Genomic DNA, 57671 nt, shown 5'->3' with positions numbered 1-57671 from the left:
TAACGATTCCAACTGTACGTGGAGATAATGTTGCTGCAACACCTTTTAAATCAAGGATTGCTACAAACTCGTTTAATACAATCTTCGTACCCATAATTCCGCCAGCTGGGATAATATCTTGAGCTGGAATCCCCATTAAGAATGCGAATGGAGCAAGTACGTAACCGAAGATTTGTTGTAACGTAACAGCATGTCCCATTGCCCCTGAAGCTGCACTAATTACGTAGTTTACAACTTCCATCACACCGATGAAGGCGATCATTAATGCTGCAACGATACCAGCTACTTTTAAACCATCAAGCGCGCCGTTAATCATCGCACCGATAAAGCTGTCTCCGAATAGCGTTCTATCAAATTTTTGAATCACTTCGTCTTCTTTTTTCGTATCAACTGGTGTTAATAACGAACAAACGATTAAGCTTGAGAATAAGTTTAGCGGAAGAGCTGCTAGTACGTATTTTGCATCTAACATCATTACGTATGATGCTGTAACAGAAGCAGAAACTGAGCTCATTGCAGAACAACAAATGATAAACATACGGTTTTTATTGAAATGTTGTAAATCATTTTTAATAACGATTAACGCTTCACTTGAACCGAAGAATACAGAGTTTACCGCATGGAACGATTCAACGCGTGGTAAACCAGTAATTTTTGAAATCGCACCGCCGACAACACGAACGATGAATGGTAAAACACCTAAATAACTAAAGATAGAAAGTAGTGCTGAGAAGAATACGATAATTAATAGTACGTTTAAGAAAAAGACAAAGTCTCTTTGAATTCCATTAAAGAGAAAATCAACACCTGTCGTACCAAGTTTAATTAGTTTGTTGAAAACTTTACCAATGAAAATAATGATTTGTTGACCAATCTTTGTGCCAAACATAAACCAACCGATTAAAATTTGAAAACCAATCATAATAGCAATTGCACGGAAGTTGATTTTACTTTTGTTGTTTGACAAAGCAAAACATAAACCTAAAACGACAAGAATACCGATAATGCTCATTACATATTGCATGTAGTTGCCCCTTTCAGAAGTTCGTATAAAGTTTGTACATAAAACGCTCGTTGTATTACTAAAAATAAAACAAAGAGGTTTTATGTCATACGTAAGATGTCTGACCTTTTAGAAAAATGGAAATAAAAAAAGACCCATATGGATTCACTTTCATCTATGAGAGAAAGCTAATCAATATGAGTCCTTTTTGCACATGGTCTAATATTCATTAGTTTTCCCCATAGTCCAGCAATTTAAGGTTGCCGGGTAGAAACTCTCGATCCATATTATCGAGTATATATGAGGTAACATCGTCCGTATTAAATTAGTAGTAGCGTAACATTAACAGAGAACTATCGTCAATAGCTTTTTTTCTTCCAATAGAAATAGACCATATAAGTATGATAAAATGTAACGCAGTGTTATGAAAAAGAGAGGTCGGAAAATGAGTACAAAAATGACGCCACCAGTTGAAAAAAACGAGTTTATAGATGTAGTATTTGAAGATTTAACACATGATGGTGCCGGTGTTGCGAAAGTAAAAGGCTATCCTATTTTCGTTAAGAACGGATTACCAGGTGAAGAAGCGCAAATTAAAATTATTAAAGTGAAGAAAAACTTCGCATTCGGTCGTTTAATGAAGCTTCATACAGAGAGTCCATATCGTAAAGATGCCGAATGCCCAGTGTACAATCAGTGCGGCGGTTGTCAGCTTCAGCATTTAACATATGAAGGACAATTACAAGCGAAAGAAAAACAAGTACGCGACGTTATGCAGCGCATCGGAGGACTAAGCGATGTTCCTGTTCACCCTGTACTCGGCATGAAGAATCCGTGGGTATACCGTAATAAAGCACAAGTACCAATTGGAGAACGTGAAGGCGGACTTGTAGCTGGTTTCTATCGTCAAGGAACGCATGACATTATTAATATGGAATCATGTTTAATTCAAGCAGAAGAAAACGATACATTGATTCAAGAAGTAAAACGTATTTGTGAAAAACACGGTATTTCGGCGTACAACGAAGAGCGTAACAAGGGAACACTTCGTCACGTAATGGCTCGTTACGGACAAGTAACAGGGGAGATTATGCTTGTCTTCATTACTCGTACAGCAGAACTGCCAAACAAAAAAGCAATCATTGAAGAAATTGCTACGAAATTCCCAGAAGTAAAATCAATTGTTCAAAACGTAAACCCGAAACGTACAAATGTAATCTTCGGAGACAAAACGACAGTACTGTACGGATCAGAATATATTTATGACTTTATCGGCGATATTAAATTTGCGATTTCAGCACGTTCATTCTACCAAGTAAACCCAGAACAAACGAAAGTGTTATACGATAAAACGTTAGAATATGCAAAATTAGATGGCAATGAAACAGTAATTGATGCCTATTGTGGAATTGGATCAATCTCTTTATTCCTAGCACAAAAAGCGAAAAAAGTGTACGGTGTTGAAATCGTCCCAGAAGCGATCGAAGACGCAAAGCGTAACGCAGCACTAAACAACATGACAAACGCTGAATTTGGTGTAGGAGAAGCAGAAGTAGTTATTCCAAAATGGTACAAAGAAGGCGTAATCGCTGACACAATGGTCGTAGATCCACCGCGTAAAGGTTGTGATGAGGCACTACTTAACACAATCATCGACATGAAACCAAAACGCGTCGTATACGTATCATGTAACCCAGCAACATTAGCACGTGACTTAAAAGTACTAGAAGAAGGCGGATATAAGACGCAGGAAGTACAACCTGTTGATATGTTCCCGCATACGACTCATGTGGAGTGTGTAGCTTGGCTGAAGTTGGTATAATAGGAAAGCAGTTGATATAGGAAAATCTATACCATCTGCTTTTTGGTTTATTGAGAGTTTGAAATTGTATTCATAGTGAGAGGATTTGAATTTGAAATGATAGATAATTTTTGGCGTGATTTACCACGACCATTTTTCGTACTTGCACCAATGGAAGATGTGACAGACGTTGTTTTCCGTCACGTAGTAAGTGAAGCTGGTCGTCCAGATGTATTCTTCACAGAGTTCACAAACTCGGATAGCTATTGTCATCCAGAAGGTATGAAAAACGTACGTGGTCGTTTAATTTTTACAGAAGATGAACAGCCAATGGTGGCACATATTTGGGGAGATAATCCTGAATATTTCCGTCAAATGAGTATTGGTATGGCAGAGTTAGGATTTAAAGGCATTGATATTAATATGGGCTGCCCTGTACCGAACGTAGCATCAAGAGGGAAAGGTAGTGGTCTTATTCTACGTCCAGACGTTGCGGCAGAACTTATTCAAGCTGCAAAAGCAGGCGGACTACCTGTCAGCGTAAAAACAAGACTTGGCTTTAAAGAGTTAAGTGAGTGGGAAGATTGGTTAACGCATATTTTCAAACAAGATATTGCAAACCTTTCTATTCACTTACGTACAAGAGAAGAGATGAGCCAAGTAGATGCACACTGGGAGCTAATTCCGGAGATTAAAAAATTACGTGATCGTATTGCACCAAATGCGCTCCTAACGATAAACGGAGACATTCCTGACCGTAAAACTGGGATGGAACTTGCTGAAAAATACGGTATTGATGGTGTTATGATTGGACGAGGCATCTTTAAAAATCCATTTGCCTTTGAAAAAGAACCGAGAGAGCATAGTAGTAAAGAACATCTAGATCTTTTAAGACTACAGCTCGATCTTCAAGATCAATATGCAGAAGTATTACCACGCTCTATCACAGGACTACATCGCTTCTTCAAAATTTATGTAAAAGGCTTCCCTGGAGCTGCTGAATTGAGAAATCAGTTGATGAGTACGAAGTCGACGGATGAAGTGCGTACATTGCTTAATCAGTTTGAGGCGAGTGTTAGTGAGACACAGGGGAGTGAAACTGTGTAACTTTTGAAAGTTAGAAGGGATGGAGTGTAGCAATTTTATCCCGCATTAACGAGCAGTAAGACCCCCACCTCAAAATTCAGCGGAAGCAAAGAAGTTAGGTGGGGTCGGACTGCCCATAAAAGCCTGATTGGTTCAACTAATAATAAGTGGGGGATGAACAAAACCCCCACTTATTAAATAAAGTTTCACTTTATTACGCCTATAATTGGAGGCTATGTAAATGTTAAGTGATCAGACGAGATATTCTAGGCTCGCGAATATAACAAAAATAATAAATACAAAATTAGAACTACGTGAAGTATTACAGCGTGTAACAATGGCGATATCAGAGGAGATTGTTAGGTGTGACGCTGTTGGAATTTATTTACCTGAAGAAGATGGAACATTTAGAGGGTTTGCGGGAAAACCAGAGACCATAAATGGCGTAACGCTCGATACGCAGGTAATTGATCCTGAAATAGACTTACTGGCAAAAGAAGTTATTGAAACTAAAAAAACGATCTATATTCCTGATACCTCAAAGGATCATCGACCGGATCCGAGACCAGTCGATGCGTTCAAAATTAAGTCTTTATTAGCTCTGCCTATCTCATTTGGGCAAGAGTTATTTGGTCTTGTTTTTTTATTTGATTATGGAGTTCCAATGAACTTAACAGATTCAGAAATTCAAAGTGTTGAAGCTTATGTAAATATGGCGGCGGTCGCCATTCAAAACGCAAAAAATTTAACCCAAAAAGAAAATCTTATTGCCGAGAAGCAGCTGTTACTAAATGTTACCCGTGATTTATCAGTGTGTTCCTCGGTACAGGAGATTTTTGATAAATGTTTTTTTTACTTAGGACAGATTTTAGAGAGTAAAAACATGGCTGCCCACCTTTTAGACCGGCTAGATAAAACAACGATTAAAACAACGAAATTAAGCGCGGACTGTGATTGGGCAGAAACTGACTGGATGGAGAAAACCTATGAAGCCAAGCTTCGAAAGGTTATTCAAACAAAAAATATAGATAGTAAGGGCCTACTGATGCTGCCATTAGTTTCGATGGGAGAAGTATTAGGGGTAATCGTCGTTGGTAAAGGGGCAAAAGCTCATAATTACGATGCTTCCCGAATTCAACTGGCAAAATCTATCGTTGATGCTACAGCTCCTACGTTTTCAAACTTGTTATATATGGATCAACTTGAAAGTATGGTGGAAGAAAGAACGAGAGAACTAGCTGTTGCTAATGAAAAAGTTACAAGTGTGATTGAAAGTATTACGGATGGATTCTTGACTTTGAATAATAAATGGGAATTTACGTACGTAAATAAGCATCAACATTTCCCGCAAAGAAAAACAGCAAAAGATGTATTAGGTAAGAATATATGGGAGGTCTTCCCAAGTAGCATCGATACAGTTATATATAAGGAGCTTCATCGTGTAATGTCAGAGCGAAATACAGTTCATTTCGAATTTCTTTCTACCTCTGATGAATATTGGTATGAAGTCATTGCATATCCGTATGATGATGGCATTTGTTGTATTTGTAAAAATATAACGGAAAAAAAGCAATATGAGCAGGAATTGAAAAGGTTATCCAACATAGAGTTAATAGGGCAAATGGCAGCAGGTATTAGCCACGAGATTAGAAATCCAATGACAACAGTACGAGGATTTTTGCAGTTATTAAAAGAAGAGAACAACTATGAGAAACATAATAACTACTTTAATTTAATGGTTGAAGAACTTGATCGTGCCAATTCTATTATTACTGAATTTCTCTCAATCGGTAATACAAAGAAATCAGATTTGCAGATGTTAGATTTAAACTCAATTATCCGTGATATTATTCCTTTAATAAAGATTGATACGCATAATCAAAATAAATATATTCAAGTCGATACAAATGACGTTCCAGAATTACTCTTAAATCGTAATGAGATAAGGCAATTATTAATGAACCTATACCGTAATGGCTTAGGAGCGATGAGTACAGGGAAAACTCTAACCATTAGCACCTATAAGGAAGGGCAAAAATGTGTGGTGCTTGCAGTGCGGGATGAAGGGAATGGTATCAGGCCTGAAGTATTAGAGAAACTGGGGACTCCATTTTACACAACCAAAGATAATGGAACTGGATTGGGATTAGGCGTATGTTATGCCATTGCTGCCCGTCATAATGCAAAAATAGAAATTCAAACAGGATCCGAAGGCACTACCTTTTTTGTTAAATTTAATTATTGAAATAATAAAAAATAATTAAATTGAGATTAGTTACGGTAAACTGTATTACAAATAAAAAGTTAAAAATAATCAACATTTCAGGAGGGAAAATAATGGCAATGAGCAATAACGATATATTAAAAAGAGTAAGATATGCTTTAGATATAAAAGATATAGATATGGTAGAAATTTTTAAACTTGGCGGAATGGAAGTAACGAAAGAAGACGTAGTTGATATGCTTACAAAAATAAAGAGAGCGCCTCAGCACGAACCTGAAAACCCTGATGTGGAAGAAGATGAGTACGTAAAAACATGCGATATGATGATGTTAGAGGCATTTTTAAATGGATTTATTACTTTAAAACGAGGTAAGCAAGATCCGAAACCAGGGCAACCGGCACCTGTACAAAGCAAAGAGAGTGCGAATAACCTTCTTCTAAAGAAAATGAAAATAGCACTATCTTTAACGAGTGAGGATGTACTTGATATATTAGATAGCGTAGGCGTTACGGTGACTAAGGGAGAACTAGGCGCTCTATTAAGAAAAAAAGGCCATAAAAATTACAAAGAGTGCGGCGATAGATACGCAAGGAATTTCATTAAAGGATTAGCTGTAAAGTATAGAGGATAATGAGTCCGTTAAAGCGGTAAATGATATAATAGATAGAGTAGGGTGTTCGTATCCTACTCTTTTTTATTTGTAAAAATAATATGCTAGGTGATGAAATGGTACATACATATTTAGGCGAAACAATTAATTTTCATATAACTTATAAAAAGAAAAAATCGATGCGTTTTTTGGTGGATTCTTACGGGAATGTTGAGGTGCAAGCTCCCAAAGGGACACCTGTTGAATATTTAGTCCAGTTGCTAGAAGAGAAGTGGGATTGGATTCAGACAACACGTAAGGAAATGGCGGAGCGAGCGCGTGGACCACAGGAAAAGGATTATGATCAAGGAGAAGGCTTTTTGTATTTAGGAAATACGTATCCGATACAAATTTCTCAAGATGCAAATATTACGCAAGACAATGCAGTGTTTGAAGGAGATAAGCTACATATTTATGTGAAAGATCTTAAAGATGAGAAAATACAGCAAGCTTTAAAACGATTTTATTATAAGCAGTGTAAAACTTTAGTAGAGAAGAGTATTAAAGCGCATCAAAGTAATTTCAAAACAAAACCACGTTCTATTCGTATTACAGATAGTAGTCGTACTTGGGGTACTTGCGATGCAAATTTACAGCTAACATTCAATTGGAAGTTAGCGATGGCACCACAGCGGGTAATTGATTATGTAGTCGTTCATGAAATGTGTCATATGGTTCATTTAAATCATGATCGCTCTTTTTGGCGTCTTGTCGGGAAGATCATGCCTGATTATAAGGAAATGGAGAATTGGTTAGCGTTATCTAGTTGGAAGATGACGGTTTAGTGGTGAGATGTATTTTAAGTTTATTCTAAATAATTTAATACCTTATATCCGTATTCTATTAATAGAGAATAGATTTTTTGAATGAAAAATATTTTAGAAAATTAATGTTTTTTTCTCAACTCAACAAAAGTTTAGTAAAATTTATATATAATTCTGCTAAATGTAGAGGGAATATTGGAGGATATGGAAATGCAAGAACCATTTATTCAAATTGTAAGCTTGACTTTGTTATTTTTCATAATTTTTGGTATGATTTTTGGTATAATCTGTATTGCTTTAATTGGTAATTTAATTGAGGGCATCGCAAAGATATTTATAGACAAATTTATAGTTGATTGGACAGCAGAAAAGGATTGGAAAACCAGGAGTTGGACACTTGTTTTAGCTATGTTTTTTATGGGAAGTATCTTTCTTACAATGGGTGGTATAGATAATTTTATTACTGATAAACCTGTTTTTAAAGAAACAACAAACATTGTTACGGTAGGGTTAACCTTGACCGGGTTGTTCGATTCGTTTATTCGAGGTAAAAGAGGCAGAGACTTTAGTGTTGGAGAATTCTTTGCTTATGCAGGCACAACAATTTTTGTTTTAATTGTTTTAAGTTATTGCATAAGCGATAGCTATAATCTTGTCACGAAGAACTTAAAAGATGTATATCTTCTGTTAACTATATCTTTTGTGATATTAACAAAATTAGCGAATAAATATTATGATAAAAGGGATAAAGAGGGGAATTTAACTAAATAACAAGAAGTAAAATAATTAGGAAGTTTGGTTAAAAGAAGGACAGTGGCAGAAAGTCATGATGAAAAATTAATAAAACAAAAAATCTAGGGTTGATAGCATAGCTCTAGATTTTTTATATTAATACTTATTTACGTTAAATATTTTTCTCTTGGCTAAACAAAGTACTTAATTCAGTTGCTAATAATTGGGGGAAATGTTTGTATAGAAAGATCCTTTAAGTTGGGAATGTAATAAGTAAAGTTACTAGAAGAAGTTATATGAATAATTGAATAGTAACGGTTTAATAATTGTACGACTAGTATGAGATAAATAATGAACAAATTTATAGGATATATATAGGGTTAGGTAACAGAATATTTGTAGGAGGAAAATGAATATGAAGTATAGGGTGATTGAATTATTTGCTGGGATAGGTGGAATGACTAAAGCGTTTATAGAAGCAGGATTTCAAGTTATCTGGGCAAATGATATAAGGCATGATGCTTGTGAAATTTTTCGAAATAATAATGTTGCAGTAGAAATTGTTGAAGATGATATAAATGAAATAGAATTGAAAAACATTCCTAATTTTGATGTTTTAACTTCAAGTTTTCTCCTTCATACTAAATCATTTGCGGATAATAATTTAATGAAGAAAGTTGTAGAGATTATTGCAGAAAAGCAGCCTAAGGCAATTCTATTAGAAGGTATAAAGTGTGATTTAAGAGTAAATAAAGGTGAAACATTTAATCAGTTTATAAAGGTTCTTAATGAACTAGGGTATCAGGTGGTATATAAGGCATTAAAAGCTAAAGAGTATGGGGGGGAGCCTCATAATAAGGAAAGAGTATATATAGTTGGATTTAGAGATAAAAGAAATTTTGAAGTGTTTTCTTTTCCAGAACCTCAACCATTAAAGAAGGGGATACATGAAATTATAAATGTTTTTGATAGAAAAGAAGATTGTTATTATTATAGCGAAACGAAGCACCTTTATCCTGTTCTTAAGGAAAATATTAAGAATCAGCATTTGATTTATTCTGTGCAAATGGTCCCAGGAACAAAAGAAATTAAATTTCGGCATAGTGATATATGTCCAACGTTCAGTAATAGGTGGAGGAATTATTTTGTTAGAGATAACTATGGGATTAGGAATCTAACTATTGAAGAGTACCTTGATTTTCATGGTCTATTGGAACTGAAACTAGAGGGTATATCTAAAAAAAATATATATCAATTAGTTAGTAATGTGTCTATAGTATCAATTATAAAGTCAATTGCTAATCGAATTGGACAAGTGTTAGCTCAAAATGAATGCAGATATGATATGGATTTAATGGAGTATGAACAACGAAGTTCAAGATATCAGAAAAAGGTTGAAAAGGGAATTTTAGATATTAAACATTTTGATAATCAGATTAATAAAAATGTAGTGAATCTGAAAAACGATATGTTAATAAGTGATCAGAATAGTTTTGAAAATTTAATTCGAATTGTTGAAAATGAGGGGAATTCTCAAAAAAAAGGAAGAGCCTTAGAATGTCTAATAAAGAAGTTTTTTGAGCAAGTAGAAGGTTTTAGGGTTTTTGCAAACGAAAAAACTCAAACTGAAGAAATTGATATATATATTACTAATGAATCAAAGGGTGAAATTTGGCGTAAAGAGTCACAAATTTTCATATGTGAGTGTAAGAATTGGGATAAAAAGATAGGTAAAAATGAACTTATTATATTTAAAAGTAAAATAGAGAATAGGAGAAAAAGAGCTAAATTGGGTTTTTTTATTGCTTGGAAGGGATTTGCTAAAACATTTACTTTAGAGAGTTTAAGAGGATCACAGGGAGATATAGTAATTGTTCCAATAGAGGGATGGCAAATTAAAGAAGCCATTAAAAGTAATAGGGTGGAAGATTATTTAAAAGACTGGTATTTTAAAGCAGCTATGTTGTAATTTTATAAATACTTTTGAGTAGATAGGAAGAAAATTTGTTGTTTGCTAATTTCCTAATAAAAAAGTAGTGTTTGGGAGGATTTTACTCCCAAACACTACTGGAGCACTAGCTTTAAAAACTATTATTTTTTGGAATTTATCATATAAACTCCATTAGAAAGCTCCATCTCATACCCACGATACCCCTCTGAAAATAAAGCCTGCTGTCCAACAGTGTCACTCATCGGAACGCTCTTAATCTCCGTCCAATCTTTTTCCTTGTCTTCACGCAATTCCTTCACAAAAACATACCGCATACTACCACCATACTTCTCCTTCAGTGCAGCAATCTCCATCCCTTGTGAGAACTTATCTTTTAAACTTGGAATGTTAAAAGGTGCAACAGTGCAGCACACATAATCATATTTGCCGTTTTCTTTTTGTAATTCGTCCATGATGACTGTCGCTAATATTTTTTGCATCCCATTTCCGCGGCAGTTCGGATGAACGTTTGAGATTTCTTGATAGATGACGCGGTGTAGTTCACTTTCTGGTAAGCCGATATCAAGTCCTAAATGTTCATCGTCGATAGGAGGGACGAGTAGGGCGCGAAATGCGATGAGTTCGTTTTTGATAAAAGCACCGATCATCATGCCATTTCCTTCTAGAATGTATTGAAATTCTTCTAACGATAGTGGTTGTAAGCGACTTTTATCCTCAAGCGTCTCAACTACAACGTTTTGTAGTGATAAGATTTGTTCGATGTTCTCTAGTGTGAGTAATGTAACGTGAAATTGCTCATTATTTTGTTTTAATCTGCCTTCGTATAGAACTGTCATGCGTTAGTCCTCCTTTAGCGTACAACGTCTTGAAAGACGGTAAGTTCTTGCAGGATATCCTCATTTATTTCAATGCCGAGTCCTGGCTTTTCGTTTAAGCGAATAGATGGTACGTCGTAATGTAAGTTTCCGATGTCTTTCGTGAACTTTAATGGACCTGTTAGCTCGACGCTCGTAATGATTTTTTTCGAGAAAGCGACATGGAATCCTGCGGAAGAGGCAACGGATGATTCGACCATAGATCCAACTTGGCATTCAATGCCTGCCATTTCAGCTTGATGAGCGAGTTTTACAGCGGGATATATGCCACCGCATTTCATTAGTTTTATGTTTACTTTATCAGCAGCGTCTAATTTAATAATTTGGCGCATTTCACGAGAGCTCTTTAATCCTTCATCAATCATAAGTGGAAGGTCTGTTTTAGAACGAATGTGAGCCATTGCGTCAATATCGTCTGCGATGACAGGCTGTTCAATCCAATCGATGTTTACATGTCCTAATGAACGAAGTGCCATTAATGTGTTGGCGCTATTTTTCCAACCTTGGTTTACATCAACGCGAATCGCGATGTCATTTCCTACACGCTCTCGTACAGCTTCAATACGTTTTACATCTTCCTTTACATTTGTACCGACTTTCATTTTGAAAGATTGGTAACTTTTCTGAATCATAGAGGCAGCTTCTTCGGCCATTTCTTCTGGGTCTGCGATGCTTAAAACGTGAGTAACAGGGAACTCATCATGGTAGCGCCCACCAATTAGTTGATATACAGGCTGATTTAATTTTTTACCCATTATATCAAAGCAAGCAATATCAATTGCGGCTTTCGCTGTTGGAACACCGTAAATTGTATTGTCCATCATATCGTGTATTTTTTCGATATTCATTGGATTTTGGCCGATAAGGGCAGGAGCTAGTGTATGCTTTAAAGTATGAAAAGTACTTTCCCATGATTCGCCTGTAACGTGATCATCAGCGACGCCTTCACCGTACCCGATAATGCCCTCATCTGTTTCCATTTTGACGATAATAGAAGGCATATCAGAATAAGAACCATAACTAATAACAAACGGATCGCGAAGCGGTAAACGAATTGCATAAAGGTGAATAGCTGTAATTTTCATTGAATAAAGACCCCTTCCTGTTTACAATGGTTTTGTACATTTGATATAGTTGACGTTAAATAGTCGTTAATTAATGATAAGGAGTTAGAGAAATGATGATAAAAATTGCAGTTGTCGGTTCAAAAGAGTTTATGGAGACACTTTTACCTATTGCTCATAAAATAGAAGAAATAGAAATTGATCCATATATTTACCTTCATCCGGCAGAATCTTCTGAACTATTAAAGCGTTTAAAGCCTTGTGATTTCATCTTTTTCTCAGGTGCTTTACCTTATTATATGGCAAAAGAAATAAGAGAACAATTACGAATTCCGAGTACGTACTTACAGCAAGACGAGACAACCATCGCATCTTCCATTCTTTCTGTCATGTATCACCAAGGTATTCAACCACATCAAATCTCAATTGATTTAGTAGACCGCTCATTTATTGTAAATGTGCTCGAGGATATCGGTATAAAAGAAAGTCCACAAGTGTTTGATTATGAAAATATGCTGTGGAGTAAAGATGAAATAAATAGAGTTATTGATTTTCATGTAGCTAAATATCAATCTGGAGAAGCTCATTTAGCTTTAACTAGTATTCATGCTGTCTATGATGAACTTCAAAAAATAGGTATTCCTTCAGAACGTATGATAGATCCAAAGCAATCTATTATACATGGGTTAAAAGATGCAAAAATAAAAGCTGAGTTAGCAAGAAGCCATTCAGCTACTGTTGGTGCTTGTATTATTTCTTCTTTAGAATTACGAGATGTTTTGCTTGAGCAATTAAATGTCATTTCAAAAGAACTACGTGGTTCATTTAAAACAATTGATGAAATGACGTTCATTTTGTATACAACTCGTGGTGATATTGAATCCATTATAAAAACAAATATGATAAATAATTTATTTGCGAGTATAGAAGGAACGATAGCTATTGGATTTGGTTACGGAAAAACTGTGAAAGAAGCGGAGCAAAATGCTAAAATCGCCCAAGGTTTCGCGAAGAATAATCCAATAGACCACTGTTTTTATATACTAACAAGTGATAAAGAACTATTTGGTCCGTTCCCGAAAGAACAGAGAGTACAAAGTTTGAAGAACGACAACCCGGAACTAATGAAAATAGCGAAGGAAACGAAACTTAGCCCAGCAAATTTATCAAAGATTATTCAATTTAGTCAATCACATCCGTCATTGAAGTTTACAGCAGCAGATCTTTCTGAATACTTACAAGTGACTCGACGATCAACTGAAAGGTTATTAAAGAAACTAGTTGATTATGGGTATGTTCATATTTGCGGCGAGGAAATGCCTTATCAACAAGGGCGTCCTCGCGCAATATACGAACTGAATTTACCGTTATCTTTAAGCTTCTAATTGAGCTTTTTGTTTTTTTAGTAGTTCCGCTTTTTCAATGTCAGATAGTTTCGTAATTGTGAGACCAGTTATACCGTAAATAATCGAGATAATAGGTACGATGAAATTCAATATAGCATAAGGAGCATATTCGAAAGCACCTACGCCGAGTGTTGCGAGTATAAATACACCGCATGTATTCCAAGGTACAAAAACAGAAGTTAATGTTCCGCCATCTTCTAATGCTCTGGATAAATTTTTAGAATGTAGTCCTTTTTCTGTGTATGCATTCGCGTACATTCTTGAAGGAACAACAATCGAGATATATTGTTCAGAGCAAGTAAGGTTTGTTGCAAAGCAAGATGCGATAGTTGAAGCGATAAGTCCTTTTGCTGATGTCGCTAATTTTAAAATTTGATTTACAATGGAGCGAAGAATACCTGTATGTTCTAATACTCCTCCGAAAGTCATAGCGACAATTGTCATAGAGACGGTATTCATCATAGAGCTTAAACCACCACGATTAAATAGCTCGTCTACTAGCTTGTTGCCAGTGTCTATGACAAATCCACTTTGGAGTGCAGCAACAGCTGATGAGACAGAACCACCTTGAATAAAGACTTGTGATAAAAATCCTAAAATAATACCTACGAGAATAGCTGGTATAGCAGGAACTTTTTTAGCGACCAATACCATAACGACTACAGGTATGATTAGTAGGAAAGGCGAGATAACAAAGTTTTGCTGCAATACTTGTAACGTTTGCTCGATACTTTTTGCATCAATATTGTTAGCGCCGAAGCTTCTTCCTAAGAACGCATAAACGATAAGAGTAATAATTAAACCTGGAATTGTAGTAAATAACATATGACGAATATGTGTGAATAAATCTGTATTTGTTAATCCTGCGGCTAAGTTTGTTGTGTCTGAAAGCGGTGACATTTTATCGCCGAAATAAGAACCGGAAATGATAGCACCGGCAACCATTGGAGCTGGGATTCCCATACTAAGGCCAATGCCCATTCCTGCAACACCAATTGTTCCCATTGTAGACCAAGAGCTACCAATAGCTAATGCAACAATAGAACAAATAATTGTAATGGAAACTAAAAATAGTGATGGAGTTAATAGATTTAAACCGTAATAAATCATTGTTGCGACAATTCCACCACCAATCCAAGCACCGATCGTTAAACCTACTAGGATAATGATAACGATAGCGGGTAATGCGAGGCGAATTCCTTTATACATTGCTTCTTCAATGTCGTTCCATTTGTAACCGTAACGCCAAGCGACGATGGAAGCAACGGTTGTACCAATAATAAGTGGGACGTGAGGGCTTTGTTTTAATACAACAATTGTAACCATCATAACTGCAACTGTAATGATAATAGGGATCATGGCTACACCAAAAGGTATTTCTTTTTTCATAAAGGTCCTCCTTGTTATGTATGTTTGTTTGTATTTTTAGAATTGTCGTAAAATAGACGTTTATTAGGTTATGATAACTAAAAATATATGTAAGCGTCAATATAAAAGACAGAAAATAAGTAATATTCTAGTTGTTTGTTTAGTTTGTAATATAGATGTAGAGTAAGCTTTTTCAGTGTTTAAAAATAAATAATTGACTTTTTTCTTAAAATTCAATATGTTCATAAAAACATCTGTTTTTCATAAGTATAATTAACCTAAATGGTTTTGGAATTTGGGAAGGAGAATGTAGCTTTGAAAACATTAGAACTACAAGAGCGTTTAACTGAAATTTTTCAGCATTTACATGAAAACCCTGAAGTGAGTTGGAAAGAGTATGAAACGACAGCGTATATTACTAACTTTTTAAAAGAAGAAGGAATTTCATATAAAATATTTGATGATTGCCCAGGCGTGATTGCTGAAATTGGAAGCGGAAATCCTGTTATTGCGATTCGCGCTGATATGGATGCACTTTGGCAAGAAGTGAATGGAGAATTTAAAGCGAATCATTCGTGTGGTCACGATGCTCATATGACGATTGTAATGGGACTTATTTTACAATTAAAGAATATGAGATGGAAAAGTGGTACAGTTAGATTTATTTTTCAGCCAGCAGAAGAGAAAGGGAATGGTGCTTTAAAAATGGTAGAGAAAGGTGCTGTGGATGATGCGGATTTCCTATTCGGTGTTCATTTGCGCCCGATTGAAGAACTATCTTTGAAACAGGCTGCCCCATCAATTCGTCACGGAGCAGCAGGATTTTTAGAGGGTACGATTCACGGAGAAGATGCACATGGAGCACGCCCACATCAAGGGATAAATGCAATTGATGTTATTTCCATGATTAATATCGGTTTGAAAAACATATGGCTACCACCGCAAAGTTCCTATTCAGTAAAGATGACGAGGTGCCAAGCTGGTGGTGATAATTTAAATATTATTCCGGGTAACGGGCATTTTAGCTTAGATGTCAGAGCGGAGAGTAATACATTATTAGAAGAATTGAAGAAAAAAATAGAGCATGTCATAGAATCAGCTGCATCGATGGGATCGAAAACTTCATATGAGTGGATTGATCTCGCGCCAGGAGCTGAAGTTTCAGAAGAAGCTGAGCGATTTATGCGTAAAGGTATTCTTGAAGTGTATGGGGAAGATAAATGTACGGGGCCACTTTATACGACAGGAAGCGATGATTTCCATTACTACACAGTGAAGAGACCACATTTAAAAGCTGTCATGCTTGGATTAGGAGCAGACCTACAACCTGGATTACACCATCCGTATATGAAGTTTGATCATAGTTGTATTATGGATGGGGTAGAAATATTAAAACAAACTGTATTGAAAGTGTTAGAAGACAGGGGCTAGGGAGCTCCTGTTTTTTGTAGGAACTTGTCGTTAAGTCGATATCCTTTGTCGAAACGTCGATATAATTTCACGTACCTATTAATTCGATGAAAAATGAGCATCCAGTATATGGTGTATAATAATAAGTACCATTTCTTAATAGGAGAAGTCGAATGAACGAACAATATTATGATGCAGTTTTACATATAAAAACAGTCGGTGAGCAAAAAGGATTTAACAAGTCTATGCATTATCATCGTTATGAACCGACGCCGTATAGTGGATTAGATGAGTTATTGAATCAATATGAAATAAGAAGTAGCGACCAGATTGTAGACTTTGGATGTGGAAAAGGACGATTGAACTTTTATATGCACCATAAGTGCGGTGCTTCAGCGATTGGAATTGAAATGAATGAAGAGTTTTATAAAGAAGCGTTGGATAATCTTGATCGTTATGCACGCAAGGTAAGAAACAGTAAAGATAAAATTGGGTTTGAATGCTGTTTAGCGCAGGAATATGAGATTGATCCACGTGATAACCGATTTTATTTCTTCAACCCATTTTCTGTACAAGTATTTATGAACGTAGTAAATAACATTTTACTTTCTGTAGAAGAAACGGGGAGAGAAGTGGATATTATTTTATATTATCCTTCTGAGGACTATATTTTCTTCTTAGAAAATCAGACTGCGTTTGAGCTGAAGAGGGAAGTAAGATTGCCTGGAGCTTATGAGAAGAATGGGAATGAGAGGTTTTTAGTGTATAGATTGGAGTGTTAATGTATGGGTGCTTGGGGGAGTAGCAATATTATCAGACGATATTGCTGAAGATATTAAGTTACTATATAAGGATTTGTTAGCAAATGAATATTCAAATGAGGAAGCAAGTAGGATTGTAATTGAGGAGTACAAGAATGAATTAGATGATGAAGAAACTATTGCCTTTTGGTTAGTATTTGCTTCCATACAATGGAGGTTAGGGAGACTTCAAGAGAATGTTAAGCAGGAGGCTTTGCAAATAATAGAGAGTGGTACAGATTTAGCTCGCTGGGAAGAAGAACCTAAATTACAGAAGAAACGTGAAGTAGTTTTAAATAAATTAAGAGAACAGTTAAATTCTCCGCAGCCAGAAGCGAAAAAAGTACCGAAGAGATTTATAGCTAATACTTCTTTAAAAGCAGGTGATGCTGTTAGTTATGAATTAGTATCGGGGAATTATATTATCCTTAAAGTCATTGAAATTGTTGAGGAATGGCATGGAGATCGATATCCTTTGTTCGAAATGTGTGATTGGGAAGGAAAAGAGATTCCTTCAAAAGAAGAAATAGACCAATTAGAATTGAAAATAAAGATTTATGAGGGTGGAAAACAGGAAGTTGTAAAAATTGCTATTTATCCGGCCGGAAAAAGAGACAGCACATTAAAAAGAATCAAAGTAGTGGCAGAGGATGTAAAAGTAGTATTGGATATAGGGTCGCCGTATACAATACTATGTTGGAAGGATTTTGACGACTACGTAGATACATTGTAATAAAAAGGACGCATTACCTAATTGGTAATGCGTCTTTTACTCACGTCTATATTAGTTACGGATTAAGTAATCAAATGCACCTAAAGCTGCGTTTGCACCTGAACCCATAGAGATGATGATTTGTTTGTACGGATTATTTGTACAGTCACCTGCAGCAAACACTCCTGGTACGTTTGTAGCGCCGTGCTTGTCTGTTACGATTTCACCGCGAACGCGTTCAACTGTTTCGCCTAACCAGTCTGTGTTTGGAACAAGACCGATTTGTACGAATACACCTTGTAATTCAACGTGATGAACTTCTTCAGTTTCACGATCGATGTAAGAAATACCGTTTACTTTATCAGTACCAGTAATTTCTTTCGTTTGAACGTTTTTCAGAACAGTTACGTTTGGTAAGCTGTTAAGACGTTCTTGTAATACAGCATCAGCTTTTAATTCTGGCATGAATTCAAGAACAGTTACGTGATTAACAATACCTGCTAAGTCGATAGCTGCTTCAATACCAGAGTTACCTCCGCCAATAACTGCTACGTCTTTTCCAGTGAATAATGGACCGTCACAGTGTGGGCAGTATGCTACACCTTTATTTTTGAACTCAGCTTCACCTGGTACGCCAACATTACGCCAGCGAGCACCTGTTGAAACGATTACGCTTTTACTTTTCAGAATAGCGCCGTTTTCAAGTTCCACTTCAATAAGTTCTTTTTTCTCTAAACGTTTCGCACGTTGTAGATTCATTACATCGATGTCATATTCTTTAACGTGCTCTTCAAGACTTGCTACTAGCTTAGGACCTTCAGTGCGTTTTACGCTGATGAAGTTCTCAATACCCATAGTATCCATTACTTGACCACCGAAGCGTTCAGCAACGATACCAGTGCGGATTCCTTTACGTGCTGCATAAATTGCTGCACTTGCACCAGCAGGGCCGCCACCAACAACAAGAACATCGTATGGATCTTTATCAGAAAGCTCTGATGCATCTGGACCGTTACCCATTTTAGCTAAAATTTCTTCAAGTGTCATACGACCGCTTCCGAAAGATTCGCCGTTTAGGAAAACTGTTGGTACTGCCATGATGTCTTTGCTTTCTACTTCCTCTTTGAATGCAGCGCCATCAATCATAGTATGTGTAATACCAGAATTAAGAACGCTCATTACGTTAAGAGCTTGTACAACATCAGGACAGTTATGACAACTTAGGCTGATATAAGATTCAAAATGATATTCGCCTTGAATGTTTTTAATTTGATCGATTAATTTTTGTTCAACTTTTGGAGCGCGTCCACTTACTTGTAGTAAAGCTAACACTAATGAAGTAAATTCGTGTCCTAATGGAATACCAGCGAATACGACACCAGTGTCTTCACCAGGGCGGTTTACGCTAAAGCTTGGTGTTCTCTCTAATTCAACTTTTTCTACTGTAATCTTAGATGACATAGTAGCTAATTCGTCTACTAGAGCTAACATATCTTTAGATACGTCATCGTCTCCTGCGCTTACTTTAAGTAAAATATCGTTCTCCATTAATTGAAGATATTGGGATAGTTGTGTTTTTATATCTGCATCTAGTATCATTTTGATCGAACTCCTTAGATTTTGCCTACAAGGTCAAGGCTTGGTTTAAGTGTTGCAGAACCCTCTTGCCATTTAGCTGGGCAAACTTCACCTGGGTTGTTACGTACGTATTGAGCTGCTTTAATTTTGTTAACAAGAATGCTTGCGTCACGGCCGATACCGTCAGCATTGATTTCCATAGATTGGATAACGCCGTCTGGATCGATGATGAATGTACCACGAGCAGCAAGACCTTCTTCTTCCATTAAAACGTTGAAGTTTGTAGTGATTGTGCGAGTTGGGTCACCAATCATGATGTACTCGATTTTACCGATAGTTTCTGAGCTATCATGCCATGCTTTGTGAGTGAAGTGAGTGTCTGTAGATACAGAGTATACTTCAACGCCTAACTCTTTAAGAGTTGCATATTGGTTTTGTAAGTCTTCAAGTTCAGTTGGGCAAACGAATGTGAAGTCAGCTGGGTAGAAACAAACTACACTCCATTTTCCTTTTAAACTTTCGTCAGTAACTTGGATAAATTCTCCATTATGGTAAGCATTAGCTTTAAACGGTTTTACTTCTGTGCCGATTAATAACATATTAAAATTCCTCCTAAATGTTGGTTTTGAGCATCAAAAAATAGTGTGCTCATAAAATATATTTTTTAATTAACTATAATAATTCTAATTCGATATTAATTATCATATAGAAGTGGTTATTTTGTCAAGAGAATAAACGAACTTTATATCAATTTAATTAATATTTATTCTCAATTAAGGATAACAGGGAATTGAAAGGTAACTTTAAGTTTATAAATTTTCAATGAGTGCTTGAAAGAGTAGTGTGTATGTTAGAGATATGATGTAAGTATAAATTCTTAGGAAGGAAATATTTCTTAGAAGTTGTCTTTTTGAAAAGGAACTGCGTATTTCTATTTTACAAAGAATTGTGTGATAAATAAAATAAAATGAACTAGAATCTTTTTGAACAATTTTTGTCCTCTCAAATATATAATTAGGAAGCATATTGCAATGATATAGAAACATTGACTCAAGATATTAACAAGATATAATAAAACCTAGATATACATTTCAAAAAGAAGAACATATATTATAGGATGAAAGATTTAATCCTATTATTTTTTATAGCTTTTAGAAAACGCTTACAATTAGTGTGGAGGGGAAACCATGTCTAAGTTCACGAAGTATTTTTTAATGGAAGCTAGCGATGTGATTGTATATGTGAAAGAGAAATTATGTAAGTTTGAACATGCAAAGGGGCTAAAGTGTAAAGAAATAGGTGATGGATTGGTTACAATCGACAATGGTGGAGGTAATTGATTTATTTAAGAAGAAGTTTTTAGACGCTTGGGATATTCATGTGCCAGAGATTATGGCGAAGGAAGAAGGCTTTAACGAAATCTATTTACAATCTGTATTAGAGGATACAGCTGCGGTGACGGGTCTTGAGTTAATTCGTCGTATTGTTGGGCTAGCGAAAGTAAAAGACATTACTTGTATTGAGAATGAGGAATCACGTGCTAGAGCGGAACGTATTTGTCTTCAAGTTGCAAAGAAATTTATTTTACGAGCGAATCAATATAAAACAGGTACAAGCTTTGTAGAAACGTTAAACGAACAGTCAATGCACTACGCGAAGTAAGGGGAGAAGATGATGGAAGAGCAATTAATACCAATCCAGTGGAAAGAGATGCTTCTGAAGTGATCAATCGCTTCGGGCAATATTCTGCTCCGAAAGAAAGTAAAGTATATAATCCAGCATTTGATGTCACGCCATATGAAAATGTAACAGCGATTATTACGGAAAAAGGGATTGTAAAAGCACCGTTTACAGAGAACTTAAAAAAGCTATTTCAATAAGTAGATAGAGTTAAAAAGTCAGTCATCATAAGCTTCATACTGAGGGGGATGTATATGTTATTACAAAAAGAAAGAGAAGAAATTGTAGCGTATGGAAAGAAAATGATTTCTAGCGGTTTAACAAAGGGGACAGGCGGTAATATTAGTATTTTCAATCGCGAGCAAGGTCTTGTTGCCATTAGCCCAAGTGGTTTAGATTATTATGAAACGAAGCCTGAAGATGTAGTTATATTAAACTTAGATGGCGATGTAGTAGAGGGAGAGAGAAAACCATCGAGCGAACTCGATATGCACCTTATTTATTATAGAAAGCGTGAAGATATAAATGCGCTTGTGCATACACATTCTCCTTATGCGAAGACGATTGCATCATTAGGATGGGAACTGCCCGCAGTATCGTATTTAATTGCTTTCGCAGGCCCTAATGTTCGTTGTGCACCGTATGAAACATTTGGTACGAAGCAATTAGCAGAGGCGGCTTTTGAAGGGATGATTGATCGCCGTGCTGTTTTACTTGCGAATCACGGTTTAATTGCAGGTGCAAATCATATAAAAATGGCATTTACCGTTGCAGAAGAAATTGAGTTTTGTGCACAAATTTATTATCAAACGAAAAGCGTCGGAGAGCCTAAGTTATTGCCAGAAGATGAGATGGAGAATTTGGCGAAGAAGTTTGAAGGGTATGGACAGCAGTAAAGTTAATTATTGATTAAAAATAGCCGTGAAAGAAATTATATACACGGCTATTTAGATTTTAAATTATTTAGATATATTTTTTAGCTGAGAATCTAATTTCCAGAAACCAATTCCAGAGAATAATGCTGCTAATGAACCAATAATGGCAGCAATACCGATATCTCCGAACATCATGCCTCCCATTAATATACCGAAAATGCCAATTAAGATAAGAATAATAGCGATAGCTTTCATTTAGTAATACTCCTTTTAAGTATGAATTTAATACATAAGAATATAACATTATTAAAATGTTTAATCAAAGTCTTATCAGTATTTTTTTTATCTTAAGACGATTAAGGGTGTGACTATTAGTTAGAAGATGAATCTTTAAAATCTTGATTAGAAAAGGAGAATAATTGATTTAGAGAGCATTACGATGATTATGTTTTGAATGGATATTTATTCCTGTTTTTCGTATAATAAAATCATTGAAATCCTGTTATTAAGATGAAAGGATGAATGGAGTTTGGGGAATAGTGAAATGTTAATGAATCAATTATTTCAGGGAATACAGTCTACTAATGATAGTTTGGAAGAAAAGATTATTTTACCGAATTTGACTGGCGGATATGATTTGAAAAGCAGAAGCGGAGAAGTGGTCGCGGAGTATCAGCCGTCTCCTGTTGAAGGTGGTGGCGTTATAATGGATGGTCATGGAGAAACAATTGCTCGTGTTCAAGAGAATGCGTATGATGGAACGACCTTTGATTTTGGAGGTGGACATACCGTTTCTTCTAGCCAAAATATGTATGGTGGGGAAACTTTTCATGATAATGTTGAAGGGATAATAGGGTACTCACAGCCTAATAGTTCGGGTGGCTTAACAATGAATACAGCTACAGGAGAAAAATTATATGATATGAACTCGAATCCACTAGGGGAAGGGATGACAATTGATACAAGTCCAGAATTCATATCCCCGAATATAGATATAGATGTGATTGATACTACTCATTTGGACGCTTTAGATGTAGTGAATAGTGTTGTGGATATAACGGATGCGGGTTCTATTTTGTCTACGTCTGTAGATGGATTAGATATTTTAGATTTGTTGGGGAATCTGTTTTGAGTTATATAAAAGAAAAAGAGCAAGCTGATAATCCAGTAGAGCTGTATTTAGAAACCAAAAAACAATTATATGAGCAACTTACTCATAATGTAGCAGAAGAAATTGAATCTTTTGTCGAGAGAGTAGGAGAGGCACTTTTCCAAAAAATTCATGAAAGTATTGAAAAACGGAATAAAATGCTAGAAGAAGAAGTCTTTAAGCCCTTACAAAATCCAGATAATAAAGAAATGTATTCACAATATATTACCCGTTTTTTTCAATTAACTCAGGTGGGCGAAATTAGAGATGAGCTGAAGGGGATACTAAGTTTTCCATATTTAGGGAAAGTGTATTATGAATTTCTTGAAGAAATATCAAAAAATCAACATGGACATTTATTTAAAAAATTATATTTTACAGGTAATGTTTTTGAGGGGTTAAAGAAAAGAATGAACCTTTCAATGGATACCACGATTAAAAACTTTCAAAATTACTATGAGGCATATGGTCAATATACAGAATTATTAAGAGATATACAAAGTAGGCTTCCAGGGAAAAAAATTGTGCAGCTTGTATCACAAATAATGGCATCGTTAATTATGGGGTTTGGAGGCTCCTTCTTAGTTAAAGGACTTGCAAAATTATTAGACCCAGATGCTTTAAAAATAGTAAACGCGCAAGAGAATGTACGACAAATGTGGGATAAATATAATGAACAGTTGAAGGTGGATCTGGAACAATTAAAAACCCATTATAAGTATGTTCAATTGAGTTTATATGGTGGCGCATTTGTAACTGTTAATAAGCAGCTGAAAAAGAGTGGCATAGAATTTCAAAAGTTATATTTGCAAGATAACGTTTATAAATTGCAATTAATTAAAGGTGAGCAAGGACAAGTAGTAACATGGGCAATAGAAACGATTTCTCATATACAATCTTTATTACAGAAAAAAGAAATTGACAAAGCAGTCCAAGTATCTAACCAGTTTTATCAACACGTTAGCAAGTATCCAATTATGGAACGAACAATTATAAAGAATGGGAAAAGTATTAAATATTATGCGAACTTATTAAAATTTGCAGCGCTTATGTGCAAATCGTTAGAACTATACGAAAAAGAAAAGGATACTTTTATCACCTTTACTGCAGAGTTATTTAAACAATTACCGATGGTAGTTTATGATCATGATCTTAGGAATTTAGGTTTGATGACAAGGACTGAGTTTACAATGAAATTTTTGCATCATGGTTTGAAAGAGAATCAAAAATTAAATCTGATTTTGGACTATGAAATGCGTATGGTTAAACGAAAAGATGAGCATGATTTATATCCTGGTGAAGAATTAAAAGAGTTTAGCTCTTCTCAATACCTTGCTATTTTGCTTGCTCGATTTATGAAATCGAAGCGTCAGAAAGTAAATTCTTTTTACCGAATATCACAAAATGAAGAGGTACCATTCGCTGTTATGATTAGTTTGAAAAGATTGTATAAAAAGACACAGGGATGGGATTCTTTCTATAAATATTTACTCGCTTGTACAACTAATGAAAGACTTTCAAAGACCTTCAATAAGGTGAAAGGTGTACTACAGGTTATAAAAAAAGATAAAAGAATCTATATTCCACTTGGCATGGTTATATTGATGCTATTTGGTATAAGTGGAATGTACTTGATGAAAGAGGACAATAACAGTGCTTGGCATGGAGAGAAAATAGTATGGCGTAGTAATGGAGAGAAGAGTTCTTCTCAAGAAAATACTACTCTTGCAAAAGAATCGGATGCAGATAAGTCAATTCCATCAATATCGGTGAATGATAGCGCTGGTTCTTCTTATAATTTTAAAGTTAAAACAAAGCAAGAACTAAAACAGGTTCTAGAAACAGCTTTAATTGACGGGAATTTGGGACCATTTGGATTGAATGTGATTGGACAAGAACAATCTGCAGTGAAACAAGAATTTGGTACACCTGATGCTTTACAGGAAGCAAAGTGTACAGCTTGTGATGCAGCTAATACTGTTACTTATGGTGATTATAACCTGGATATGTTTCCTTCAAAAGTTAACAGAATTTGGTTACATATGAATATTCCTGTAAATGAGTTAAAGAGTTGGTTAGGTGAGCCGTATGGAATAGAAGAAGGGATAGATAGTGATGCCCTTGTATACCGCAAGGAGGGCTACGCTATCTATTTCAGTGTCGCTGATGGTTTTGTAAAACGCGTTGATATGTATAAAAGTGAATAAAATGCTGGAGATAAAAATACCCTCAAGATTTCATTCTTGAGGGTGTTTTTTACGCCTTCTTAAGCAACAAATACATAAAGTAAGGAGCACCAATTAAAGCGACAACAATACCTGCCGGAATACCGTTAGGCTCAACGATATTTCGTCCGATTGTGTCTGCTAATAGTAATAGCCATCCGCCAATTAAAAGGGCGATAGGCATGAAGATTTGATGCCTTGGACCTACTAAAGATTTTGCGATGTGAGGAGCCATTAGTCCAATAAAGCTAATTCCTCCTGTTACGGAAACAGCTGCAGCTGCAAGCGCAACGGCCGCCACTAATAAGTATCTGCGTTCTTTTTCAATTTCAATTCCAACGCCAATTGCGACCGGTTCGTTTAATGCTAGAATGTTTAATCGGTTTGCCTTATAGAAAACAAACGGAATGAATACGATTAACCATGGAAGCATTGCTAAAACAAAGATCCAGTCATCTCCCCAAATGTTACCGGCAATCCATTTGGCGATAAAGTCCACTTTCATACGATCTGCGGATGAAATAAGGACAATCATCATTCCAGATAGTGCAAATGCAAAACCGATACCGGTTAATGTTAATCGCACCGGCTGAAGTCCAGTTGATTTACTATATGAAAATACGTAGATTAGAACAGCTGTTAGAAATGCTCCAATAAATCCAACGACAGGTAGTAAGTAAAGAAATGAACCTACATCTATTGGAAAGTATAAGAAGAAAATAGCAACAGCAACACCGGCCCCAGAGTTGATTCCGAGAATACCAGGTTCAGCTAAATCATTTCGGGTAAGTCCTTGCAGAATAGCTCCTGATAAAGCGAGAGCCATACCAGCTAATAATGTAATGACAATTCTAGGGAGTCTTAATGAGTATAAAACGAACTCCTCTTTAAAAGTTCCTTGTCCCATTAATGTTGGGAGTAGTCGATCATAAGATAAAGATGCTGAACCGAGCCCCATTCCAATTACAATAGTTGTAATGGTTAGGATAAGTAAAGCGAGTATAATAAGACGTTGTTTTCTTAGAATAGATGGGATCATGAGAACATTTTTCCTCCTTTACGTACAATGAATAGGAAGAATGGTAATCCTACAATTGCGACAATAGCAGCAACTGGTGTTTCGTACGGAGCGTTAATGGTACGTCCGATTGTATCTGCAAGTAGCATAAAGGAAGCCCCAGCAATTGCTGACATCGGTATAACAAATCGGTAATCTGGACCGACAATTGGGCGTACCATGTGAGGTACCATTAAACCGATAAATGCCATATTTCCGACAAGTGCTACAGACGCACCTGCAAGTAAGATAATAATGATAAATAGAATGGTTTTAATAACAATAATTTTTTGACCTAGTCCAATAGCTACTTCTTCACTGAAACTAAGAACTGTCAATTTTTTTGCTAGTAAGATAGCGATAAAGATACTAATTGAAATGACTGGAATAATAATTTTTAATTGTCCCCAAGTTGTTCCAATTACGCCCCCAGCAGTCCAAAGTGATACCTCTTGTGAAATTTTAAAATAAATGCCGACACCTTCTGAAATTGCAAGCAAAAATGCTGAAACGGCAGCACCAGCTAATACAATTCGAAGAGGGGAGAGTCCACCTTTTTTCATCATGCCAATGCCAAATACCATAATTGCGCCAATTGCAGCACCTATAAAGCAAGCAAATGTTAAGTAAAGATAGCTGATGGAAGGGTTGAAGGCTAGCGTTAACGCAAGTGCAGCATTTGCTCCACCAGATAATCCTAATAATCCAGGGTCTGCAAGTGGATTTCGTGTTAATCCTTGCATAATTGCTCCAGAAACAGCAAGTCCAGCCCCTACAAAAATAGCAGCAACTTCACGGGGCAAACGTATTTCGCGAATAATAGATATTTTATCCCCTTTAGCGGAGGAAGTGAGTGCTAACCATACGTCTTTTATTGAAGTATCTGCAGCACCTAATACCATTGCCACCATAAAAATAAGAAAGAATGCAATTATGCTTAAAATTAATTTGTATGTAAAAGCTATAGAACGTGTATTGTCATGTTCTTTTGTCATTCGTTTCACATCTTTTCTTTTCATAGAATAAAGGAAGAGGAATTCTTAATTTAAGAATTCCTCATGTTTGTATTATTTACCAAGAAAGCTCTTCTTGAAGAAGTCTAGTTGGAAGTCTAATGTAAGTGGATCGTTGAAATAGAATTCCATCATGTTTGCTTCGTATACGCGATTATTTTTTACTGCTGGGATGTTTTTATATGATTCTGTCTCTTGGAATGAGTTATCAGTATCTTTGTTTTTACTTACGATTAAGTAATCACCAGCAAACTCAGGTAATACCTCAGTAGATAATGCGTAGTAACCTTCTTTTAATGCTTTTTCTTTTACTTTTTCAGGCATTTTTAATTTCATTTCTTGGTACAGAATTTCTGTTCCACGGCCCCAGTTCTCGCCGTATACATAAAGCTGCTTGTTGAAGTTTTCTACAACAGAAACTGTAGCATCTTCACCGATTTTTGCTTTAATTTCTTTACCAGCTTCTTGTGCACGTTTCTTGAAGTCATCAACCCAAGTTTTTGCTTCTTTTTCTTTGTTTAATAACTTACCAATTTCTAAATGCTGTGTTAAGTAATCAACTTTTCCGTAAGTGTATGTTACAGTAGGAGCGATTTTCTTTAACTTATCAACATTTTTAATATTTGATAAACCGATGATTAAATCTGGATTTAGTTCAGCGATTTTTTCAACATTTTCATCTGATACTTCAGCAACATCTTTAAGTTTGCTATCAAAACGTGGGTTTTGTTTAGACCATGAATCTACCCCAACAAGATTTACACCTAATGACATTACGTTACCAGCGAATGATGATAAAACAACAACGCGTTTTGGATTTGCAGGAACTTCTACTTTACCATTTTCAGATTGGTATGTAATTGTTTCTGATTTACTACCTTTTGCATCATTCTTTTTGTCTGTAGAGCTATTGCTACAAGCGCTCATAACAAGGACGAAAAGAACTGTTAGTGAAATAAATAACTTTTTCATCGTCTGTCTCCTTTAAATAGATGATATGTGTATACAATAATTTGTTTAACTGCAATCTTTTTGAAAGAGTAGTGGTAATACAAAATGTTTATTAAAAATTTTGAATGTGAGATGTCACAATATAGTATTAACCATACTAATAAAAGAAGATGTAATCTCAAATTTTCTAATTATTAACAAATTGATAATGATTATCACTATTGATTCATTAAATAATATAATTTTATCTAGTTGTATTGTCAATAGTAATTTTAATTGTAAATTTTGCGGAAACAGGTTATATTTTATTGAGAATGATAATCAATGATTAGTAGCTGAGGAGTGAGCACGAATGAATCGAGAAGAATTGTTTGATGTAACTGTGATAGGCGGAGGACCTGCAGGGCTTTATTCAGCTTTTTATAGTGGACTCAGAGAAATGAAAACGAAAATAATAGAATTTCAACCACAGCTAGGTGGAAAAATACATGTTTATCCAGAGAAGATGATTTGGGATGTAGGTGGACTATTACCAGTTACAGGTGATAAATTAATTGAGCAACTTGTACAACAAGGGTTAACATTTCAGCCGGAAGTTGTATTAAATACAAAAGTAGAATCGATTATTCGTAATAAAGATGGCACTTTTACGTTAAAAGCAAACGATGGAAAAGAACACTTTTCAAAAACAGTTATTGTGGCAACTGGAAGTGGTATATTGAAACCACAAAAGTTATCAATTGAAGGTGCTGAGCGATTTGAAGTATCGAATTTAAATTATACAGTGAAGTCTTTAAAGCGTTTCAAAGATAAAACGATCATTATTTCCGGCGGAGGAAATTCTGCCGTTGATTGGGCAAATGAATTAGAACCAATCGCGAAAAAAGTATATGTAACATATAGAAAAGAAGAATTATCTGGTCATGAAGCACAAGTGAAGCAACTGCTGAACAGCTCAGCTGAGTGTTTCTTTAATACATCGATTACAAAATTAATTGCTGGTGATAGTCATGAAGCGATTGAATATGTAGAATTAACGAATCATGAGACAGGTGAAGTTTCTCATTTACTGATTGATGAAGTTATTATTAATCATGGATATGAACGTGACATTACATTATTAGAAAATAGTGAGTTAGACGTTGCGATTATAGATAATTTTTATATTGCAGGGAATGCAAATAGTGAGTCTTCAGTAGACGGATTATATGCCGCTGGGGATATTTTAAAGCATGAAGGAAAATTACACTTAATCGCGGGAGCATTCCAAGATGCTGGAAATGCTGTAAATAAAGCGAAACAATTTATTCAGCCAGATGCAAGTGAGTATGGAATGGTTTCTTCGCATAATGAAGTATTTAAGAAGAGAAATCGTGAATTGATTAAACAGATGATGAAATAGTAAAGGAACAAGTATACCCCCATTTACTTCTCTATTCAAATGACGAGAGAGATAAATGGGGGTTTTCCTGTTTACTATATTTTCAATCATTATAATGACACCGGTTTCATCAGTTCATGTGAAATGAACGTTTTATTTGTAAATCCTCCTATAAAACAATGAATCTATGTTTTGCTGACGCAGAACAGTATTACATTATGCTGTTCCTTTAGCTCGTTCGTTAGGAAATGGCATATTTAATATAGAAGCAATGTACTGTTTTCCATGCATTCGAGCTAATGATTCTAATATTTGGCGAACACGTTTTGTAAGATGACCTTGTTTTTTTATTTCCTCACAATATGCGTCATAGAAAACGTATTTAGCCCAAAGGAAATCATCTTGTTGGAATAAGAAATGATTTTTGTACCATTCTCCAATTGTATGGTAACAATTGTTTTCCTGTATTGCTACGCTTTGAGAAAGAATACGATCAGATAAAGATGCAGTTAAATGAGAAATTGTGTTTTCTGTTTCAATTTGTAATGTTTTTTCTAACATTGTAATGATGTGACGAGTAGCCATATGTTAACTCTCCTTTGTGTAAATGGGTAATACCATTCTATATTTAAAAAATTCTTACTATATACTATTATACAATATATGGAATGCATCTACCTGCTTTTTAGGTTGCATTTACAAAATCTTTTTTATTTGTTTACAAAAATAAAGTAAGATACAGTATATAGGAAAAAATAATAAAGGAATGAACGAGTTGTATATAACAGTAGAAGAAGCTGCGGAGTATTTGAATTTACCAAAGTCGTATATTGAAGAGTTAATTCAGCAAAAGAAAATTCGTGCACTATTTGATGGAGAGCAATATTTATTAAATAAAGAACAATTCAATACACATTTAGAACAAATGGAGAAATATAAGCAATTAGTGGAAGAAATATTGAACGAACCCATTCCAGAAGATATGGATGTTAAAGACGAAGATTAAACTATGGGAAATCCCTTATGAAGATATGCAGAAATGTATCTTCATAAGGGATTTTTTGTTTAAAGATATTAAAGCATAAGGAGTTGTTAGCCTTTCTTCAAATTTTGATAGGTAGTAGTCTACCATGTTAAAAGCATATTTTTTTCTAGCTAGGACAAACATAGAGAACGTAACCTGTACAGATACATATACTATCAGTGCAAAAGCTTATAAATTAATGGAAGGGGTTTTCTCGTGAGTTTATTTCATTGTGATTTCTTGGAAGATTTAATTGGATCTTTTGTGAGAGTAAACAGGGGTGGTCCAGAATCTCAAAAAGGAACAATAGTCGCAGTATGTTCGGATTACTTTGTATTAAAGAATGAAAAAGGAGAGCTCTATTACTATCAGATTCGTCATCTGAAAAGCGTTACAAAAAATGTGAAAGATTGTAAAGCAGATGATTGTGGATGGTTGGAATGTGAGTGTGAAGGTGACTTTGAAAAGCTACTTCAAAGCTTCAAATATCATTGGGTGAAAATTAATCGTGGTGGCCCAGAGAAAGTTGAAGGTATCTTACAAGATGTTTCTTGTGAGTTTGTGACATTAATTGTAAAAGAAGAAGTTATATTAGTTGCAGTACCTCATATTAAGAGTGTCACAGTAGCGTGCGAAGAGAGCGAAGAAAGTAATAATGAAAGCTGTTGTTCAGGTCGAGAGCGCGCACAAAGACCATCAAGTAGAGGAAGATAATAAGAAAGGAGGATATGAATTTGGAGAGTGTATTATGCTGTGAGCAAATTAAGTGCTTAGTTGGTGAGACTGTAAAAGTAAATCTTCGTGGCCCAGAGAGTCGAGTGGGGGTACTTGTATCGTTAGGAAGAGATTACCTTACATTACAACTCCCTCTTGGTGAATTAGTATATTACCAATTGAAACACGTGAAGAGTCTAGTTAAGAAAGTGAAAGAAAGTAAATGTGATGATTGCTATGTTTCATGTTTCTGCTCTGATGATGATACTTTTGTCGATGTATTATGTGACTTGAAGTATAAGTGGGTAAAGATTAATCGTGGCGGCCCAGAGTGTGTAGAAGGCTTATTAAGTGAAGTGCATGAGGAATGTATTACACTAGTAAACTGTGATGAGGTCATTTATATCATTAATTATCATATTAAGAGTGTGAGTCAAGTAGTTAAATGTAAAAAGAATGAAGATGAATAATGTTTAATAAATAAGAGGGGCATTATGAGGGAAAGAGAAGAACAATTTCTTATTTCGATAGTATGAAAAGGAATTACTTACTATTAAGACAGAACTTTGCCCTGATTATTTTTTTACCGAAGACAGAAAAGAAGAAATTCATAGGAAGGAGGATATAGATGAATGAGTTGAATAAAAATATTGGAGAAAATATATATATTAAATTAATCGGTGAAAAAAGATTTAAAGGTGTATTAATAGACGTAGGAAATGATATCGTTGTTCTTTACAATGGACAAGACTACGTATATATATCTTTATATCATGTACAACATTATAAAATTTTACGACCACATGATGAAGAAGTAGCAAAACCAGATGTTGATTCTGTCATTAAGAGAGAATCTCCTTCAATTTCTTTGAGGAAAGTATTAAGTACTTCTAAAGGGATTTTTACAGAAATTTATGTAGCTGGAAATGCTCCAATACATGGATATGTTACAAGTGTAATGAACGATTATATCGTTTTTTATAGCCCGGTTTATAAAACAGTGTATATATCTTTAAAGCATTTGAAATGGTTAATTCCGTATAAAGAAAATCAAGTGCCTTATGCCCTCAATAAAAATGAACTCCCCGTGAATCCATTAAATATTACGTTAGCTCGAACTTTTGAAGAACAGCTTATTAAAATGGCTGGCAAAATCATGGTGTTCGATTTAGGTGAGGAATCTAATAAAATCGGAAAGATGGCAAAAATTGATGAAGGTCATATTGAAATATTAAAGGCGCGTGATGCGAAAATGTATGTAAATATTCAACATGTAAAATCTGTCCATTGTCCGTAAGTTAATTGAAAGGGCTGGCTTTTTCTTTTATATGTAGAAGAAAAGGTCGAGCCTATTTGTTTAGGTCGATTTGAATATGAGGGAAAAAATGAATTGAATATAAATATGTTAGTATGACTGTTGAAGAGGAAATTTTGTGCGAAATTATAAAAAATATGTACGAGCTATCTTTTGATGTATTCAATTTATTTTTTTGAGGGAGAACTGCTTAACTAATATATTAAAGGGGTTTTGTTGGTGGAGCAGTTTCCAAATTCGTTATCGATTACATTACTTGGCAGTGCTGGTGGAGCAGCAAAAGCAGTTTTAGCGATTTTAAATCAAGCGATAGTAAATGAAAAAGACCCGATTTATGAAGTGATAAAGAATGTTACATTTTATTTGGTTGATATAAAACAAAAAGATAGGACGTATTATGACGAGTTGTTTCCAAATTTGAAAGATCAATTGTTTTTATCCGAAATAGACCTCCAAGATGTAGTGACATTTAAAAAGCATTTAAAAGAAAGTAGTACGAGCGTTGTTATTGATGTTTCGGGGGCAGATACGATCAGAGTATTAAGCTGTTGTAATGAACTTGGAATTTGTTATATTAATTCAGCTTTGGAAAACGAGGCAGTAGATCAGGATGATAGTTTAATCGGCTTTCAGCTTACGGAAAGATATACGAGATTTGAGAAGGAAAAAGATAAATTTACAAATACAAAAGCAATTATAGGCTCAGGTATGAATCCAGGTGTCGTTCAATGGATGGTTGTTGAACTTATGAAGGAACGCCCGAATGAAAAGCCAAGAGCATGCTATATAGTAGAACATGATACGTCATTTTTGAATGATACAGCACTGATAAAGCCTCATACACTGTATGCTTCATGGGCAGTAGAGCGATTTCTAGATGAAGCGATATGGAGTTATCCGATGTATATGAGTCATCATCGTCCTCTTTACTTTTATGAAGATGTATATGCTTCATAAAAGTAAAGTTGGGAGAGAAAGAGTTTTATGGTTGTTTGATGCCGCATGAGGAAGTTTTAATTTTAGGGAAAAACTTTAACATGGAAGTAGGGTTTCTTTATCGAATTAACGAGTATACAACAAATATAATTAGACAGAATTTAGATAAGGTAGAAGATCTATGGAATTGGAATCGTAAAGTATTTAATCCAGCTGAAGAAGAGATTGCGGGCGAGGATCTAGTCGGTGTATTACTCGTTTATGAAAATAGCGAGACCTATATGTATAACGTGATGAATAGCAGTCAAGTTTTTCATAAATATAAAACGAATGCGACATACTTCCAAGTAGGATGTGGCATTTATGCTGGCTTGTGTAGTTTACTGTTCGATAACTTTAAACAAGGTGCCTATTATGTAGAGGAATTATTACTAAATACAGAAAGTAAGTACGGAGAATATTTGAATTTATATATGAATGATTTTGTAGTTGGTGGAAATGACTTTACGGATGGATTGCTACATGATCGAGTAAGGTGGATATAAATTGTGATGAAAAGGAAGGGGAAATCTCCTTCCTTTTCGCGTTATAAACGTACATATTGTCCTGAAAGTAATTTCCTTATCATTTAATGAGATAATATGTAGAGTTTTTGTATTGATCATGAGGAGTAGCAAGGAAGTATTGCGATTCAAAGTAGCGGAGAGCTAGGAATGAAAGTGGAGATTTTTTTACCGATAGCATAATGCGCTAGAAGAAAATATTTTTCAGAAAAGTGTTCTTGTTGCGTAAATATAAACATTTTATAAAATGTTTCGAGAAGGGTTTTTTTTATAAAATACTTCGTTTATAATGGAGGAAAATATCGACATGAGATTTGTTATTCATGTAACGGTTCGGTAGTGTTAGAAAAAGAAGGGGTGCACGCGCATCCTTTTTTCTATGCAGATATTATGAAAGAGGTGGTATGATGGAATTAACATTAAATTCGACTGTATGCTTGCACACGATTCAATTTCGAAAAGAGCAAAAGAATTATATTGTAAAAGATACAATTACAGGAGAAAAATATGAAATGCCGCCACTTTGGATTGATGCATTGGCAATGATGCGTGACGGTTTTTTATTAGGGGAAATTGAGGAGAAATTAAAAGAAGAGTATCCGGAAGAAGAAATAAATATGTTAGCATTTACGAGGCAACTGTTAGAGCTAGAGCTTGTCGGAATGGTCGATGGGGAAGAAATAGCTTGTACAAAGAAGAAAGAGAAAGATTATTTAGCTTGGTTACGTCCTCGCGTTGAGCAATTCTTTCTTAGTTTAAATAAAAGAAATAGAAGCAAAGGTCAATGATGATCTTTGCTTTTTTGTATAGTTTGTTTAAAAAATTACAGCGAATGCTCTTGCGAAAGCACCGTCGCTATTTTTAATTTTTAAAGGTGCTGCTGAGAAAAAGAAACGTTTCGCATTAATGGCATCTAAGTTTGTTAAGTTTTCGATTAAATAAATATTATTCCCAAGTAGTATGTGATGAATCGGTGATGTTTCTGTCGTTACCTCGTCAGGAGAAATGAAATCTAAACCGACAGATTTTACTTTTAATTGAACTAATTCTTCAGCTAATTCTTCGGAAAGATAAAAGGCTTCTTGTTCATACGCTTCTGTATTCCATTTATTAGATAGGTTGGAATGGAAAATGACAATATCACCTTCTTTTATGTCAGCATTGTGTAATACTTCTTTAGGTAGTTTTCGTTCTTGTACATGAGTTACATCAATAAGAACAGCTTCACCTACAAATTGATCTAGGGGCAATTGATCAATAGTCGTTGCGCCTGAAATGAAATGAGCAGGAGCATCACAATGTGTACCAACATGAACGACAGAATGAAAATCTGTAACTTGATATCCTGTCTCTTCAACACTTGTAATGGCTTCTAAATTGATTTTTGGTGTTCCAGGAAATTGAGACATATTGTTTTCAAATGTTTGGGATAGGTCAATTACTTTCACTTTAAATACCTCCAAGTATATATTTTGAAATATAAAAAACTCACCTTTCATAATCAAGAAAGATGAGTTTTGCACACAATAGTTACGTTTTATCTTTCAAAATGCAATGCATTTTGCAGGAATTAGCACCTATTCAGTTTGTATAAACTGAGGTTGCTGGGCTTCAAAGGGCCGATCCCTCTGCCTCTCTTGATAAAGGTATATTCAATTTAAAGTTCGGAATTTTCGTGATAATAAAATTGTAATTCATTTCCTTTTTCTGTGCAACACAAAATAGGTATTCACCCAAATAAAGTTGCTCGCATATTGTAGCTTATGTAAATAGAATGCTGCGAAGGAGTGAGTGCAGTGACAGGGAATGTATTGAATTATTATGCTGGTGGAAATACAGCTAGAGGATTTCATAATTTATATGAAGAGAATTTAAAAGGACTAAACAGATTATTTATTTTAAAGGGTGGACCTGGAACGGGAAAATCTTCTTTAATTAAGGTAATAGGTCGTGAATGGGTTGAAAAGGGATATGATATTGAATTTTTACACTGTTCTTCTGATAATAAATCGGTTGATGGTGTCATTATCCCGAAGTTAAAAGTAGGAATTGTTGATGGAACATCACCGCATGTTATTGAGCCAAAAATGCCAGGAGTTGTCGAGGAGTATATTAATTTAGGAATTGCTTGGGATTCAGATAAGTTAAGAAAGCAGAAAGTGGAAATTGAACGATTTGTTTCAGAAGCAAGCAAAGCTTTTCAAGCTGCTTACGCTCGTTTTAACGAGGCATTAGTTATACATGATGAGTGGGAGAAAATATATATTAGTAATATTGATTTTAATAAAGCGAACGAACTAACCGAGCAGCTCATTCAGAAATTATTTACAGATAAAGTTGGGAAACAATCGCTTGTGAAACATCGGTTTTTAGGAGCAGCTACACCGAAAGGAGCAGTTGATTTTGTTCCTAACTTAACAGAAGGATTACCACATCGTTATTTTATAAAAGGACGCCCAGGTTCTGGGAAATCAACAATGCTCAAAAAATTAGCTAAGGTAGCAGAAGAAAAAGGATTTGAAGTTGAAGTATATCATTGTGGGTTTGATCCAAATAGTCTTGATATGGTTATCGTAAGAGAATTAGGGTTTGCGATTTTCGATAGCACCGCACCACATGAATATTTTCCGAGCCGTGAAGGTGATGAAATTATAGATATGTATGCCCTTATTGTAACACCAGGGACGGATGAGAAGTATGCGGAGGAAATTCGTGACGTCTCTATTCAATATAAAGCAAAAATGAATGAGGCGATGTCTTTTTTAGCGAAAGCGAAATCAGTTCGTGATAAATTAGAACGAATTTATATTGCTGCTATGGATTTTTCAAAAGTAGATGCATACAAAGAGGAGATTCAAAAAGAGTTTGAACGAATTGCGGTTAGTGTAACTGAAAAGAACAAGTAAAAAATAACGAATTTTGACAGGCTGTCGGAAATTTTCTGACAGCTATTTTAGTATGTAGTAAACTTAGTAATATATTTGTCGAATTTCCAAGGAAATAATCAAAAAATAGAGAGGGTATGAAATGAGAGAGAAAATTAAGTTGGAGTTAGAACGAATTGAGAAAGAAAATGATGTGAAAATTTTATTCGCTGTGGAGTCAGGGAGTCGTGCATGGGGATTTCCATCAAAAGATAGTGATTATGATGTTAGATTCGTTTATATGCACCCGGTAGAATGGTATTTATCCATTCATGATAAACGAGATGTAATTGAGTATCCGATTAGTGATGATTTAGATATAAGCGGATGGGATATAAAAAAAGCGTTACAACTATTTGCAAAGTCAAACCCAGCTTTACTCGAATGGATTCGATCACCCATTTTTTATTCGAAAAACTCTAATTTTCCAGAACAGCTTCAGCAAATGAGTGAAAAGAATTTTGATCCAAAAGCAACGATATACCATTACTTACATATGGCTTCAAAAAATTATCGTGAATTTTTGCAAGGTGAGAATGTAAAATTGAAAAAGTACTTTTATGTATTGCGTCCTATTTTGGCTTGTAAGTGGCTAGAGGAGAAAACAACTTTGCCTCCTGTAGAATTCGATCGATTAATTACAGAATTATCAATAGAGCGTAGCGTATTAGATGAAATTGAACGGTTGTTAATAAAGAAAAAGGCAGGTACTGAATTAGATGTTGGAGTGAAAATTGAGGTGTTGAATCAATTTTTAGAAGAACAAATTCATTACTATCAGCAATACGTAAAAGGAATTGAAAAGGGATCAGGGATCGATATTGAGAGTTTAAATACATTGTTTCGAGATATGTTGTTTGCGGTATACGAAAAAGAGCACAAGTAAGTTTGTGCTCTTTTTATTTTGTAGGAATAATGAAAACAGATATAGCTGCAAGAAGACCTGCAAATGAGAATAAGTAAAAATTCCATGCTAAGTCATATTGCATTGTCATAATAATACCGACAAGAATAGGACCAGTAATTGCGCCAACTCGGCCAAGTCCAAGTCCCCAGCCTAAGGAAGTAGCTCGGATATGTGATGGGAAGTATTGTGTTACATATGCATTTAATATTTGGGTAATGCCAACTGATCCAATTCCAGCAAGACCAATTAAAAGATAGATGATTGTAACAGATGGTTTAATTGTTAATAGTCCAATACATATAGCTGCCATAAGATAGGAGATGCTAATAACAATTTTAGCTCCTATACGATCGGCGATTGCTCCAGCAAATAATGCACCGATAGCGGCAGTAATATTTAGCATAAGTAGGAATGATAAACTAGATCCAAGGGGGTATCCTGCCTGTCGCATCATCTGAGGTAACCAAGTATTTAAACCGTATATTAAAAACATACCCATTATATAAGTGATCCAAAAGAGCAGCGTTGCTTTTCTGTATTCTTTTGAGAATAAAGTAAGAAATCCATTTCTCTTTCGCATATTAGATGAGGGTTGATGCGTTTCATCTTTCACATAGAATTCAATTTGAAAACGATTAAGGATTTGGTCAACTTCTTTTTGGCGATTACGTGATAATAAAAATTGAATGGATTCAGGTAAATAACGAATAATGAAAGGAATAAGGAGTAGTGGAATCATTCCGATGCCAAACATAGTTCTCCATCCGAAACCTTCTAACATAAACATCGACAAAATAGCGCCTAACACGATCCCTAAAGGATAGCCAGTAAACATAAGAGCATAAATAAAAGATTGTCGCTTTTTTGGTGAATATTCAACAGTAAGTGCTGAAGCTGTTGGAATAACACCACCTAATCCGATTCCTCCGATAAACCGAGATAAACCAAATAATTCGGGAGAAGGAGCAAGTGCAGCTAGGCCCATTGTGATAGAAAAAAGTGCTAAGCAGCATATAAGCGTCCATTTCCGTCCAATTAGATCTGTAATGGTTCCAACTAGAATAGCGCCAATAAACATACCAAATAAAGCATAGCTAGCAATTGTACCAGCATGTGCCGGCGAAAGTGCCCAGCTTTTGTCTTCTAGGAGCTTTGGCAGAACGGCACCGTAAATACCTAAATCATATCCATCAGCTAGAATAGCTAGCCAACAAATAAAAACAACAAGTTTTGTAATAGAGCTCGAAAAGATAGTTTCTGTAAATTCTAGATGAGGTGGAGCTGAAGGTTGCATAGTATTCCCCCTTTTTATTTGTAGATGAGTATATTATTTTATTTGGTGTTAATATTTTCCTTCTTGTAGCGGAATTTATATGAAAAGGTTTTATAACAAATAAAGAAGCTCAACAGTCATTCTGTTGAACTTCTTTATTTGTTTACTCATTATCAACTCGTTTTAACGGTTGATCTGCCGGACCTTCAATAACATCTCCCTCAATTGAAAAGCGTGAACCGTGGCAAGGACAGTCCCAAGTACAATCACCATTATTCCATTCAACTTCGCAGCCGAGATGTGTACAAGTTGTATCGACAATATGTAATTTTCCATCTTTGTCCTTATAAGCACCTGCTCGTTTCCCATTAACATGTACGACAGATCCTTCACCAACTTCGAGGTCTTCTGGTTTACGTAATGCAGTTTCAATCTTTCCTTCAATTAAATGTTTCGCAACATCAAGGTTTTGGGAGAGGAACGTTTTTATATCTGGATTTGCATGGAAGCGTGATGGTGCATACAGTTCTTTATATGGACTGTCTACTTTTAGAATGGAATCCTTCAGTAAATGAGCGGCAGCAGTTCCAGTTGTCATTCCCCATTTACGATATCCAGTTGCAACAAATATATTTGGATTACTTTCGTTAATATGTCCGATATAAGGGAGCTTATCTAGCGTAATTAAATCTTGTGCTGACCATCTATAAGGAACTTCATCTATTCCAAACGTTGCTTCCGCAAAAGAATAAAGTGCTTCGTAATGAAGCATCGTGTTTATTCCTTGTCCTGTTTTATGACTTTCTCCGCCAATTAAAATTAATTTTTCCCCATTGCTTGTTGTGTAGCGTAAGGAGCGTTTTGGGTCATCAATACTTAAATACATGCCACCTGGATAATCTGTTTTTGCTTTAATAGCAAGAGCATAAGAGCGTTCTGCGTACATTCGCGTAAAGAAAAAGCTATTCGCATCATAAAAAGGAAAGTGTGAACAAGAGACAACATATTCACAAGTAATGCGATGTCCGCCCTTTGTAATGACTTGTGGAGAATCTCCTTTTTCTACATCCATAGCAGTCGTTTGTTCGTAAACTTTTCCGCCCATCTCCACAAACTTTTCTAAAAGTGTTTTCAAATAAAGAAGGGGATGAAACTGGGCTTGATTTTTCATGACAAGTGCAGATTGTACTGGAATTGGAATCGATAGAGATTGAACATAGTCACAAGGTATATTTAATTTTTGATAGGCTTCATATTCTTTCGATAAACTTCTTAATCCCTTATCGGTAGTTGTATATAAATATGAATCTTCATTTGAGAAATTACAGTCGATTTTATATGTTTGCACAGTTTCATTAATAAATTGTAGAGCATGATTATTTGATTCATAGTAAAGCCCGGCTTTTTCCATACCGAAATGATTGATTAATTCATCATAAATAAGATCATGTTGCGCTGTTATCTTTGCTGTTGTATGCCCAGTCGTCCCGTTTAAAATAAGACCAGAATCAAGTAATACAACATCGATGCCTTCTTTTGCAAGTAAATAGGCAGTAGTAATACCTGTAATACCAGCACCGATAACAGCAACTTTTGTCTTTATATTTTCAGATAAAGGGGGAAAAGTCGGGATTTGAGTAGATTCAATCCAATAAGATGATGGGAATTGTGGAAATGTATCGCTTGTCATTAAGGAAACCTCCTGATTTAGAACAATTTTCCTTTTAATATTTCCATATGATATGAAATTCATGTGTGCTGTTTGAGAGGGAGGCTATTTTTATTTAAAAGAAAGATGAAATTATCTTAATATAATTATCAGATGTTGTCGGTATGAAGAGGTAGAAGTTGTGTAAAACTAGATTTAGATGAGTGTATTTGTTGTTTACATAGAGAGTTCTTGAATAAGATAGAGTCTATAGCATGGCAAAGTACGTATATGCATAATGGATGAAACCTTATAAAATCTATGTTTTTTCTTTAGTGAAATAAAGTATAATTATAAAAATATAACCAACTTTTATTACTAGGTCATAAAAGTTATTGACAATGTGGAAATTCTATTGATATGATTTATCATGTGGAAAGGTTGATAGAGAGTAAAAAGAGAAATGTTTTTCATTGATAATAAAAGCGAAAAGTAAGTGACGATAGAGTGAGTATATTTTCCTTATAATAGAGGCTTTTTTAATCACCTAGTAAAATCAATCTGGAAGCAAGAATTGATATATGTAAGTTGCGCAAGGCGCGGCATAAGAAAGGGGCAAAAGGATGAAGGAGCTTCATACGTTTGGGTGGTATGCAGCACGTGTATCACCACATTTGCCGAAAAAGGCATTTAAACCAGTTCCTACTCGTCTGTTTGGTGGACTGGCTTATTTGCTTGTGGCATTGGCGGGGTTAATATCGATTGGTGTATTTGAATTGAATGTGTGGGCTAATCTAGGAATTGCGATCGTTCTTGGATTATGTTTTGCTTCACTTGGGTTTTTAGGGCATGAGATTTTACATGGAACTGTTGTAAGAAAGGCATGGCTTCGTGATTTCTTAGGAGCGATTGCATTTATGCCATTATCAACAGGTCCTAAACTTTGGCGAAAGTGGCATAATGCAACGCATCACGTTCATACACAACATGAAGAGAATGATCCAGATGCATGGCCTACACTTGAGAAGCTTAAAAAGAGTAAGTTTTTGAGTTGGGTATATCGCATGCCTCTTCATATACGTTCATTCTTTAGTTTTCTGTCACTAACAATTCAATTTACATTGCATTCGACTCGAATGTTCTTTCATTTTATAAAAGAGTTTAAGTCATCCAATCAAAAATCTGTATGGCTTCAACTTCTTTTGCCTTGGACTGTTTGGATTAGTTTATTGTTTATTATGGGACCTGGAAAATGGTTATTTGCATATGTGATTCCATTGTTAATTGCTAACTTTATTGTAATGGCATATATCGCAACAAATCACCGCTTAAATCCAATTGTTCCAGTAAATGATCCGTTAGCAAACTGTTTATCAGTAACAGTGCCGCGTTGGGTAGACGTTTTACATTTCAATTTCTCCTATCATACAGAACACCATTTGTTCCCTGCTATGAGCTCTAAATACTACCCGTTAGTAAAAGAGAAAATTAAAGAAATGTGGCCGGAACGTTATCATGAGATGCCGATGACAAAAGCTTTGGCAGCGCTATGGAATACACCACGTGTGTATTATCAAGGAAGTGAATTAGTGGATCCGCATAGAGAGCATTTCTATGGTTCTTTAGGAAATGGGCTAGATCCTCATAATATTTCATATCGTGAGGAACATATAGAGGAAGAAGAGAGTATTAAAAAAGTAAATCAGTAAATATATATACAAAATAACAAAAAGCAAGCTACTAAAAGGTAGCTTGCTTTTTGTTATTTTGTAGCTTGATATACTTTTTGCATGTAGTAGTAACTTTTCTTGAGTCGTGATGTGTATTCGACAACATCACCCCATTTTGAATAGTTATACATAGCATATTCGCCATCTTGTGCAGTTGTAATGTTTTCAGCTCCAATTTGAACTGTAAATCCAATTGCGTTAATAATTTGTTTCGTAGTTAAACCATCTATTTCTTCGTTTGCATAAATATCACCAATAAATTCTTTTATGTTTGGTGCTTTTGCATTTAATACCATCCAAGGAATTCGAAGTTCAATGGTTTCTTTTGCAGGAGTAGAAAAATCTGCAAGTGAGTTGTAATCGGCACTAGTCGGATTACTATTTCCCATAGTTAATGCTCCGACATTAAATTTTTCAAATGGCAATTGCTCCTGAGTAAGTGGTAATGTAATTGGCAAACTTAATGCTGTATAAATAGGGGAGAATTGCCCGCTATTTTTTTCAGGTTTTGTATAAGGAACTAGATTTCGTTGGAAACCAAATTCATAAGAGAATACATCATAGTAAGAATCAACAAGTACTTGATTAGATTGTCCGCCGTGCAGATCAATTTTAAAATCAGCGCCTTCTTTCATAGAAAGGCCGTTAAATTCTTTATTTCCTTGTTCAGGTAATATGTTTACTCCAATTGTAATAGGTTCCTCTTCAAGAGGTCTAGCTTTTGGACGATCGATGGATAAGTATAAATAGGACTCATCGTGTGTTACGAAAGTCGTGTAACCATTCTTATCTCCAATTTTTATTTTTGTTTTCCAATCACTCGTATCACCATCGACATTAATAGTATGTGATTCAAATGATAGCAAACCGAAATGTTGTTCAGGAACTTGTACGTTGTTCCAATGTGGTCGTTCTTCCGTATTATCATATTTAGTTGTATTCCAAGAGAATTTAAACCATTCATCTTGCCAAATGAATACAATACCGCCGGCCAATTTCGCCTGAATAATATCTTCGAAGAGCTCTGCATTACGTTTCCCTTGTTCATCTTCATTCATATGCCCTTGGTCTTTTCCATGTATATTTTTATGAGAAATACCTCGGGATCCTGGGATACCAAATTCTGAAATAACAACAGGCATTTCATGTGAATCATGCAAGTCTTTTAAATAAGCAGCGTAACTATTGGATTGCCCTCGATGGTCCTTGAAATTTGCTTTATCTGGATCGAAATTTAAGAAGTCAGGGTAATAAGGATACACGTGATAAGAGGCAAACGCCCCGCTTGGGTAATTCTTATTAGCAAAGATATGATTTGGATTTATAGATACAGCATCTTCACCGATGAAAGGTTCAGCAGGGTGATCTAGTAAATCTGTTGTAACCCAGTTGGAAAAGGCGATAGGCTGAGCGGTCTCATATTTACTAATAGAATATTGAGCGATATGATTCATTCCTTCAGCTAGCCAAATTTCAAATGGACTGGCGTTCTTCGCTTCGAAATATTTCCCCTTAAATGAAGTTTTATCAGCATGTTTTTTATTTGTTTCGATGACCATGTCAGGATCCCACTCAATCCCCAGAATCCAACCAGCTAAATATTGTGACACATCATAATTATATTCACCGTAAGCATGTCCTTTTTCGGCAGCGATTGTTGTATTACCATGAATTACATCGGCTGTTCTTTCAATATTTTTAAAGAGTTCATTTTTTGATTTGTAAGCATCTTTTGTTTCTAACAGTTGTTCTTCTTCAACCCATACACCATGGAAGAAATATAAAGGTTGTTTTGCTTGTTGGTTAAATTCAAATAAAGCCTCGTAAAAAGCAGGAGGGTGAATGGTATAAATACGAATCGTATTTGCACCCATTTCGCTAATTTGTTTCAACCATTTTTTATATTCTGCTTTTGTAATTGCGGCATCACCTGGAAATGCCCCTGGTTTTGCCATACCTAGGTTCACACCTTTAATTGTCCAATCTTCCCATTTGCCTCCTGTATAATGCTGAAGGGTTTGCTTATTTCGCTCTGCTTTAAAACCATATGAAATATTATCTGCAGTGCTTTTTAGGAGCGTTGGTTGCAATCGGTGTTTTGTTGCATCTATCCCGAAAATAACTGCTAAAATAATTAGGATGAAGGCAATTCTTCGTAGCCACCAAAAACGTTCTAAAGATTGGTTTTCAAGAGATTTACGTTTCATTTTCCCCCAACCTTTAATTCGGAAAAGACTTTGAAACAGTCCTAAAAATCGGTACCAAACAGTCAGCGGACGATACCAAAATGATTCAGTTAACAACCAGAGAAGTAAGAGTGTGAAATCTTTAATACTATTTTGCTTTTTCATACTCCATTCTTCTAATAAAACAACTCCTACGGATAGGAATGATCCGTATAGTACGGTAGCAGCTAACAGTAAAAATACATATTCTGTGAAAATTTCATCGAATAGTAAATGATATAGTAGTAGTAAATAGCCAAGTATTTCAATAATAGGACCGAGCCATTCTAGTAATAAATAAAACGGCATTGCAATCATACCGAAAGCTTTATATTTTGGACGGAATAAAATATCCTTATGGCGCCATAAAGTTTCACCTAAACCACGGTGCCAACGACTCCGTTGTTTGCGGAAGGTTGTTAAATCATCGGGAGCCTGTGTCCAACAAATTGCGTTTGGATTATAAATGATTTTCTTTTCTTCTCCATCTTGTAAAGCTTTTTTATGGAGGTGAACGACAAGTTCCATATCTTCTCCGACAGTTTTTCGTTGATACCCTCCAACACGAATAACTTCTCCTTTATCGAAAATACCGAATGCACCAGAAATGATAGGAAGAATATTATACTTGCTCCATGCTAAGCGACCAAATAAGAATCCACGCAAATACTCAATAATTTGCATGAGAGCAAGAGGTTGTTTTGGAAGACGATTTTCGATCATTTGACCATTTTGTATGTAAGAACCATTCACAATACGAACACTTCCGCCAGTTACCATAACTTTCTCTGGAGATTCATAAATTGGTTTCATAGCTTTCATAAGTGCATCACGTTCTAAGAGAGAATCAGCATCTAATGAACAAACATACGGATAGTTTGAAATGTTGATACCTGCATTTAAAGCATCCGCTTTGCCGCCGTTTTCTTTATCGACAACGATAATTTGTTTATTAACAGATGAGCGATATGTTTTTCGAATGGTCTCTGTTTCTAATTGTAATCTAACCACGTTCTGGATTTCATACAGTTGGAAATGATCTTTTAATTGTTCTAACGTGTCATCACTTGATCCATCGTTTACAACGATTACCTCAAACTCAGGATATTCTAACGTTAAGAGTGATTGGACACTTGATACAATAGTGACGCCTTCGTTATACGCAGGAACAATAATAGAAACAGGTCGAGTAATACCAGACTGCAAATAATGAAGTAATTCTCTATTTTCATCACGTTCCCGTTTTTTTCTCAAGGTAAATGCAGAAATAAGAAATATAGCGGTATAGAATAAGATAGCAACGCCCATGTAGAGTAAAAAGAGCCATTGTGAAATTTTAAAAAATATATCAAGATAATGCATGTGTTGTCACATCCTTTCGTGCTAGAGCCTCTAATGCACTTTCACGTGCAAAACGATCAGGGTGATGTAAGGCAATTTCAATATATTTTTCTTGCCAGTTTGAATAATATTGAATTGCATATTGGACTTCGCGACGTACCCACCAAGATTGATGCCCTGCTTGTTCTAGTAAATAAGGGAAATACATTTCATCTTTAAAGGGGCTTATTATACGAATAAGCATGAGGTGAATTTGCCAACTGTCCTTTTTAAATAAATGTTTAACATGCTCTTTTGTTTCTGCTTTTGGCATTAACTTTGAAATAGCATGTAACGAGCGAATAATAATTTCTTCATCTTCATTCGTTAAGTTTTGAATGAGGAAAAGATAGCAGCTATTCTCTTCCCGTGTACCGATTGCATTTAAAATTTCATATTGAAATTGTTTAGGTAATGTATGGAAAAACTCAACCCAGACAGAAAAATTTTCAGTTTGAGAAATACTTAAAGCGATCATAGTGATGGGAATAGAGTCATGGACTCTTGTAGCAAGTAAAATTGCTTGCCTTGTGTTTAATGTACTTAATGTAGTAAATGCTTGATGCTGGATAGATCCAGATGTTTGAGTGCAGATATCTTTTACCTCATTTTCAAACTCTTTTATTTTGAAGAAAGAAATAATATCTAATATATTTTGTTTTTCTATATGAGTGCCGTGAACTAATTTTTCTTTATAATGGGGAAACAAATAGACTTGTAATAAATGATGAATGCGTTGTTTTTCATCAATCCCGGATACGAGCTGTGTAGCTTTAATGCAGAGAGATTCTAGTGCGTGAATATCTGCTGTATGTTCAATTTTGAAATCATGGCATTTATTATGCATGATAAATTCATATAGAAATTTTCTATTTTCTTCTTTCCATTTATGATTTTTTCTTTTGAAATTTCTACTACGTAATTTTAGTGAAATTAAATATATATACGCTATAAGAATAGCAACTATTAAAAAGATAACTATGGATTGTATAATCGTAACTATAATCAATAGCCTTCATTCCTTCCTTCTAATAAGTGCGCCAAACGAACCTTAAATTCTAAAGGTGAAACCGGCTTTTCAATAAAATCATCAGCACCGGCTTTAAATGCTTCCTCCAGGTGGTGGGCTGTTGATTTAGTAGAGGTCATAAAAATTCGGAAATGTCGACTAGGCAACAATCTCTTTAATCGATTAATAAGTTCTAAACCATCCATTTGTGGCATCATCCAATCCACAATTAGTATGAAGAATGGAAACTGTTCATAGATTTTTTCTGTGAAAAAGTGCTTTCCGCTAGTGAAATGATATACGTTTAGTAAAGTTGTATATTCAGTTTTTATAAATTTTGTTAATAAGTCGTCAGCGGTTACTACTAATAGTGGAGGGGTTTGGCGAGATACTGACATATATTTTTGTAATCTCTTCTGGATTGTTTCAAAAGGTAATTTTGTATGTAACACCTCTTGTACTACGTGATGCATAATTTGTTCATCATCTACGTTCTCATAAAAATAAATGATAGGCTGTTGTATGGAATGAAGAGGAATAGTCTCTTTATATACAACAACACAATCAGCATTATTTATGTTTTCGACAAATTGAATGGAGGTATTATGAAGTACCTCAGGGATAGTGCCAATTATGTAAACTTTAAGTAGCTGCTCATCCTGTTTAAAAGAAAGCATCATTTCTGTGATATGCTCGACTACATCGTAAACAGAACTAGAGTCTTTTAGAGTTGTAGATAATTGTTGTAAATCTTTTTGTAATTGATAGAATCCTAATGTTTCAGCCAGGCTGGTTAGGTTATTTATGTAGCTTGTAAGTTGCTGAAGGTTATAAATTTGATATCTTTGTTTCAGCCAATCTTTATAAATTAAATCTAGCATAGCGACCTCCTTATACTATTTAAGATGTCTATACGTGTACACCCATCTTTACTATATTATGGATAATTTTATGCTGTGTAAAGAGGTAGACTGTGGAAATATGATAAATTTCTTATACATTGAAAAATATTATTGAAGTAAAAAGTATGGAGCAGAAACAAAAAAAGGTTAAGGAAATAGACCTCAACCTGCTAGTTTGCTCAAAGAGAAATTTCTTTTGTTTTCTTTTTTGCAGTTTGTATAGAGCTAGTTTCTTTTCGTTGTAGTCGTTTTTCTAAAAGGTTAACAAGGTACGTGAATAGGAGAACAAGAACAAGATAATATAAACCAACAATTATGTATGTATCTAATTGTTGGAAGTTACCTGCAGCAATGGATAAACCTGATCCCCATAATTCGGACAATCCTACATATGCAACGAGGGAAGAGTCCTTTAATCCAATAATAAACTGATTTCCTAAAGGAGGAATAGATTGACGGAATGCTTGCGGTAATACAATACGGCGCATCGCTAAAGGATACGGCATACCTAGAGAGCGAGCAGCTTCCATTTGCCCACGATCGACAGATTGGATAGAGCCTCGGAAAATTTCAGTAATATATGCACCGTTATGGATTGCTAAAGCAATGGCTCCTGCCCAAAAAGGAGTAAAAACAACAACGGATGTAATCCCGAAATAGAGAATGGCGATTTGAACAATTAAAGGTGTACCACGAATAATGGCGATGTATACGTGAGCAATACTATTTAAAACTTTATTGTTAGAGATTCGAAAGAAAGCAAATAGTAATCCAATTAGTGAACCGAGTAATAGGGATGTTAGTGTTAATTGTAATGTGACAATAGTAGCTTTTAAGAGTGTGGGATAGGTAGAGATAAAAATTTCAAACATGCGTTTCACCTCATATTGTATAGATTTTAGTAGAGAATGAAATGCCCCACACAAAGTGGGGCATGATTTATGGAAACTTTGAAGGGCTAAATTACTTCGTTTTTTCCTCTTCACCAAGAATATTACGCCCAAACCATTTTTTACTGATTTTTTCATACGTACCATCTTTAATAATTTCATCTAAAGCTTTATTTACTTTCTCGACCATTTCTTTATCATCTTTACGAATAGCAATTCCCATTTCATCAAGGTTTAGTGGTTTTCCAGCTTCTTTTATATTTGATTTACCTTCTTTGATCATGCGTAAACCAACCATTTGATCTGTAATTACTGCGTCGATACGTCCAGGCTCTAAGTCCATAAGTGCAGTAATATCGCTATCGTATTCTGTAATTTGATCTGTATGTTTTGCAACAAGGTCTTTAAAGGTACTAGCTTTTACAACACCAATTTTCTTACCCTTTAAATCTTCTGGAGAAGAGATAGATGTATTCTTTTTAGCTACAAAAATTTGGGCACCAGAACGATAATAAGGATTTGAGAAATTAACAGCTTTTAAGCGTTCTTCTGTAATTGCCATACTGCCCAGTATTACATCATACTTTTTCGCTTTGAGACCTTGGATTAGCGTTTCCCATGGATTTGTAATAGGGGTTGGTTTCATATTCATTTTTTTCGCAAGTGCTTCACCTAGTTCTACATCAAAACCGACAAGTTTTCCGTCATTTTCTTTATAGTTAAAAGGTTTATATAAGCCACTCATCGCATAACGAAATTCTTTTTTACCATTTGAAGAAGTAGTAGCACTTTCCTTACTACAGGCTCCTAGTATAAAGGAAGCGCATAATGTAATACTCGCAACAATAGTTAATAGTTTTCTTTTCATAAAACCCCTCCTATATATTGATCATACGGATGGTTTTAAGTATGTTATTGAAATATTTTATTTAGATGATTAGTTGTGCACCGTATGAATGTATTTCTTTTCGTTTGAAACAGAAGTTATATTATAAAACGTTGCGTAAAAATTGTTTCGCTCGTTCATGTGATGGAGCTGAAAGGAATTGTGCTGGCGGAGCATCTTCTACAATTTTTCCATCATCCATAAAAATGACGCGATCAGCTACATCTCTTGCGAAATTCATTTCATGAGTAACAATAACCATGGTCATTCCTTCTTCAGCAAGTTCTTTCATAACTTGCAATACTTCTCCAACAAGTTCAGGGTCTAAAGCGGAGGTAGGTTCATCAAATAGCATAATTTTAGGATTCATAGCAAGAGCTCGTGCAATAGCAATACGCTGTTTTTGACCACCTGATAGGAGATGGGGCGTTACATCTGCTTTATCTTGTAGGCCGACTTTTTGCAGAAGCTGATTTCCGATTTTTTTTGCATTTGCTGCTTCTAATTTTTTTACATGAATAGGTGCTTCTATGATGTTTTCTAGTGAGGTCATATGAGGAAAGAGGTTAAAGTGTTGAAAAACCATACCGACATTTTCGCGGACTTTGTTTAAATTTGAATGCTTTGGATCAATTCGTTCACCTTGTAAGTGAATTTCACCTTCATCGTACATTTCTAAAAAGTTAAGACAGCGAAGTAATGTACTTTTACCGGAACCACTGGCACCAATTAAAACGACAACTTCTTTTTCTTGTATTTCTAAATCAATTCCTTTTAAAACGTCAAGTGAGCCAAATGATTTTACTAGATTTCGAACCTGAATCATACAAAACCCCCAGTCAAAAATATATTTTACAAATGTTGCCCCTTATTTCTGTTATTAGTCACAAATTGTCAGAATCCTTTATTTTTTTCAAATGACAGTTCTTATATAAATAAATTTGAATGTATAGTTCAAATGGAAAAACCACCTAATTCAGGTGGTTTTTCATATACTTACAAGTTTTTGATTTTAAATTGAGTGGCAAACGTTTCTAATTCTTCAACAAGCTTTTGCATTTGAAGAGACATATGTGTAATATCCTGTATTGATACCGATTGGGCTTGTGAAGATTGGGATGTATAATTAGTCTCCGAAACTATATTTTGTGAAATTGAAGAGATATTAATAAGTGCGCTATTTATCTCTTCTGAGCTTGCTGACATTTCTTCTGCACTTGCTGTTATATCTTGTATTTGATCTGTAACTTCATTAATATGATTCACAATATTATGGAATGCTAATTTTGCATTTTGCACAGCATGAATGCCTTCTTGAATTTCTTGTTGTCCTTTCCCCATAACGTTGACTACATCTTTTGTATCATTTTGTACAAGCAAGTTAAGTTTTGTAATATCTGTAGCTGCTTGTTTTGATTGTTCAGCAAGTTTACGAACTTCTTCAGATACAACAGCAAATCCCTTTCCATGTTCACCGGCGCGGGCGGATTCAATTGCGGCATTTAAAGATAATAGATTTGTTTGTTCAGAAATGTAAGTAATAGTTTGTAATGCTTTATCGATATCTTGTGTACGAACAACCAATTGATCTACCACTTTATATATTTCATCCATGACAGTATGGATAGTTGTCATTTGAGAAATGGATTTTTCAATGATTTCAGTTCCTACATTCGCCTTATCAGAAGTAGAAATAGCTAAGTTTGAAATCGTTGTAGAAGATTCAGCTATGCTTTGCACTCCATTTGCTATTTCATCCATTGCTGTAGAACTATCTTTAATATTTGCAGACTGATCATTAATATGGTGAGACAACTGTTTCATTGCATTTGCGATGTTATCCATAGTGGAAGAGGAAACGGTTGCTGTTTCAACGATATGATTTGTAGAGCTTTTGACTTTTGCACTTGTTTGAATCACATTGTTAATAATTTGTCGTAAGTTTGATATCATTTGATCAAAACTATTAAACATATGACCAAATTCATGATGATATTGTTTTGGTACGGCAATGGTTAAATCCCCTTTTCCAGCTGTATTCATTATGCTCCGTAATGAATTGATTGGATTTATAATTGATTTAGCAGTAAATAAGGAGATAAGAATGCAAAGAACTAAACAGGCAATGAATAAAATAATAGTTATGCTTATCACTTGTTTATAAGAGTGTTCGCTGTCGTTATACAGACTCTCAGCTAACTTTTCGTTATAATCACTAAGATTTTTTAAAGCATCTACTGTAGCCGATAAATTAGGATCAACTGTAGTTAGGTAAAATGAATACGCCTGATTAAGTTTATTTTCTTTAATGAAATCAAGCATTTGAGTACGATGCTTTTTATAGTTTTCTAGTTTTTCTTTATATTGGCTAAGGAGTTTTTTTTCTTCGCCTGTTATATATGTATTTTCGTATTGAGCCTGTAATTTTTCGGTTTCTTTATTTGTATCATTTAATTTATTTAAAATTGTAGTACGTCGATTCTCGTCTTCCGTAATAATGAGTTCCTTTACATAACTAAACTCTTGGTACAGGCTGCTCTCAATAGATCCTAGCCATTTTATGGGTTGTAGACGATCCACATATACAGTTTGAAGCTGTTTGTGCATGTGTTGTAAATTTATATAATTTACAACGCTAATAATTAATATGGAAAGAATGGGGACTGCTACTAACAATATTAATCTTTTTATAACGTTTAATCGATATAAAATTTTTAACATAGAATCACCTAACCTTAAATTATTTAGTTGAATATGTAATTGGCATCCAAATAAAATTATACATTATTTTCATTTTATATACAGAAAAAGTAATGTAATAAATATGTAAATAAAAAAATGAAAATCAATATATCTTTTTATAAGGAAAATATGGATAATAATATATAGGTAGTACTTATATTACTTATAAAAAGGGGGAAAGAAGAGATGGAAAAAGAAAGGAAGGCATTTTCCTTTGGCTTACGTACACAACTTATGCTATTCACTACAGTTTTAGCTTTAATTACATATTCAACAAGTATATTTTTTATTTATGTGATATATGATTATTTTCAAAGTTATGTAAGTCAAACTGCATATAATATTATCGTTATGCTATTAGGAGTAGTATGGTCTGGAATTTTAGCATATGGAGCAGCCATATTTTTAATTAAACCGCTTCGAAAGTTAGAGGAGGCGGCGAGAAAAGCGGCTGAAGGAGACATTCGTGAAGATGTTCCGTTACCGAAGACTGATGATGAAATTAAATCTTTAAGCGTTGCATTTAATATGATGCTTGGGAACTTAAGGGGCATGGTAAAAAATATTGATACAACATTTTCGTATACAAACAATCAAGTACAGCAAATTAGAAAACAAACAGGCGAAGCAACGAAACAAGCACAAGGTGTTTCTGAAACTCTTGCAGAGATTTCTTCTGGCGCTGAGCAATCAGCGGCATCAATTCAAGCGATTGTTTCCGCTGTTGATACAACAACTTCTATTGCAAGTGAAGTAGAAGAGAAAGCAAAACAGTCTGATGAGTTGTCTTCAGAAATGGTTCAAGCTTTAGGGCATAGTACTCGTGTCTTTACGTCTTTAATTCAAGGTATTCAAACATTGGCGAAAGAAAATGAAGATTCAATGCAAAATGTACAGAAGTTAGAGGAAAGAATGAAACAAGTAGAACATATTGTATCTGTTGTGAGTGAGATTGCTAGCCAAACGAATTTATTAGCACTTAATGCTTCTATTGAGGCTGCTCGTGCTGGAGAGCATGGACGGGGCTTTGCCGTTGTAGCTGAAGAAGTACGTAAACTTGCAGATGAAAGTGACCATTCTGCAAGAAATATATCGCAGTTATTACGGAATATGCAAGAGGAAGTGCAACAAGTTGCAACGAAAATGACAGAACAAGTGAAAATAGCTAAAGAAGAGGCGAAACGTGGTGAAGCTACCGAATTAATTTTAAAAGAAATGTCATCAAGTGTTATGGAAGTAGCGGATGCAACGAAGCAAATTAGTAGCTATATGAATGAACAAGTGAGTCACATTCATCAAACAGGTGCACAGACGAAGGCTGTAGCAGCAATTGCTGAAGAGACGTCAGCTGGTTCACAAGAAGTAGCACGTGTAACGTTGCAACAATCTAAAAATATGATAGCGATCGATCAATTATTAAAGGATTTAGAGAAACAAGCAACAGACTTGAAACAGACAATTGAAAGATTTTCAATGTAGAAAGGAAGAACGGTATTTTGTTCTTCCTTTTTACGTATGAAAGGGTGGGATACTTTGTTGAAAACGAAAAACGTTGCAAGGATCATATATGGTTTTCACTTTACGTAATCTTTGAAAGTTAGGGCCATAATAACTAGTTTGCCAATTTTTAATGTCGATATCGGGCCAATTGACATAGTCACCTAGTGTATAAGGATCTAAGCTTTCTCGTAAATTTTTAACCCAGCGTATATTTCGATTTTCTTCATCATCACATTTCCAAGAGGTAATGTATTCTTGCGCAATAATTGCTTTGCGATGGAAATAAGCTGTTTCAGTAGGCGGAATATTTTCAACAGCACCTACGAGCGATTGGTGCCAAATACTCGCATCTTTATTTGGTGCATGTGAAAGAAAATACTGCATGATTTGAATTCCTTTAAGAGGAATAGGTTTATATACGTAGGAACCGGAGCGCTTGAAGTTTTCAGGGATGTTACCACTGTTAAAAAATTCAACAGCCTTTATATAAGGAACTTCATCTATAAAGAGAGAGGGGGTACCAGTTTCAAGAAGAGGAGATAATAAGGAATGGAGTTCAGAGGGAGAACCAACAAATTCACCTTGTGCTTCAATTTTGTTTTGTTGTTTTGTGAATAATTCAATTGATGAAGTGAGACGTTCGTCTACATAAGGCGCCCAGTTTTGCCAAGCTTGAAAGGCAGCAATAAAATCTTCCCATTCCCATGTAATGGAGAAGATTGATACATTTTTTATAGGGTGTACGCGAAAAGTCAAAGAAGTAATAATTCCGAAGTTTCCACCACCACCACCGCGGCATGCCCAAAACAAGTTATGGTTTTCATGTTCGCTTGCACGAATGATTTTTGCTCCAAATTTACCACATGCTTGTACCATTTCAACTTCTATTAATTGATCACATGTTAATCCAAATAAGCGTGAAAGCATACCGATGCCCCCGCCAAGTGTTAATCCAACAATTCCAACGCTTGCACTTGTACCAGCCGGTATTGTCACATCATAATTCCAAAGCTCTTTATAAACAGTGCCAAGATTTGCACCAGCTTCAATTGTTGCTGTTAATGTATCTGTATGAACAGTAATGCGATGCATTTCACTCACATCAATAATAAGTCCTCGATTTAAAAGAGAAAAATTTTCATAGCTATGACGTCCGCTTCTTAAGCGAAATGGTACATGACGCTCGCGTGCCCATTTTAAGGCGTTACATACATCAGTTTTATTTTGGCAAAAAACAATAATGCAAGGGAGTTTTGGAATACTTAAATTTAAGTTCATTCGGGCTATGTCATAGTCAGGATCTGAAGGAACAACGATACGACCTGTTAATTTTGTTTGTTTCAATTTATCACTCCTTTCTAAAAATAAGCAGTGTTTTTATTAATATATGAAAAGTATATGTAACGTGCGTGGACAAGAGCAGGTGAGGAATGAGATTTGCTCTTGTGAGAAATAAATAAAGCATAAGAATAAGGAATCTACATAGAGTTCAATGAAAACAGTTGCAAACTATTCATATTTTGTTATGATAGTGTTACGAAAACGTTTGCATAAAATTTCCGATGGGATGCAAAAGGAGAGAATGACTATGAATAAAACATGGTGGAAAGAAGCGGTTGCTTATCAAATTTACCCACGTAGCTTTATGGATTCAAATGGTGATGGTATTGGGGATTTACAAGGTATTATTGCAAAACTGGATTATTTAAAAGATTTAGGTATAGATGTAATTTGGATTTGTCCAATGTATAAGTCACCTAATGATGATAATGGTTATGACATTAGTGATTATCAAGATATTATGGATGAGTTTGGTACGATGGAAGACTTCGATGCTTTACTAGATGAAGTTCATAAGCGTGATATGAAGCTTATTATTGATTTAGTTATTAATCATACAAGTGATGAACATCCATGGTTTATTGAGTCTCGTTCATCTAAAGACAATCCGAAGCGTGATTGGTATATTTGGCATGATGGTAAAGATGGTGCGGAACCAAACAACTGGGAAAGTATTTTTAATGGTTCGGCATGGGAATACGATGAAGTAACAGGACAATATTATTTACACTTATTCTCACGTAAACAACCAGATTTAAACTGGGAGAATAAAGAAGTTCGCGAAGTGTTATACGATACAGTTAATTGGTGGCTTGATAAAGGAATTGATGGTTTCCGTGTGGATGCGATCAGCCATATTAAAAAAGAAGATGGCTTTAAAGATATGCCAAATCCAAAAGAACTAAAGTATGTACCATCTTTTGATAAACATATGAATGTGGATGGTATTCAACCTTTATTAGAAGAGTTAAAAGAAAATACATTTTCTAAGTACGATATTATGACTGTCGGTGAAGCGAATGGTGTTAAGATTGAAGATGCTGAGCTTTGGGTTGGAGAAGAACAAGGTAAGTTCAATATGGTATTCCAATTCGAACATTTAAGCTTATGGGATGCAGAAAAGAAGAAAGATCTTGATGTTGTAGGGTTGAAAAAAGTATTAACGAAATGGCAAAAAGGTCTAGAAAATAAAGGATGGAATGCTTTATATATTGAGAATCACGATAAGCCACGTATCGTTTCAACTTGGGGAGATGATAAACAATATTGGCGTGAAAGTGCGACAGCTCTTGGAGCGATGTATTTCTTTATGCATGGTACACCGTTTATTTATCAAGGACAAGAAATTGGGATGACAAATGTTCAATTCCCAAATATTGAAGATTACGATGATGTAGCAATTAAAAATTTATATCGTGAGAAAATTGCAGAGGGTGTATCTCATCAAGATATGATGGAGATTATATGGGCTTCTTGCCGCGATAATTCACGTACACCTATGCAGTGGAACGATGAGATGAATGCTGGCTTCACAACAGGTGCCCCTTGGTTTGGGATGAATCCAAACTATAAAGAAATTAATGTTGAAAAGCAAAAGAGTGAAGAGAACTCTATTTTCAATTTCTATAAGAAAATGATTGCCTTGAAAAAAGAGCACGATGTACTGAATTATGGTACGTACGATTTACTTTTAGAAGATGATCCGCAAATTTATGCATATACTCGTACATTAAGCGATGAAAAAATCGTTGTAATTAGTAATATCTCAAAAGAGGAAGCTGTATATAATGAGGGTTCATTCGCGCTAGAACGCAAACGTTTGCTTTTAAATAACTACGAAGTTGCGGAACATGAACAAGTAACTACAATCACGTTAAAGCCTTATGAAACAAGGGTTTATCGTATTTCATAATAAAAAAGGATGCTCTTAGTGGTCATCTCCCTGTCAAGTAGACAGTCATAAAAAGAGTATTATGCCACGGCCTTTTCCCGATATTCTATCGGGG

General features: G+C 35.0%; 46 protein-coding genes, 6 pseudogenes and 2 riboswitches (1 of these 54 running past the window's edge). Of the genes and pseudogenes, 30 read left to right on the top strand and 22 right to left on the bottom strand.

All coding sequences use genetic code 11. From position 1 onward, the window contains the following. Positions 1-1024 carry the 5' portion of a NupC/NupG family nucleoside CNT transporter gene (locus tag PDQ68_RS18190; RefSeq protein WP_061183765.1) on the bottom strand. The gene continues 173 nt to the left of window position 1, outside the view, so 1024 of the gene's 1197 nt are visible here — the first part of the coding sequence; the start codon lies at positions 1022-1024; its stop codon lies beyond the left edge, outside the window. 201 nt (positions 1025-1225) lie between these two features. Continuing rightward, positions 1226-1327: riboswitch (purine riboswitch) on the bottom strand. Between the two features lie 121 nt (positions 1328-1448). On the opposite strand from PDQ68_RS18190, the gene rlmD reads away from it, so the two are divergent. The 7 genes from rlmD (at position 1449) to dcm (ending at position 10229) form a co-directional block, all read left to right on the top strand. After that, positions 1449-2825 (top strand): 23S rRNA (uracil(1939)-C(5))-methyltransferase RlmD, encoded by a 1377-nt coding sequence (rlmD, locus tag PDQ68_RS18185; protein ID WP_000105046.1) that lies wholly within the window; start codon positions 1449-1451, stop codon positions 2823-2825. A gap of 96 nt (positions 2826-2921) precedes the next feature. Continuing rightward, entirely contained in the window at positions 2922-3911 is a 990-nt protein-coding gene (locus PDQ68_RS18180) for a tRNA dihydrouridine synthase (RefSeq protein ID WP_270786906.1), read from the top strand. A 220-nt stretch (positions 3912-4131) separates the two neighbouring features. Beyond that, positions 4132-6135, top strand: coding sequence for a GAF domain-containing sensor histidine kinase (locus PDQ68_RS18175; RefSeq protein ID WP_270786905.1), 2004 nt, complete (start codon positions 4132-4134; stop codon positions 6133-6135). A gap of 92 nt (positions 6136-6227) precedes the next feature. Then, a complete protein-coding gene (locus tag PDQ68_RS18170; protein WP_001251709.1) occupies positions 6228-6746 on the top strand; it encodes a YehS family protein in 519 nt (172 codons plus the stop codon). 95 nt (positions 6747-6841) lie between these two features. Continuing rightward, positions 6842-7549 carry a M48 family metallopeptidase gene (locus PDQ68_RS18165; protein ID WP_061183768.1) on the top strand — a complete coding sequence of 236 codons (708 nt, stop codon included), beginning with the start codon at positions 6842-6844 and terminating at the stop codon, positions 7547-7549. 189 nt (positions 7550-7738) lie between these two features. Then, positions 7739-8299, top strand: coding sequence for a hypothetical protein (locus tag PDQ68_RS18160; RefSeq protein WP_061183769.1), 561 nt, complete (start codon positions 7739-7741; stop codon positions 8297-8299). Positions 8300-8675: 376 nt separating this feature from the next. Beyond that, on the top strand, positions 8676-10229 hold the full coding sequence (gene dcm, locus PDQ68_RS18155) for a DNA (cytosine-5-)-methyltransferase (protein ID WP_061183770.1): 1554 nt from the start codon (positions 8676-8678) through the stop codon (positions 10227-10229). 122 nt (positions 10230-10351) lie between these two features. On the opposite strand, the gene PDQ68_RS18150 is transcribed toward dcm, so the two are convergent. Together PDQ68_RS18150 and PDQ68_RS18145 are read right to left on the bottom strand one after the other, a co-directional pair. Beyond that, complete coding sequence (locus PDQ68_RS18150; RefSeq protein ID WP_061183771.1) at positions 10352-11047, bottom strand: hypothetical protein; 696 nt, start codon at positions 11045-11047, stop codon at positions 10352-10354. Between the two features lie 14 nt (positions 11048-11061). Further along, entirely contained in the window at positions 11062-12171 is a 1110-nt protein-coding gene (locus tag PDQ68_RS18145; RefSeq protein WP_061183772.1) for a mandelate racemase/muconate lactonizing enzyme family protein, read from the bottom strand. Between the two features lie 92 nt (positions 12172-12263). Between PDQ68_RS18145 and PDQ68_RS18140 the strand changes: the two genes are divergently transcribed. Next, a complete protein-coding gene (locus tag PDQ68_RS18140) occupies positions 12264-13535 on the top strand; it encodes a hypothetical protein (protein ID WP_000972831.1) in 1272 nt (423 codons plus the stop codon). Here the strand turns inward: PDQ68_RS18140 and nhaC are convergent. Beyond that, positions 13524-14945, bottom strand: coding sequence for a Na+/H+ antiporter NhaC (gene nhaC / locus PDQ68_RS18135; RefSeq protein WP_000711544.1), 1422 nt, complete (start codon positions 14943-14945; stop codon positions 13524-13526). The genes PDQ68_RS18140 and nhaC overlap by 12 nt on opposite strands. Positions 14946-15239: 294 nt before the next feature. Here nhaC and PDQ68_RS18130 point away from each other — a divergent pair, with 294 nt between their 5' ends. From PDQ68_RS18130 to PDQ68_RS18120, 3 genes and pseudogenes are all read left to right on the top strand, one after another. Continuing rightward, entirely contained in the window at positions 15240-16355 is a 1116-nt protein-coding gene (locus PDQ68_RS18130) for a M20 peptidase aminoacylase family protein (RefSeq protein ID WP_000853529.1), read from the top strand. Between the two features lie 152 nt (positions 16356-16507). Then, positions 16508-17116 carry a class I SAM-dependent methyltransferase gene (locus PDQ68_RS18125; RefSeq protein ID WP_061183773.1) on the top strand — a complete coding sequence of 203 codons (609 nt, stop codon included), beginning with the start codon at positions 16508-16510 and terminating at the stop codon, positions 17114-17116. Positions 17117-17119: 3 nt separating this feature from the next. Next, a pseudogene (locus PDQ68_RS18120) lies at positions 17120-17867 on the top strand (hypothetical protein). Positions 17868-17918: 51 nt separating this feature from the next. Here the strand turns inward: PDQ68_RS18120 and ahpF are convergent. Together ahpF and ahpC are read right to left on the bottom strand one after the other, a co-directional pair. Further along, positions 17919-19445, bottom strand: coding sequence for an alkyl hydroperoxide reductase subunit F (gene ahpF / locus PDQ68_RS18115; RefSeq protein WP_000599493.1), 1527 nt, complete (start codon positions 19443-19445; stop codon positions 17919-17921). Between the two features lie 14 nt (positions 19446-19459). Further along, the gene (gene ahpC / locus PDQ68_RS18110; RefSeq protein WP_000924422.1) at positions 19460-20023 is read right to left on the bottom strand and encodes an alkyl hydroperoxide reductase subunit C; all 564 of its coding nucleotides are present in this window, start codon (positions 20021-20023) and stop codon (positions 19460-19462) included. A gap of 588 nt (positions 20024-20611) precedes the next feature. Between ahpC and PDQ68_RS18105 the strand changes: the two genes are divergently transcribed. From PDQ68_RS18105 to PDQ68_RS18090, 4 genes and pseudogenes are all read left to right on the top strand, one after another. Then, positions 20612-20764 (top strand): 5-methylthioribose kinase, encoded by a 153-nt coding sequence (locus PDQ68_RS18105; protein WP_073530559.1) that lies wholly within the window; start codon positions 20612-20614, stop codon positions 20762-20764. Beyond that, positions 20727-21086 (top strand): annotated as a pseudogene (locus tag PDQ68_RS18100) (5-methylthioribose kinase); the annotation flags it as partial. The gene PDQ68_RS18105 and the pseudogene PDQ68_RS18100, both read left to right, overlap by 38 nt. A 41-nt stretch (positions 21087-21127) precedes the next feature. Next, positions 21128-21304: pseudogene (locus tag PDQ68_RS18095) on the top strand (S-methyl-5-thioribose-1-phosphate isomerase); the annotation flags it as partial. A 54-nt stretch (positions 21305-21358) separates the two neighbouring features. Beyond that, complete coding sequence (locus PDQ68_RS18090; protein WP_000926546.1) at positions 21359-22000, top strand: L-fuculose-phosphate aldolase; 642 nt, start codon at positions 21359-21361, stop codon at positions 21998-22000. A gap of 63 nt (positions 22001-22063) precedes the next feature. Here PDQ68_RS18090 and PDQ68_RS18085 read toward each other — a convergent pair whose 3' ends face one another. Beyond that, positions 22064-22234 (bottom strand): hypothetical protein, encoded by a 171-nt coding sequence (locus PDQ68_RS18085; RefSeq protein ID WP_000643652.1) that lies wholly within the window; start codon positions 22232-22234, stop codon positions 22064-22066. Between the two features lie 274 nt (positions 22235-22508). Between PDQ68_RS18085 and PDQ68_RS18080 the strand changes: the two genes are divergently transcribed. Together PDQ68_RS18080 and PDQ68_RS18075 are read left to right on the top strand one after the other, a co-directional pair. After that, entirely contained in the window at positions 22509-23111 is a 603-nt protein-coding gene (locus PDQ68_RS18080; RefSeq protein ID WP_014297624.1) for a hypothetical protein, read from the top strand. Next, on the top strand, positions 23108-25336 hold the full coding sequence (locus tag PDQ68_RS18075) for a hypothetical protein (RefSeq protein ID WP_061183774.1): 2229 nt from the start codon (positions 23108-23110) through the stop codon (positions 25334-25336). Before PDQ68_RS18080 ends, PDQ68_RS18075 begins: the two co-directional genes overlap by 4 nt. A 49-nt stretch (positions 25337-25385) precedes the next feature. Here PDQ68_RS18075 and PDQ68_RS18070 read toward each other — a convergent pair whose 3' ends face one another. From PDQ68_RS18070 to PDQ68_RS18060, 3 genes are read right to left on the bottom strand one after another with little or no spacing between them, the layout of a single operon-like run. Continuing rightward, complete coding sequence (locus PDQ68_RS18070) at positions 25386-26393, bottom strand: FecCD family ABC transporter permease (RefSeq protein ID WP_000613093.1); 1008 nt, start codon at positions 26391-26393, stop codon at positions 25386-25388. Then, the gene (locus tag PDQ68_RS18065; protein WP_011039957.1) at positions 26390-27430 is read right to left on the bottom strand and encodes a FecCD family ABC transporter permease; all 1041 of its coding nucleotides are present in this window, start codon (positions 27428-27430) and stop codon (positions 26390-26392) included. The genes PDQ68_RS18070 and PDQ68_RS18065 overlap by 4 nt, the downstream gene beginning before the upstream one ends. Positions 27431-27478: 48 nt before the next feature. Next, positions 27479-28396: an iron-hydroxamate ABC transporter substrate-binding protein gene (locus PDQ68_RS18060; RefSeq protein WP_016716332.1), complete on the bottom strand. Its 918-nt coding sequence runs from the start codon at positions 28394-28396 to the stop codon at positions 27479-27481. Positions 28397-28727: 331 nt separating this feature from the next. On the opposite strand from PDQ68_RS18060, the gene PDQ68_RS18055 reads away from it, so the two are divergent. Continuing rightward, on the top strand, positions 28728-29777 hold the full coding sequence (locus PDQ68_RS18055) for an NAD(P)/FAD-dependent oxidoreductase (RefSeq protein WP_061183775.1): 1050 nt from the start codon (positions 28728-28730) through the stop codon (positions 29775-29777). A 195-nt stretch (positions 29778-29972) separates the two neighbouring features. Here PDQ68_RS18055 and PDQ68_RS18050 read toward each other — a convergent pair whose 3' ends face one another. Beyond that, positions 29973-30341, bottom strand: a complete 369-nt coding sequence (locus PDQ68_RS18050) for a hypothetical protein (RefSeq protein WP_000235473.1) — start codon at positions 30339-30341, stop codon at positions 29973-29975. 181 nt (positions 30342-30522) lie between these two features. Here PDQ68_RS18050 and PDQ68_RS18045 point away from each other — a divergent pair, with 181 nt between their 5' ends. From PDQ68_RS18045 to PDQ68_RS18020, 6 genes and pseudogenes are all read left to right on the top strand, one after another. After that, entirely contained in the window at positions 30523-30762 is a 240-nt protein-coding gene (locus tag PDQ68_RS18045; RefSeq protein ID WP_001004507.1) for a helix-turn-helix domain-containing protein, read from the top strand. A gap of 234 nt (positions 30763-30996) precedes the next feature. Next, positions 30997-31494, top strand: a complete 498-nt coding sequence (locus tag PDQ68_RS18040) for a hypothetical protein (RefSeq protein WP_016716333.1) — start codon at positions 30997-30999, stop codon at positions 31492-31494. Between the two features lie 20 nt (positions 31495-31514). Next, complete coding sequence (locus PDQ68_RS18035; protein WP_000446703.1) at positions 31515-31964, top strand: hypothetical protein; 450 nt, start codon at positions 31515-31517, stop codon at positions 31962-31964. A 158-nt stretch (positions 31965-32122) separates the two neighbouring features. Next, entirely contained in the window at positions 32123-32791 is a 669-nt protein-coding gene (locus tag PDQ68_RS18030; RefSeq protein ID WP_001004262.1) for an LSm family protein, read from the top strand. A 237-nt stretch (positions 32792-33028) separates the two neighbouring features. Next, positions 33029-34290: pseudogene (locus tag PDQ68_RS18025) on the top strand (S-adenosylmethionine decarboxylase related protein). 425 nt (positions 34291-34715) lie between these two features. Beyond that, on the top strand, positions 34716-35096 hold the full coding sequence (locus tag PDQ68_RS18020; protein ID WP_000424113.1) for a hypothetical protein: 381 nt from the start codon (positions 34716-34718) through the stop codon (positions 35094-35096). Positions 35097-35123: 27 nt separating this feature from the next. On the opposite strand, the gene PDQ68_RS18015 is transcribed toward PDQ68_RS18020, so the two are convergent. Further along, a complete protein-coding gene (locus PDQ68_RS18015) occupies positions 35124-35756 on the bottom strand; it encodes a cyclase family protein (protein ID WP_000862960.1) in 633 nt (210 codons plus the stop codon). An 86-nt stretch (positions 35757-35842) separates the two neighbouring features. Continuing rightward, a riboswitch (SAM riboswitch) is annotated at positions 35843-35955 on the bottom strand. A 149-nt stretch (positions 35956-36104) separates the two neighbouring features. On the opposite strand from PDQ68_RS18015, the gene PDQ68_RS18010 reads away from it, so the two are divergent. Continuing rightward, a complete protein-coding gene (locus tag PDQ68_RS18010; RefSeq protein ID WP_061183776.1) occupies positions 36105-37214 on the top strand; it encodes a PRK06851 family protein in 1110 nt (369 codons plus the stop codon). A 121-nt stretch (positions 37215-37335) separates the two neighbouring features. Beyond that, entirely contained in the window at positions 37336-38118 is a 783-nt protein-coding gene (locus PDQ68_RS18005) for a nucleotidyltransferase domain-containing protein (protein ID WP_016716336.1), read from the top strand. Positions 38119-38131: 13 nt separating this feature from the next. Here the strand turns inward: PDQ68_RS18005 and PDQ68_RS18000 are convergent, their stop codons facing one another. Beyond that, positions 38132-39433, bottom strand: a complete 1302-nt coding sequence (locus PDQ68_RS18000) for an MFS transporter (protein WP_001183071.1) — start codon at positions 39431-39433, stop codon at positions 38132-38134. Between the two features lie 142 nt (positions 39434-39575). Continuing rightward, positions 39576-41102, bottom strand: a complete 1527-nt coding sequence (locus PDQ68_RS17995) for an FAD-dependent oxidoreductase (protein ID WP_000199953.1) — start codon at positions 41100-41102, stop codon at positions 39576-39578. Positions 41103-41683: 581 nt separating this feature from the next. Here PDQ68_RS17995 and desB point away from each other — a divergent pair. Further along, positions 41684-42769, top strand: a complete 1086-nt coding sequence (gene desB / locus PDQ68_RS17990) for a Delta(10) desaturase DesB (protein ID WP_061183777.1) — start codon at positions 41684-41686, stop codon at positions 42767-42769. 53 nt (positions 42770-42822) lie between these two features. Here desB and PDQ68_RS17985 read toward each other — a convergent pair whose 3' ends face one another. From PDQ68_RS17985 to PDQ68_RS17955, 7 genes are all read right to left on the bottom strand, one after another. Then, positions 42823-46377 carry a glycosyltransferase family 2 protein gene (locus PDQ68_RS17985; RefSeq protein WP_080444180.1) on the bottom strand — a complete coding sequence of 1185 codons (3555 nt, stop codon included), beginning with the start codon at positions 46375-46377 and terminating at the stop codon, positions 42823-42825. Further along, entirely contained in the window at positions 46364-47242 is an 879-nt protein-coding gene (locus PDQ68_RS17980) for a HEAT repeat domain-containing protein (protein WP_235590141.1), read from the bottom strand. The genes PDQ68_RS17985 and PDQ68_RS17980 overlap by 14 nt, the downstream gene beginning before the upstream one ends. 158 nt (positions 47243-47400) lie before the next feature. Further along, on the bottom strand, positions 47401-48285 hold the full coding sequence (locus tag PDQ68_RS17975) for a response regulator (RefSeq protein ID WP_061183779.1): 885 nt from the start codon (positions 48283-48285) through the stop codon (positions 47401-47403). A gap of 200 nt (positions 48286-48485) precedes the next feature. Then, positions 48486-49178 carry an amino acid ABC transporter permease gene (locus PDQ68_RS17970; protein ID WP_061183780.1) on the bottom strand — a complete coding sequence of 231 codons (693 nt, stop codon included), beginning with the start codon at positions 49176-49178 and terminating at the stop codon, positions 48486-48488. Between the two features lie 91 nt (positions 49179-49269). Then, a complete protein-coding gene (locus PDQ68_RS17965; protein WP_016716339.1) occupies positions 49270-50064 on the bottom strand; it encodes an ABC transporter substrate-binding protein in 795 nt (264 codons plus the stop codon). A 121-nt stretch (positions 50065-50185) separates the two neighbouring features. Then, positions 50186-50908 carry an amino acid ABC transporter ATP-binding protein gene (locus PDQ68_RS17960; RefSeq protein ID WP_270786904.1) on the bottom strand — a complete coding sequence of 241 codons (723 nt, stop codon included), beginning with the start codon at positions 50906-50908 and terminating at the stop codon, positions 50186-50188. Positions 50909-51078: 170 nt separating this feature from the next. Next, entirely contained in the window at positions 51079-52803 is a 1725-nt protein-coding gene (locus tag PDQ68_RS17955) for a methyl-accepting chemotaxis protein (RefSeq protein WP_270786903.1), read from the bottom strand. A 207-nt stretch (positions 52804-53010) separates the two neighbouring features. Between PDQ68_RS17955 and PDQ68_RS29035 the strand changes: the two are divergent. Both PDQ68_RS29035 and PDQ68_RS29030 read left to right on the top strand, forming a co-directional pair. Beyond that, positions 53011-53361: pseudogene (locus PDQ68_RS29035) on the top strand (HAMP domain-containing protein); the annotation flags it as partial. Positions 53362-53730: 369 nt separating this feature from the next. Then, positions 53731-54303: pseudogene (locus tag PDQ68_RS29030) on the top strand (methyl-accepting chemotaxis protein); the annotation flags it as partial. A gap of 30 nt (positions 54304-54333) precedes the next feature. Here PDQ68_RS29030 and PDQ68_RS17945 read toward each other — a convergent pair. Continuing rightward, entirely contained in the window at positions 54334-55668 is a 1335-nt protein-coding gene (locus PDQ68_RS17945) for an FAD-binding oxidoreductase (protein ID WP_061182357.1), read from the bottom strand. A 244-nt stretch (positions 55669-55912) separates the two neighbouring features. Between PDQ68_RS17945 and PDQ68_RS17940 the strand changes: the two genes are divergently transcribed. Next, a complete protein-coding gene (locus tag PDQ68_RS17940) occupies positions 55913-57577 on the top strand; it encodes a glycoside hydrolase family 13 protein (protein ID WP_061182356.1) in 1665 nt (554 codons plus the stop codon). Positions 57578-57671: the final 94 nt, after the last annotated feature.

The sequence above is a fragment of the Bacillus cereus group sp. Bc010 genome, from assembly GCF_027716745.1.
Classification (GTDB): Bacteria; Bacillota; Bacilli; order Bacillales; family Bacillaceae_G; genus Bacillus_A; species Bacillus_A pacificus.
Note: the sequence above shows the minus strand (reverse complement) of the source record. Positions and strands in the feature narration are given on the sequence as shown.

Excerpts from the sequence above, each read along its gene's own strand:
- PDQ68_RS18105 (WP_073530559.1), top strand. The coding sequence starts at position 20,612 with ATGTCTAAGTTCACGAAGTATTTTTTAATGGAAGCTAGCGATGTGATT.
- PDQ68_RS18000 (WP_001183071.1), bottom strand. The coding sequence starts at position 39,433 with ATGCAACCTTCAGCTCCACCTCATCTAGAATTTACAGAAACTATCTTT.
- PDQ68_RS17980 (WP_235590141.1), bottom strand. The coding sequence starts at position 47,242 with ATGCATAATAAATGCCATGATTTCAAAATTGAACATACAGCAGATATT.
- PDQ68_RS18005 (WP_016716336.1), top strand. The coding sequence starts at position 37,336 with ATGAGAGAGAAAATTAAGTTGGAGTTAGAACGAATTGAGAAAGAAAAT.
- ahpC (WP_000924422.1), bottom strand. The coding sequence starts at position 20,023 with ATGTTATTAATCGGCACAGAAGTAAAACCGTTTAAAGCTAATGCTTAC.
- PDQ68_RS18060 (WP_016716332.1), bottom strand. The coding sequence starts at position 28,396 with ATGAAAAAGTTATTTATTTCACTAACAGTTCTTTTCGTCCTTGTTATG.
- PDQ68_RS18150 (WP_061183771.1), bottom strand. The coding sequence starts at position 11,047 with ATGACAGTTCTATACGAAGGCAGATTAAAACAAAATAATGAGCAATTT.
- PDQ68_RS18165 (WP_061183768.1), top strand. The coding sequence starts at position 6,842 with ATGGTACATACATATTTAGGCGAAACAATTAATTTTCATATAACTTAT.
- PDQ68_RS18125 (WP_061183773.1), top strand. The coding sequence starts at position 16,508 with ATGAACGAACAATATTATGATGCAGTTTTACATATAAAAACAGTCGGT.
- PDQ68_RS18070 (WP_000613093.1), bottom strand. The coding sequence starts at position 26,393 with ATGATCCCATCTATTCTAAGAAAACAACGTCTTATTATACTCGCTTTA.
- PDQ68_RS18085 (WP_000643652.1), bottom strand. The coding sequence starts at position 22,234 with ATGAAAGCTATCGCTATTATTCTTATCTTAATTGGCATTTTCGGTATA.
- dcm (WP_061183770.1), top strand. The coding sequence starts at position 8,676 with ATGAAGTATAGGGTGATTGAATTATTTGCTGGGATAGGTGGAATGACT.
- PDQ68_RS17975 (WP_061183779.1), bottom strand. The coding sequence starts at position 48,285 with ATGCTAGATTTAATTTATAAAGATTGGCTGAAACAAAGATATCAAATT.
- PDQ68_RS17965 (WP_016716339.1), bottom strand. The coding sequence starts at position 50,064 with ATGAAAAGAAAACTATTAACTATTGTTGCGAGTATTACATTATGCGCT.
- PDQ68_RS18030 (WP_001004262.1), top strand. The coding sequence starts at position 32,123 with ATGAATGAGTTGAATAAAAATATTGGAGAAAATATATATATTAAATTA.
- PDQ68_RS18065 (WP_011039957.1), bottom strand. The coding sequence starts at position 27,430 with ATGAAAAGAAAAGATGTGAAACGAATGACAAAAGAACATGACAATACA.
- PDQ68_RS18055 (WP_061183775.1), top strand. The coding sequence starts at position 28,728 with ATGAATCGAGAAGAATTGTTTGATGTAACTGTGATAGGCGGAGGACCT.
- PDQ68_RS17985 (WP_080444180.1), bottom strand. The coding sequence starts at position 46,377 with ATGCATTATCTTGATATATTTTTTAAAATTTCACAATGGCTCTTTTTA.
- PDQ68_RS18180 (WP_270786906.1), top strand. The coding sequence starts at position 2,922 with ATGATAGATAATTTTTGGCGTGATTTACCACGACCATTTTTCGTACTT.
- PDQ68_RS18145 (WP_061183772.1), bottom strand. The coding sequence starts at position 12,171 with ATGAAAATTACAGCTATTCACCTTTATGCAATTCGTTTACCGCTTCGC.
- PDQ68_RS18170 (WP_001251709.1), top strand. The coding sequence starts at position 6,228 with ATGGCAATGAGCAATAACGATATATTAAAAAGAGTAAGATATGCTTTA.
- PDQ68_RS18020 (WP_000424113.1), top strand. The coding sequence starts at position 34,716 with ATGGAATTAACATTAAATTCGACTGTATGCTTGCACACGATTCAATTT.
- PDQ68_RS18090 (WP_000926546.1), top strand. The coding sequence starts at position 21,359 with ATGTTATTACAAAAAGAAAGAGAAGAAATTGTAGCGTATGGAAAGAAA.
- PDQ68_RS18050 (WP_000235473.1), bottom strand. The coding sequence starts at position 30,341 with ATGGCTACTCGTCACATCATTACAATGTTAGAAAAAACATTACAAATT.
- PDQ68_RS17960 (WP_270786904.1), bottom strand. The coding sequence starts at position 50,908 with ATGATTCAGGTTCGAAATCTAGTAAAATCATTTGGCTCACTTGACGTT.
- PDQ68_RS18175 (WP_270786905.1), top strand. The coding sequence starts at position 4,132 with ATGTTAAGTGATCAGACGAGATATTCTAGGCTCGCGAATATAACAAAA.
- ahpF (WP_000599493.1), bottom strand. The coding sequence starts at position 19,445 with ATGATACTAGATGCAGATATAAAAACACAACTATCCCAATATCTTCAA.
- nhaC (WP_000711544.1), bottom strand. The coding sequence starts at position 14,945 with ATGAAAAAAGAAATACCTTTTGGTGTAGCCATGATCCCTATTATCATT.
- rlmD (WP_000105046.1), top strand. The coding sequence starts at position 1,449 with ATGAGTACAAAAATGACGCCACCAGTTGAAAAAAACGAGTTTATAGAT.
- PDQ68_RS17955 (WP_270786903.1), bottom strand. The coding sequence starts at position 52,803 with ATGTTAAAAATTTTATATCGATTAAACGTTATAAAAAGATTAATATTG.
- PDQ68_RS17940 (WP_061182356.1), top strand. The coding sequence starts at position 55,913 with ATGAATAAAACATGGTGGAAAGAAGCGGTTGCTTATCAAATTTACCCA.
- PDQ68_RS17995 (WP_000199953.1), bottom strand. The coding sequence starts at position 41,102 with ATGACAAGCGATACATTTCCACAATTCCCATCATCTTATTGGATTGAA.
- desB (WP_061183777.1), top strand. The coding sequence starts at position 41,684 with ATGAAGGAGCTTCATACGTTTGGGTGGTATGCAGCACGTGTATCACCA.
- PDQ68_RS18160 (WP_061183769.1), top strand. The coding sequence starts at position 7,739 with ATGCAAGAACCATTTATTCAAATTGTAAGCTTGACTTTGTTATTTTTC.
- PDQ68_RS17970 (WP_061183780.1), bottom strand. The coding sequence starts at position 49,178 with ATGTTTGAAATTTTTATCTCTACCTATCCCACACTCTTAAAAGCTACT.
- PDQ68_RS18045 (WP_001004507.1), top strand. The coding sequence starts at position 30,523 with ATGAACGAGTTGTATATAACAGTAGAAGAAGCTGCGGAGTATTTGAAT.
- PDQ68_RS18140 (WP_000972831.1), top strand. The coding sequence starts at position 12,264 with ATGATGATAAAAATTGCAGTTGTCGGTTCAAAAGAGTTTATGGAGACA.